A 40,484-nucleotide genomic window follows, 5' to 3' on the forward strand; every position below is an offset into this window, starting at 1 on the left:
AGCGGCCCTCCGTGGACTCGACGGCGGCCGGTCAGTGAGCGGCGGCACCATGCGGGCCGTGGTGCTGGACGGCCCAGGGCCGGCCGAGGCGCTGGTCATTCGCGACCGACCCATCCCCGTGCCACTGCCGGGCCAGGTGCTCATCCGGGTCCGGGCGTTCGGGCTCAACCGCTCGGAACTGCACACCCGCCTGGGCTTGGCCGAGGGCGTCACGTTCCCGCGCGTGCCCGGAATCGAAGCTGTCGGCGAGGTGGCCGACTCCCCCGGCGGCGAGTTCCGCACCGGGCAGAAGGTCGCCACCCTGATGGGGGGCATGGGCCGCGTGTTCGACGGCGGCTACGCCGAGTACACGTGCGTGCCGGCCCGGCAGGTCATTGCCTTCGAATCAGAGCTGCCCTGGTCCGTCATCGGCGCCGTCCCGGAGATGCTTCAGACCGCCCACGGCTCCCTCACCATTGGCCTGGACATCCAGGCCGGCCAGAGCCTGCTCATCCGCGGCGGAACCTCCTCCGTCGGCATGGCCGCCGCAATACTTGCCAAGCGCCGCGGGCTCACCGTCCTGGCCTCAACGCGTGACGAAGCCAAGCGGGAAGCGCTCGCCTCGATCGGCGTCGACCATGTCCTGATCGACGACGGCGACCTCGCCACTGCCGTGCGCCGCATTGTTCCGGGCGGCGTGGACGCCGCCCTCGAACTCGTCGGCACCCCCACGCTGCCCGACACGTTGCGCGCCACCCGAGTCCACGGCGTCGTCTGCTTCACCGGGATGCTCTCAAACCAGTGGACGGTCCCGGACTTCTATCCGATTGACTACATTCCGCGGGGCGTCCGGCTCACCTCCTACACAGGCGGCGCCCCCGACCTCCCCGGCGGCGTGCTCCAGGAATTCCTGCAGGCCGTCAGTGACGGCACCGCGATGGTACCCATCGGCAAGGTCTACACCCTCGATGACATCGTCCGGGCCCACACGGACATGGAGGAAAACCGCGTCAGCGGCAAACTCGTCGTCACCACGTAAGACCCACAGCCGGCAGCGAATGCCACTTCCCCCAACCCTGTTGCGACGCCCCGCTGATTCGCAACAGTCGCTGGGGGAATACGCGATGCGCAATAATAGTTGAAGCTTCAAGAGAAACTAATTGTGCCCAACACCCCCGAGCAGGAGCATTCATGCGCATCTCCGAGAAGTCCACCGATCCTGACGGCCGCCACCCGGGCACCTCGGCAGTGGCGACGACGGCCGGGTCGTCCGACCCTGCGGCTCCCCTGGTGGTGCTGTTGCACGGCCGGGGCTCAAGCGAGCGCGAGATCATTGCCCTCGCCGACCACCTGCCGCCCGGCCCGGCCTACGCCGCCGTCCGGGCGCCGATCGCAGAGGGCGGCGGCTATGCATGGTTTGCCAACCGTGGCATCGGCCGTCCGGTCGCCGAGTCGCTGACGGCATCCATGGCGTGGTTCCGAACCTGGCTCGATGCCGTCGCCCCCGCAGGCCGGCCGGTCGTGCTCGTCGGCTTCAGCGGGGGTGCAGCATTCGCCGGCGGGCTGGTCCTTGCAGATCCGCAACGATTCTCCGGTGCGGCTATTCTGTACGGCACCTTGCCGTTCGACGCCGGTGTCCCGGTCGCGCCGGCCCGGCTGGCAGGCCTTCCGGTTTTCGTCGCTCAGGGCGATCAGGACAAAGTCATCCCCACGGAACTGCTGGACCGCACCTGGAATTACTTGCTGACGGATTCCGCCGCCCCCGCCTACGCCCGCCGCGACCCCGGAGGGCACCAGATCAGCGGCCAGACGCTCCGTGAACTCGGGGGCTGGATCCACGAGCGACTGTCGTTCCTGGCTCGTCCCGGAGCGGATGAAGGCACCACCGGCGGACGCTGGTCGGCCCTGCCGGACGGCACTCTTCCCCGCAGGGCCGGTCAGCGCCCCACCGTGTCATGGACAATCCCGCAGGAACAGCGCAGTGACAATGCGCCACTGGACCTTCAGGAAAAGTTGTTCGCCAGGATCAGTTCGCTCGCCGGAGTCTCGACTTCGCAGTCCGTTATCTCCGTTCCAGGCGCGCGGGGCCTGATGATAAAGCCTGAACCTGACGCTCCCGAGGATGCGTTCCTGGTCCCCTCAGCCGGGGAGTTTGCCCACCAGCACCCGCCCCACGACGGCTCCCTCCACCTGGCCCTGCCGCCCCAACTGGCCGCGGACGCAATCGCCAAGGGCTGGGCAGTGGCCCACCCGCTGGCCGGCATCCGGCTGGCTCGAGGCATGGTCATGGTCTACGGGCCCCGCGACGAGAATGAGCTGCACGTGGTCGCTGCAATGGTAGAGACCAGTCACGCCTGCGCCACAGGCCCCGACGCCCACAGGTTGTAACGTTCCGGCAGGCCGGCCCCGATCATGCACCCCGGCGTGGCTTGCGAACCCGCGCATGGCGTTTCGCATTGTGCCGCGCCCGAGTGCGCGTGGCAACGTGGCCCAGCTTCGCCTGGAGCAGGAGAAGGCGGGGAACGGCGAAGTAGACGGCAATGGGAACGGCCACAAGAGTGAGCGTAAAAGCACGCAGGATCGGTGGCCACCCCGGCGCCAAAGCGGCCAAAATACTCATCCCGATTGCGGCCAGCGGAAAGATCGCCACCCAGGTGACAGCAGCCCTCACATGGACCGATGCCACACCGACGGTTCGGTGATGATGCCCATCCGTTTCATCGGCCGCTAGCGCCTTACCCTCGTGTTCCACTCAATCTCCAAACGTATGGTTGGAATTGATGCTACTGCGTGCTGTTTCGCGAAAGCAAACAAACGGTTGGAGTTATGATGGGGGCCATGGCCTGGGACACTGATGCGACGCAGAAGAAAATCCTCGATGCCGCAATTACCGAGTTCTCTGATCGTGGCTTCTCCGGTGCGCGCATCCATCAGATTTCGCGGATCTCCGGGTGCAACCGCGAACGGATCTACTTCTACTTTGGCGGCAAGGCCGGACTCTTTGAAGCGGCGCTCACACGCGAACTCGTCACCGCCCTGAACGACCTTCCGGTCGCCGGCATGGGTCCTGGTGCGATCGGAGATTTCGCGGGACGGTACTTTGATTTTTCCAGGAGCCGCCCCAGCCTCGCACGCCTTACCTTTTGGGAGGGGCTTGAGCAGGGACATCCGGTAGGAGCCGAGGCCCGCACCCTCCGCTCGGCGAACAAAGTCACCGAGATCCGGAATGCCCTTCCGGCCTTGAGCGAGGCCGCGGCGGAAGACCTGCTCCTGACCATCGTCACCCTGTGCCACGCCTGGGTCTCGAGCCCGAATGTCCCCCTCGTGATCACCGGACCGCCGGACGCAGAGCGCAGGCGCGCAACCATCGTGCGCACCGGCGAACTGCTCGCTCAAGATGCCGTGGATACGGCCCAGCGGCCGTCATAGGCGCGAATACTCCGTTCCGTTCGAAAAAATAGTTGACGCTTCAACTTTCCTGACGTACATTTAGTTGTAGCTTCAAGCATCACTCCCCCAAGAGAACAGAATCTGATGAAAACCCTCCTGGCCCGCATATTCGGAAAGAAGACACCCATGACGAACCTCACCATCATCGGCAACGGCAACATGGCCCGCGGCATCGCCACCCGAGCACTCGCCGGCGGCCTGACCGTGGAAATCCTCGGACAGGACATCACCAAAGCGCAGGAACTGGCCGCCGAACTCGGCGCCGGAGTCACCTTCGGGACCACCGCCGAGGCCCCGCAGGGCGCCATCGTGGTCCTCGCTGTCCCGTTCGACGCCGCCAAGAACGTCGTCAGCGCCTACGGCGAGGCCCTGACCGGCAAGACCATCGTCGACATCACCAACCCGGTGAACTTCGAGACCTTTGACTCCCTGGTCGTCGAGCCCGGCACCTCCGCCGCCGAAGAAATCGCGCAGCTTGCCCCCGCAGGCGCCAACGTGGTCAAGGCGTTCAACACCACCTTCGCCGGCACCCTCGTCGCCGGAGAGTCAGGCGGACAGCCCCTGGACGTCTTCATCGCCGGCGACAACGCGGACGCCACCGCCGCCGTGAGCAGCTTCGTCAGCGCCGGCGGCATGCGCCCCCTGGTGGTCGGTCCGCTCAAGCGCTCCCGGGAACTCGAAGGCTTCCAGTTCGTCCTCATGACCATGCAGGCCAACCCCGAGTTCGCCGACTTCAACTGGGACACCGGACTTCAGGTCACCAAGTAACCCGGCGTGCGATAGGCGACAAAAATATACGCAAGAGCACGACGGCGGGCCGGATCCGCCGTCGTGCTCTTGTTTGCCTCGGCGGCAGGCCTCCGGTTCAACGCTTCTTGCCCCCGACGCCCGGCACGGACGCGACCTGCTTCATCCACGCCGCGATCTGGCGTTCGTCGACGTCGTCCATGGATTCGAGTTCCACACCCCGAGTCGACTTGCCCATCCCCACCGGTGTCACCGGAGGTACAGGCTCGAGCGCTGCGCCATTCACAAACATGAGCTTGACATGGCCAGCAAAGCCGCCGCAGCTGAAGCACCACCCGTCGCCGACTCCGTAGTAGGACATGCCCCACTTCACTGAGCGCCGGAGGCCGGGCAGTGTCTTTGCCGCCAAAGCATCGACCGTTTCGGCGATGCCCCGCTGCGGCTGTGGCAGGCTGACGATATATGCAAAGACCGGCTTGTCGCCGACCGCCGCTTTCGCCGGGCTTGCCCTGCCGGTCATGGATTCCGGCAGAGTTGGGGCGACGTCAACACGCGCACCGGTGCGCGTTGCCGGCTTTTGGGCTTCCCTCTTACCGATCTCCCCGCTGGTCATGGAGGGTATTATTCCTCACCCATCGCCAGACGGAACCACAACCGTTTTCTCGCGAGCCGTATCGGGCTCTTCGGGGACGTCTCTACCTGTCCGCAGTTATCGATTCCAGGACGGCCTGGAATGCTGGACTTACTCGTATCCCCAGGCCACCATCGTCTCCCGGTGCAGGGAGGGTTTCGAGTTTTTCGAGTTCCAGCCCGCGAAGGTTCGCAATCCCCTGGGTTCTGAGGGCTTCGAACCCGCCGAACTTGTTTGCGTTGTTGTGACTGAAAACGGTAACCGTGTCCGGGAGGTCGAGCGCGACCATCTCGACGATGCCCGGCGCGAACTCCCTGTGCGGGTAGCCGTCGATCCCTGGCATGCTCGCCTCATCATAAAGGCGTGCGAAAGTCTGCCTCGCTACATCGGCAGGGGCAAGGATGTCTAACGGATCGGGTGCGTCGAAGCTCGCCAGAACGCGTTGAAGATGTTCGCGTATCAGGTCCCGCCACGCAGAGGGCGGCTGGTCACCACAAGCGGCGGCCACGTTCCAAAATCCGAATTCACGCCCGGAGTCATCGACAGCGTGACCGGGCTGAACATGGACTTCGAGTCCCATCTCGGCGAAAACTTCGCGCGTGATCGTTCCGAAATGGTTAGCGCCTGAAATCGTGAAGAACGTGAGGTGCGAATCAGGCGGTTCCGGTTCGGGAGACTTCTTCCTGAAGATGCCCACAATGACCCGCTTTCGTTGTGGCGGTCGATCGATTCAAGTCGACACTGCCCGGCCTGGGAGTTTCTGCTGCCGTCAGTGGGTCCACAGGCTGAGCGCCCGGTGAACCCGATTCCGATTCTGTCGCAGTCCGATGGGAACCCAGGTTGCGACCCGCCCGGTAGAGACCTCCAGCCGGAACAGGCGGCATTGCTTTAGGGGCGGGTCCGGCACACCCAAGTCATGTCCAGGGTTCCGGCCGGGAATCCAGACGTGCCCACGTATCGAGACCGAGATTCGCGTCCATCGCACTGCCCGTAAGCCGACCGGTCTGCACAGCATGTGTATGGTGCTGATATGGCTTCTCCGCAGACGCTGAGTGAGCCCGAGCGCCGCGTCGTCGCGACTTGGGCCGCAGACTGCGCTGAGCGGGTTGTGGCTTTATTTGAGGCCGAGGCGCCGGCAGATGATCGCCCCCGCGACGCCATCGCCCGGGCGCGGGCCTTCGCCCGCGGTGAACTCAGTGCCGCCGACGAGATCCGCCGGCGGTTTGTGGCCGGCCGTGCCGCACGCGAGGTGACCAGCCCTGCTGCGGTGGCTGCCGCCCGGTCCGCCACGCAAGCCGCCGCCGTCGCCCACATGGGCGCGCACGCCCTGGGGGCAGCCGCGTATGCCGCGAAAGCGGCCGGACTGGCCGCGCCCGGTCGGCCCCAGACGATCGACGACGAGATCCACTGGCAACTCGAGCACATGAGCGCCGAAGCCCGGTCCGCGCTCCGGCGCCTGCCACCGCTGGGCGCGAATCCCGCCGGTCCGCTGGGGCCAGGACTTCTCGCATCCGGAATCCTCGCCTCGATCATCCGCACGATCCAGGCCGACTTGGCCCGCCCCGACCAGCCTGCCTCCTCCAGTTGAATCTGCCGCCCGCAAGCCGGTCCCCCACCGCGACACCATCCGCCCGGACTGGTTCTGCCAGAAAATCCGATACAGCTACTGGATTCCTGGAAGCCAGCAGCTTGGCCCACGTGCCCGGGTGAGGAGACCGCCGGCGACCAGCCGCCGGAGACGGTGGTCGAGGATGCCATCACCTGCTACGATCCCCAGAATCCCCACGACCGCATGCCAGTCGCAATCACTCAGGAGGTTCGCGGTGCCGGACACCACCTGCCACATGTCGATCTCGCTGGATGGCTTCGTCGCCGGGCCGGACCAGAGCCGCGAGAACCCCCTGGGCAAGCGGGGGCTGGAGCTGCACCGCTGGCACATCGGCGACCCGCGGGCCAACGATGCCGACAAGGTCGCGAACGAGTGGCTCATGCGCCCACGGGGTGCGTATGTGATGGGGCGGAACATGTTCGGCCCGGTCCGAGGGGACTGGGATGAGGAATGGGCCGGGTGGTGGGGAGCCGAACCGCCGTACCACGCGCCGGTGTTCGTGCTGACCCATCACGGACACGACCCGATCCAGATGGACGGCGGGACGACCTTCCACTTCGTCACCGAGGGCTTCGACGCGGCCTACTCCGCAGCCTGCCAGGCCGCCGGGGACAAGGGCGTGGACATCGCCGGTGGGGCCTCGACCGTCCGGCAGGCACTGATCGCCGGCGTGATCGACGAGCTCACCCTCGACATCGCACCGGTCCTGCTCGGTTCGGGCGAACGTATTTTCGACGGGGTTGAATCCTTCGGCTTCGAGCCCGCCGAGGTGCTCCACTCACCGCTGGCCACCCACATCCGCTATCGCCCCGTCGGCTGACTCCGAACTGGGATCCGGCCCGCTCCGGCCCAGGTACAACCCGGTCTGAAGCCCAGGGTGTGCACATTGCGCACACCCTCCTTTTGCCCACTTCGGAGCCCCCCACCCAGGGGCCACATATGCCTGAGACCACTCCCAACGGCCAATAAGCTCGTCCAGCGACGGTAATCCGACCTCCCCGATCGGTGTGACGGGTCTCCCCCCGGTGCGAGAATGTCTGCATGCTCACCTTCCTGGAGACTGAACGACTTCTGCTCCGGCAGTTCACCCCCGACGATGCGGAGCTACTCGTGGAACTGGACAGCGATCCGCGCGTGATGCGGTACATCACCGGCGGTATCCCCACCCCCCGGGGCGAGATAGAAGGCGATTTCCTCCCGGCATTCCTCGACTACTACCAGCGCTTTCCCGGCTACGGGTTCTGGGCCGCGATCGAGAAGACGACCGGGGAATTCCTCGGCTGGTTCCACTTCCGGCCAGGCCCCGACGATCCACAAGATCAGCCGGAACTGGGCTACCGGTTGCGCCACGCGGCCTGGGGAAAGGGGCACGCGACGGAGGGATCGCGGGCGCTGATCGCCAAGGGGTTCACCGAGTTCGGGGTGCAACGGGTTGTAGCCTCGACCATGGCAGTCAACACGGCCTCCCGAAGGGTGATGGAGAAATCCGGGATGCGCCTCGTACGGGCCTTCGTCGCGGACTGGCCGGTGTCCGTTCCGGGCGAAGAGCGCGGCGACGTCGAGTACGCGATCACCCGAGATGAATGGGAGACTGACGATTCCCGCCTTCGTCCCCAGTGACCCGCCCGTATCCGCGCGCGGCCAAGGTTGCCCTTCAGCAGCTTCAGTGCCCCCCGCGCGGAAACCAGTTCGAAGGCTTCGATGCTTCCGTCGCGGTCCTCGCCAGCCAAGCATGCGCACAACTGCGTGAGTTCATCCAATCCCGGCTGCTGCACGGCGTAAGCGGCCGCAGCGGTGACGATGCCGCTCTCCGAGCTGGACTCGCCTCATCGATGCTGGTCGGTATCGTCACCAGCAGGCGGATCATCGGTGTGCCTGTGTTGGTCGACGCGGACATAGAGAAGCTGGTGGCGACCGTGGCTCCGGCGATCCAACAGATCCTGGTTGGCGCACCCTCCCAGACCGGCAGGATCGGGAAGGGCACCGGCGCGTGACTGCCATTGAAAGTCATGTCACATAGGACTCGTGGGCTGCATGAACTCGCGTCAGCTGAAATAGGCAGGTAGGTGCCCAGCCACCAGCAGCGGCATAAGATGCATACGGGTATGGACAATGTCCACGCTATCTTTGGCCGGACAAAGGTCCGCCAGCCCCTCCCGGCCACACGCCAATTCGAAGTCATGGTGTCCTGACTGCGCTGACCCTACACCGCCGGGGAGTACGCGGACCTCCGCGCCCTCCCGGAAAACTTGACAGCGACCGATCAACGTTGACGCACGGACTCACGAACACGGGCAAGCGCCCCGCAGGCGCGCACTGGTCCCGTTCCTCTGCGGCTTCCCACCGGCTGTCACCATCACCGATCAGGACCCCTATGCGGAGATTGCATGTTTCCTGAAGATCCATCGCGGGAATGTGGCCCGAATATTCAAATGAACGCGCGCACCTAACGGTTCACTTGACAATATTTCTGAGTCAACTCAAAATTGAGTAGGCTCATGTTTAACCCACCGTACGTCATAGAGGAGCAGCACGCCATGAGGGCATTCGTCGTCACCAAGTACAAGGAGCCGCTTCGCTCAGCAGACGTCCCGGAGCCGACCGTCGGCGACCGCGATGTGCTGGTCCAGGTCCAGGCAGCTGGCCTCAACCAATTGGACGAGAAGATCCGCCTGGGTGAGTTCAAGCAGATCCTCCCGTACAAGCTCCAGCTGATCCTTGGCAACGATGTCGCCGGCACAGTCATCCGTGTCGGGGCGAAGGTGCGCGGCTTCAAACCCGGTGACGAGGTCTACGCCCGCCCCGACAAAGACCGCATCGGCACGTTCGCCGAGCGCATCGCCATCACCGAGGCCGATCTGGCACTGAAACCCGCATCTATCAGCATGGAGGAGGCCGGCTCACTACCGCTGGTTGCACTTACGGCGTGGCAGGCCCTCGTTGAGCAAGGCAACGTACGTCCGGGGCAGAAGGTCCTCATCCACGCCGGAGCCGGCGGGGTCGGGTCGATCGCGATCCAACTCGCCAAGCACCTCGGCGCCACCGTCGCGACCACCGCCAGTGCCTCCAACGCCGACTTCGTGCGCGATCTCGGCGCGGACACTGTGATCGACTACCGTACGCAGGACTTCGAACAGCTCCTCACCGGGTACGATCTGGTGCTCGACAGCCTCGGCGGGGAGAACCTCGCGAAGTCACTGCGCATCCTCAAGCCAGCCGGGAAGGCGATCGGAATCGCCGGCCCGCCGGACCCGGCGTTCGCGCGCAAAGCCGGTCTTAACCCTGTGCTGCGCCTTGCCATCGCGGGGCTCAGCAGCAGGATCCGGCGGCAGGCGAAGAAGCTCGGCGTCAGCTACGAGTTCCTCTTCATGCGCGCCAGCGGCGACCAGTTGCGCCAGATCACCGCCCTGGTTGACGACGGCGTGCTGCGCCCGGTCGTTGGGCAGGTCTTCGACTTCGCCCAGACCCCACAGGCGCTCGAGTCGCTGGCCAAGGGTGGCCTCCGCGGCAAAGCCGTCGTCACACTTCCCTCCTGAGCCGCCGGCAGCCATTCACCTCACAGACCACCCAGGAGGACTACCAGCATGAGCAGCTTTGACACCCCGAACGGCTCTGTCGTCACCTCGTACGCGAAGGCCGCCACACGCTCCATCACTTCAGGTGGCGTCACCTACGCCTACCGCGAGCTGGGGCCCAAGACCGGCATCCCCGTCGTATTCTTCGTGCACCTTGCCGCGACCCTGGACAACTGGGACCCGCGCATCATCGAGCCCATCGCGAAGAACCGCCACGTCATCACCTTCGACCAGCGCGGTGTCGGCGCCTCCACCGGGCAGGTTCCCGACAGCGTCGAGGCGATGGCCGACGACGCCCACACCTTCATCAAGGCCCTCGGGTTCGACCAGGTCGACGTCTTCTCCTTCTCAATGGGCGGCATGATCGCCCAGGACCTGGTCCTCAAGCATCCCGACCTCGTCCGCAAGCTCGTGCTGGCTGGTACCGGGCCGCGGGGCGGCAAGGACATCGACAAGGTCGTCGGCACCACCTACTGGGACGTCCTCCGCGCGACCCTGACACGCTCGGACCCGAAGGAGTTCCTGTTCTTTAACCGCAACGCGACCGGCAAACCGGCCGCGAAGGCGTTCATCAGGCGCTTGCAGGAGCGCACTGTCGACCGCGACAAGCCGATCAGCACCAAAGCCTTCCAGACTCAGCTGAAGGCAATCCGGAAGTTCGGCCGCTCCGCGCCGTCGGACCTGTCAAGGCTCACCCACCCCACCCTCATCGCCAACGGCGACAACGACCGCATGGTGCCGTCGGTCCTGTCCGGGGACCTACACCGGCGCATCAAGGGATCCGAGCTGGTTATCTACCCCGACTCGGGCCACGGCGGAATCTTCCAGTTGCACGACAGGTTCTCCCCCGTCGCCGTAGAATTCCTCGCCCACTGACCAGCACGTACCTGACACGATCCCGCTAACAGAGCAGAGAGTCACTGTGGCTGTGCCCGCCCGTGAATACGGGCGGGCACAGCCATTGGCGTGGCGCCCCGTCGCGCTGGCCAGCTCGAACAGGACACCTACAAACGCGTCAGCAGAGTGATCAAAAGTATCGCCACCCCTGACGCGGCCCCTGGCTGGTGACTACCCCGGCGTGCCAGGCCAACCGACGATCCACCGTTATCCAGACACTCCCTGCGGCGGGAGTGGTGCCACCGCGCTCACTTTTGGTGAACGCGGTGGCACCGGTTGTTCCCTTATGCCTTCGTCGCCGCCAACCGCGGGTAGACCGCTTCGAGCGGTGCACTGAGTCCGGCCTTTAGCTGGACAGACGTGTCGTCGGCGAGGACCTCGTACTGCCCTGCCTCGGTGGCGTCGAACACGGTGCGCACCAGCACGGCCGGGTCGAGCTTCGGGTCGGTGGCGTGCGCGGCCATCGCGGTGTCGACGTATGCGACATGGACGCCGACGACGTGCACGCCGGCGGGGGCGAGTTCGAGGCGGAGGGAGTTAGTCGCGGACCAGAGGGCGGCTTTGGTGGCGCTGTAGATGCCGGCGACGGCGTACCAGCTCAGGGCCGAGTGGATGTCGATGATCATCGCTCCGTCCTTCACCGACAAGACCGGAGCGAACGCGCGGGCGACGAAGAGAGGCCCGAGAAAGTTCGTCTCGACGTTCCTGCGGATCTCCTCGTCCGTGTGGGTGAGGATCCCGGCACTGGAGACCGACGCGCCGGCGTTGTTGATCAGCACGGTCACATCCGGTGCCGCCTCGACCGCCGCCTGGATGGAGGCGGAGTCGGTGACGTCCAAGGCGAGCGGAACGATGCGCTCGTCGTTCCAAGTGCGGGGGGTGCGGGCGGAGGCATAAACCTTTGCAGCTCCCCGCGCGAGTGCTTCGTGCACGAACTGCGTGCCGATTCCGCCGTTGGCTCCGGTGACGAGGACGACTGCTCCGTTGAGTGAGGGCATGACTGTTTCTTCTTTCTGATCGGTACGGGGTATGTAAGGTCGGCGGCGGACGGCCCGCGGCAGACGATTAGGCGTGTGCCAGGGCCGGATAGTCGGTGTACCCGGCCGCGCCGCCGCCATACAGGGTTGCCGGGTCCACCTCATTCAGTGGCGCACCAGTGCGCAGTCGCTCAACAATGTCGGGGTTCGCCAGGGCGAAGCGGCCCAGCGGCGCGATATCCGCGAGCCCGGCGTCGATGTCGTCGACAATCTGCTCACGGTCGCGCCCATAGCGGACGACGAGGATGGCCGCAGGCCACGCGTCGCGGAAGGACCGCAGCAGTTCGTCGTCACCGAGGTGGTGTACGTGCAGGTACGCAACGTCCAGTGCGGCGAGTTCGCCGACCAGGTGGCGGTACTGAGTCCGGACGTCGGCGGGATCCCCTTCATTGATTCCGCCCAGCGGGAACGCCGGTGAGATGCGGATGCCGGTCCGGTCTGCCCCGATCTCCTCGGCCACCGCGCGGGCGACCGCGACGACGAACCGGGACCGGTTCTCCACGGATCCGCCGTACTCGTCCGTGCGGTGGTTCGAGTTTGGCGAGAGGAACTGGTGGAGCAGGTACCCGTTCGCGCTGTGGATCTCCACGCCGTCCGCTCCCGCTGCGATAGCGGAGGCTGCGGCGTGGCGGAACCCGGCGATGGTGGCCTGGATGTCTTCGGCAGTCAGCTCACGCGGCACCGGCGTCTTCTGCGGGCCCGTTGGAGTGAACATGTCCTGCTCGGCCGAGATCGCCGACGGGCCCACGGGCTGACGGTGGTGCGGGGTGTTATCCGGGTGCGACATCCGGCCGACGTGCATCAGTTGGATGAACAGGGCCCCGCCGCCTGCATGCACCGTGTCGGCGATCTTTCTCCATCCCTCGATGTGTTCAGGAGTGTAGATGCCGGGGGTGTTCAGATAGCCCTGGCCATCCTCGGACGGCTGCGTGCCCTCGGTGATGATCAGCCCGAGCGAGGCGCGTTGGCCGTAGTACTCCGCGGCCAGTTCCCCGGGGGTGCCATCAGGGTTTGCGCGGCTCCGGGTCAGCGGGGCCAGCGCGAGCCGGTGCGGCAGCTCCACATTGCCGAGGGTGAAGGGTTGCCAGAGGGAGGAAGTCATGTGTGCGGTCCTTTGCGTCGCGGGGTAATAGCGCCACCACTCTGCCGGGGCGGAACACTGGGGTTCGGCCCTTGCGTGGGAGAATGAACGAAGGAACATTCGAACCCACACAGTAGTGACTACACTCATAACTGAGTGCAGTCAGAATCTATTCCGGAGGATCCATCACCATGTCTCTCGCCTCCCAGCCGGTCGGACGGCGCGAGCGGAACAAGCAGCAGAAGCTGGACCGCATCACGGCCGCGGCAAGCGAACTGCTGGCCGAGCACGGCATCGAGGATGTCACGACCCAGCAGATCGCCGACAAGGCGGACATAGGCACCGGGACCCTGTTCCTTTACGCGAAGACCAAAGGCGAACTCCTCCTCCTCGTGCAGAACGCACACTACGCCGAAGCGCTTCAGCAAGGTCGGGCTGATGCCGAAACCACCCCGGATACCCTCGATGCGGTGCTGGCAATCGTACGGCCGATCGTGGAATGCAACCGCGTCCAGGTCGACAACGGACGCACGTACCTGCGGGAAATGGTCTTCGGTGATCCCGCGGAGCCCCGTCACGCTGAGGCCCTCTCCATCGTCGCGCAGACCGAGGAGGCCATCGCTGCCGTCCTGGGCAGGCAGGAGCTGCCTCGTGCGCAGGATGCCGCTACGACGGCCCGCATCGTCACCGCCATCATGTTCCTCAGCATGGCAGCGACCGTGAACGCCGCATTGAGCATCGACGAGATCGTTCAGGACATCCGGACCCAGGTCGGCGTACTGCTGTCTCGCTGACACAATCAAGTGCTCGCACTAACGCCCGGTGTCCACCAATTGCCTGGGGTCGTGGATCGGCAGAAGAACGGCCACCGCTACTGCACTGAATGCGCAGCCTGACTCCCTCACCAGACGAGGGGGCACCGTGCGGTCCCAGGCAAAGGATTTTGAACGCCGGACTTCAAGTTAGGCGTTCCCCTCAGCCCCGCAAACCCGCCGGATCTTCTGTGTGCTGGAGCCGGGAGCGCGGTTCGCGGCATTCCGGGTTTTTAAGTCCTCCCGGGCAGCAGGTGGGGTCCCATCCGATCGGTCCGGGTCGCCATGAGTGCGTCGGTAAGCCGCCGGACGTCCCTTGCCCGCACTTCGCCTGTGGGTGGCACGGTGCAGGACTCGCTGGTGCAGGTCAGCAGCGCTGCCGTGACCTCCGCGATCAGAGCCGGGGATGGGCTAAACCGGTATCCGCCGTCGGCAGGGTCGTTAGAAGAATTCAGCGCCCTGGTGATGAACACGGCGGCCTGCGTCCTGCTCGCCATGCCGAGTTTCCTCAGAATGGTTGAGGTCAGATTCTTCACGGTCTTTTCCGCCAGCGACATTTCCTGGCTGATCTGGCGGTTGGTCAGCCCTCTCCCCAGTCGGATGGCGGTATTCATTTCCTGTCTCGTAAGGGTCAGAAGTCTCCTATCCAGGGACTGGGTTGCGGGCCCGACGAGCGGGGTAACGAGCGCGGTCCGGAACCGGCCGCTGTACGCGGTGTGCCCGGCCAGGGCACGGCGGATGAGCCTGAGCTGTTCGCAGCTGCCGTCCTGTTTGGACAGGCACCCCCATGCGCCGGCCAGAATCGAGTCGATCAGCACGACTTCGTTGGCATCTCCGGTCATCAGGAGGCACCGGATGGTCGGGTCCGCCGCAGCGATGGCCCGGCACACGTCGGCACCTGAACCGTCGGGGAGATCATCGTCAAGGATGACCAGCTCCGGGCGGAGGGCAGGGATTCGCCGGAACGCCCGGTGCGCGGATCCTGATTCTCCGGCGATGCTGAGACCTTCGGACTCCAGCAGATGGCGCAGGCCCCGTCTCACGACCTCGTGGTCGTCCAGCAGATAGACGCCCCGGCCGGCCAAAGGGGGCGGCGGGTGGATTTCCGGTTCAGCCATCATCGCCATTACGTTCCTTCGCTTTTAAGGCACCGAAGGCGTGCTGGATGATCCCGTCCGGTCCCCATCCAGCGTGCATCCATGCGCACACTGCCCGACAGGCCCCACACTAAACCGATAGTGCCGACCCAACAAGGGCCCGCGGGGGTGGATCCGTGGCTTTTCTGAACGTGTTCTGCAGACAACCGGTGTCGTAACCTCAGACCGCCACTAGAGCTCCGTCGGGGAGTATGGCCCAGAGCACGCTCGGGCGGCGTCGGGCGCTCTTGGACGCTGCGCGCTTCTCCGATGGCGCTCATGATCCCGTGGTTCGAACGTGTCGGCCGAGGATTTCGGCGCGTTTCCTGACCGCGCTAACGTAATCGGTGAAAGCCTGCTGCGTGTCGGACGCAAACTCCCGGAGCAGCAGCCCGCAAAGCGGGCCAGTGAACTCTTCTCTTACGAGCAGGTGCGTCATGCCGCCCACCGGTTCAAGCGTGAAGGTGCGCACCCCGGTGAGCAGGCCCAGAGGCAGGCCCTGGGTCCAGGTCATCACCTCGCCGGGCATCTGCTGGACGCGCAGCCGGAAGGTGCGCTCCCCTCCGGTGTGGGTTCGGATTCTGATGGTGCCACCGTTGCGCAACTCGCCCCTGATGTGCGTGATGCCGGATTCCCAGACGGTGAAGTTCCGTGCATCGGTAATGACGTCCCAGACGGTGGAGCTTCGGGCTTTGATCAGTGTCTCGGCCCCGACCGAGTGCCTGGCCATGCTGTGACCCTGGCCGAGAGGGCGCCGGGTTGTGGGCACCTGGTCTGTAGACATCAGCCCGCAACCCAAGGCATTGGCCGCGGGACCGGACCGCCGACGCGACCAGCCAGGCATCGGCAGGCTCCACGGCCGATAGCGCCGGCAAGGGACAGCGCCGCGTTCTGGACGGCCATGACACCGCAGCCCTCCGCGGCCGGCAGATCGTGCATCACCAGAACAACGCTCCCTACTGATTCTTCAGACAAGGGGTTCTCCTTTTCTAAACGGAGTGACAGCCGGATAGTAGCCCGGCTTCCTGTGGGCAGCCAGAGAGTCCACTGATCGGGTTATGCCTCGCAGCCTCGGCCGGTCCGACCCGCCTGCGGGAACGCCCCCGACGGCTGACAACCGGCCACCGTGCCGCCCAATGGCATGGAGCGACAGTCTGGCGGTTGCGCAGAAGGACACCGCACCCTGGTCGAGGACTAAGACACCACCTCGTCCATGGTCATTGCATCTGCTGCCAAGCGGTACTGGGTCGATGGCGCTCTCAGACCAGAGCCTTGGTCTTGATTCTTTCGAATTCATCAGCGCTGATAGTTCCGGAGTCCCGAAGAGCCGTGGCTTTGGAGATCTCGTCGCTCGGACTCGGTGCAGCGACGCTGCGGATGTAAGCATCCGAGGCCTCCCGGTTCTCCTGGGCCCGTGCCATGGACCGCTCCGTCATGCCCTTACCGCGGGCAATCACGTAGACCAGCACACCCAACAACGGCACGAAGACCAGGAAGAGGATCCAGACAGCTTTCCACCAGCCGCTCAGCGTGTCGTCGCGGAACAAGTCGCCGATGACGGCGAACAACGCCCAGAGGAAGGCGATGAACGCGTAAACGAGGAAAAACCACCAGAAAATATCCCAAAAGTTTTCCCAGAAACTCATATCAACTTCCCTGCTTTCTGTAGGAGCGGAGTGGGTCGGGAATGCAGCCGGGCAGGACTGAGGCTAGCTGCAGACCTGCCCGGAGGGGCCTTGAGATCAGCATTTAGTCGCCGTTTGGAGGTCACTGACCGCGGCCTGGACGTTGGCGGCGTCGTCCCGCAGGGAGGCGGCCGCCTGAGTAAGGGTGGCATCATCCGGGACGGCTCTGACGGCTGCGTCGAACTTGTTTTCGGCCGTCTTAACTGCGTCCATTTCGTCTTTGGCTACATCCTGGCTGGCCTTGACCAGGTCGTCGTAGGTCTTCGCGACCTGTTCCCGTGCCGATTTGATCTGTTCTATCGTGGCACCAGGTTTAAGTGTCTGTTTGAAATTTATCAGGGATCCGGCGAAGGCACTGGCAGCAGCGCAGGCCTGCGAAACGTTCTTCTCCGCTCTGGCGCTGCTGACACTGGTGCCGGGGCTGGACGTGCCGCAACCCGTGAGCAGTACGATGGCTGCCCCGGCTGCGATCGATCCGGCGAGGATCGGGTGGTCTGGACACTGGAGGCCCCTTTTCCGAAATGGAATGCGGCAGGGAACCCTGCCGCACGCAAGTCCGACCATTGTCTACCCGTAACGCGGGCGTGGGCCTCATCCGGGGAAGGTGATACGTAGCGGCAGAACCACGAGTTCACCGGACTCGAGATTGCCTCCACTACCAACCGGATTGAAGGCGGCACGAACGCCCAACTCAGACTGATGCTCCACAGCCACCGGGGCATGAGCGAAGAGCACCAAAAGCGAGCCATCCCGAGGTAGGACTCGAACTGCATTCCCTCCATTCCGTCCCGGCAGCTGAGCACCAGTCCCGGAGTCACCGCCACGGGGCAGGTGCCGGGAGATCCGACGGCACCGGAGGGCTAGGACTCATGGCGCAGACTAACGGAGAAGCAGGTCCCAGCCGTCGGGTCTGGTTAGGGTGGAGGATGACCGGAGAACCGAACACCTGGCACGACAAGCACAAGGCTTCCCTCACCCGCGGGCAGCAGGCCGCGGACTTCATGCGAAACGGGATGGGGAGCTGGCCTTTCGTGGGAGGTTTCATCGCCTTCATGCTGGTCTGGGCCGCCGTCAACACCTGGGCGCTGGCGACCCATGCCTGGGATCCGTACCCCTACATCCTTCTTAACCTCTTTCTGTCCATGCTGGCCGGTCTGCAAGGAGCAATTCTGCTCATCGCCGCCAAACGCCAGGATGCCATCGCCGGGGCCATGGCCCAGCATGACTACACTACGAACCTGAAGTCCAAGGAAGAGATCGATCTCCTGATGGACATTAACCGCCAGCAGTTGGAGATTCTCCGCGAACTTCAGCAACTCACAGAACACGGACCAAACGAAAGCAGCCTTTCAACTAGCGCCCGCCCGGCCTAAAAGATGAACCGATACCGGCAGCCGGCAACCCTGGCTAACGGCTCAGGCGTTCCGCAAAGAGGTGCCCCGTAAAACGGCAGCGAAGCCTCCCGTAAGCGGGCCCCCGACGTGCCACACCTCGGGCAGTGACCTGCGGTGCCGTTGTCATGAGTTGCCTGATGGGGCACTCACAGAGTGCGCCAAGGCAGCGCGCGTATGAAAAATTTCGTTGTTCGACAACCCCGGTTGGCGGGCGGATACTGAAGAACCATGAAGCCTACCCAAAGCGGGTTGCGCATCCAGCTTCTCGGCTCGTTCATCGTGTACGTCAACGGGAACGCCGTCGAGAACAGCCACTGGCGGCTGCAGAAGGCAAAGGCCGTGGTGGCAATGCTGGCGCTGGCGCGTGGTCAGCGTAACCGTCGCGAGCAGGTACTGGACCGCCTGTGGCCTGACATGGAGCCGGTGGCCGCCGCACGGAATCTGCATCAGACCCTGTACGTCGCTCGCCGTGCGCTCGCTAGCGCTGGAGCCGGCAACGACGGGCTGCTCGCCATCCGCGGTGAAGTGGTCGTGCTGGATGACACTGGCCCGGTCGATGTCGATGTCCTGCAGTTCGAGCGTTCGGCCGTGGCAGCGTTGGCTGCAGGTGTCGAGGCCGGCCTGCGCGATGCGGCCGACTTGTACACTGGTGATCTTTTGCCGGAACTGCCGGATGCGGACTGGCTGACGACACGCCGCGATGAGCTCCGGGAAATCCATCGCGAGGTACTGGTGAAACTGGCGTCCACGGTGGCGCAACGCGCACCGGAGGAAGCGTTGGTCATCCTCACCCATGCGCTCGAATCCGATCCCGTTCACGAGGGAGCCGTGCGCGCGCAGATGGTGGTGCTGGCTGGGATGGGCCGGCGGTCGGAAGCATTGGCACGATATGAGCGGCTGGTCGACGAGCTCCTCGACGCGTTCGGGACCGACCCGGACACCCGGACGGTGGAACTGTTTCGCGAATTGTTGACCGGCTCGCCGCCCGAGGAACGCCTCCACCAGCCCGCCGGAGTGACCGGCAAAGACGATGCCATCGGCTATCTGCCATCCCCGTTGACAAGCTTCATCGGGCGCGAGCGTGAGCTCGTTGACGTCGAGCGGCTGATGGGCCATGCTCGCCTGCTCACCCTCACCGGGGCTGGCGGCAGCGGCAAGACCAGACTGGCCTTGGAGGCCGCGAAGACAGTTCGTCCTGAGTACGTGGACGGAGTCTGGTTCGTTGACCTCGCGGCCGTTGGGGAGTCGCTGCTGGTGGCCGATGCCGTAGCCGAGGTTCTCGGGTTGGATTCCGGCGCTGCACCAAGCCGCGTGCAAGCGCTGGTCGACCAACTGCGGCGACGCTCGCTGCTCCTCGTGCTGGACAACTGCGAACACTTGCTCGCGGCCTGTGCGCAACTCGTCGTCGCGCTACTTGACGGATCCTCTGGGGTTAAAGTGCTGGCCACCAGCCGGGAGCCACTCCATGCCGACGGGGAGTACACCTACAGGGTGCCGTCATTGCCCCTGCCCTCGCCCCTGCCGACTGACGCTCTCGATCTGGCCGTGCTGGGCCGTCTGCCCTCTGTCCGGCTTTTTGTTGAGCGGGCAGCGCAGGTCCGGCCGGGTTTCGCGCTCGACGCCGACAACGCGCAGGGGGTGACAGAGTTGTGCCGACGGCTCGACGGGATGCCGCTGGCCCTCGAATTGGCCGCGGCCAGGACGGCCGTACTCGAACCCGCCGAGATCGTCCAGAGATTGGGCGATGCTTTGTCCATGCTCGGCGGGGGAACCAGCGGCGTCACACGGCACCAGACGCTGCGTGGCACCTTGGAATGGAGCCACGAACTGCTCACCAAACCGGAGCAGGTTCTGCTGCGCCGGCTGTCTGTGTTCGCGGGTGGTTTCACCCTCGAGGCTGTGGCAGCAGTCTGCGCTGACGCGCCCCTCCAGCAGATCGAACTGCTCGACCTGTTGGCCAAGCTGGTGGACAAGTCTTTGGTGGTCACCGAAAGGAGGGGCGCCGGGACCCGATACCGGCAATTGGAGACGGTCCGCCAGTTTGGCCAAGAGAATCTCGATCATGCAGGTGAGGCGGCTCAACTGGCGGCTGCGCATTGCGCCTACTTCCTTGCCGTCGCCGAATCCCACAATCCCGAACGGGCCACCGGGGTGGTCATCGAACAGCCGAAGTTGCTCGACCGCGAGCACGACAACCTGCGCGCTGCGTTGCGCTGGTCGTGCGCCCACGAGCCCGGGACCGCGCTCCGGCTCGCGGCCAGCCTGTGGCGGTTCTGGTTCCTCCGCGGTCACGCGGTCGAGGGAGCACGTTGGGTGGAGCGTGCCTTGGCGGTGGCTCCCGACTCGACCCGGCCTCGCGCGGCTGCCCTGATCGGCCTGACCGGGCTGGACAGCCGGCAGGGCCGTGGCGATCGGCATCGGGCGCTCGGCGCGGAGGCCCTGGCAATAATGCGGGAGATCGGCAACCCCGACGAGGTGACGATGGCCCGGCTCATTGAGACCTCGCTCGCCTGGAGCACTTTCGACCTGGACGAGGCCGAACAGCTGGCGGCCGACGTGCACACCGAGGCAGTCGAGGGTGGCAGACCCGAACATTGCGCTGCCAGCAGTTGGCTGCTCGGCCAGTGCGCGTTGTCCCGGGAGGACGGACCACTCGCCGCCCGTCACCTAAACACCTGCCTGAGCGAACTCGCGCAGTCTGATACCAGCACTCCACCCTTCCTGCCGGTGATCACGCCCAGCCTGCAACTGGTCCCGATCGCCGGACGGTTGGTGCCCTGCGTCGAGGAAACCCTGCTGTTGGGCCGGCGGGTCGGGGTCATCCAAGCCAAAGGCTACGTGCTGTCCGCCATCGGCTACGCGGCCAGGCTTTCGAGAGACACGCAGTCTGCGATATCCGTCATCACGGATGCAGCCGAACATTTCGCCGAGTTAGGAGATGACCTGGCCAGGGCGCAAACACTCCACCAACTTGGCTGCATTCTGCGCGACTGTGGCGACCACAGTGCGGCCGATGAGGCCCTGTCCTTGGCGCGGGAGCTTCGGCTCGGTCTGGGCGACCGACGCGGCGAGCTGCTGACCGAGATTAGTATCGCCCTGCTCCGCGCCATGGGTGGTGATATCGACCGCGGCCTGACAGACGCTCGGCGTTGCCTTTCAGGGTTCGAGTCCGCGGGAGATCAGGTGGGAATGGGCGCCACGCTGACCATTCTCGGTGCCGCCGAACTGATCTCCGGGGAGGTCCGGGCAGCGCGGGAAATGTACAGGCAGGCAGCGGAAAAAGTCGCCCCATGGCGGCGACACACTGGCTGGCAACGGTTGATGGTGGCAGAGCTATCCAACGAGCTCGGCGACCCGCATCGGGCGGCCCGAGAAATTGACAGGGCTGGGGAAATTTTCGACCGAACGAAATGCCTCATCGCCGGTCAGCGGCTGGCCGCACTGCGTAGGCGGGACCCGGATGATGATGTTGAGACGGCGTTGAGTGCTCGTTGAGTACGGTTCACTAGCGTGATTCCTGGATCTGACAAATAGATCTGACCAACCAACAGCAATCAGGAGGAACGCATCGTGACAACGACGCAGACTAGGCCGACCCGCATCGGCGAGGCCACCATCGCCGAGTTCGCCGCCGGGCTGCGCGGCACGGTCGTCAGGCCAGGGGACGCGGACTACGACCACGAACGCAGCATCTGGAACGGGGCCCACGACCGGCGCCCGACGCTCATCGCACGCTGTGCGGGTGTGGCAGATGTGATCCGCACGGTCGATCTCGCGCGCAGCGAGGGGTTGCCGTTGTCGGTTCGCGGCGGTGGACATTCGATCCCCGGGTTTTCCACCGTCGACGACGGTATCGTGCTGGACCTTTCGCTGATGAAGGGGGTCCAGGTGGACCCAGCCCGCCGCCGCGTGGCGGCACAGGCAGGGTGTACCTGGAAGGACCTGGATGCAGAGACCCAGCAATTCGGGCTTGCGGTGACCGGTGGCCTGGTGTCCTCAACCGGCATCGCCGGCTTCACCACCGGCGGCGGCATCGGCTGGCTCGTGCGCAAGCACGGGCTGGCCAGCGACAACCTGGTCGGCGCCGACGTCGTCACTGCTGACGGGCAGTTTATTCACGCCAGTGCCGATGAGCACCCCGATCTGTTCTGGGGGCTGCGCGGCGGCGGCGGCAATTTCGGTGTGGTGACGTCCTTCGAGTATCAATTGCACGAAGTGGGGCCCATGGTCCTTTCCGGCCTGGTTTTCTACCCCGCAGAAGAAGCGGAGCAGGTGTTGCGCGGCTATCGGGCGGCCTGCGCGGCGGCCCCCGATGAGCTGACCACGCTGGTCAACATGACCATGGCGCCGCCGGTCCCGTTCCTGCCAGAATCAGTGCACGGCAAGCCGGTCATCGCTGTGGGAGGGTGCTGGTCCGGCGATCTAGATGCCGGCGAGGCTGCCACCGCACCCTTCCGGTCATTGGGCACGGTCATCGCCGATGTGTTCACGGCCAACCCGTACGCGGGATGGCAGCAGGCGCTCGATCCGCTCTACCCGCGGGGCGTGCACAACTATTTCCGCTCGGCATTTCTGCGCGCCGCCGACGACGCGTCCGTGCGCGTGCTGCTGGACTCGTTTGCGGCATTGCCCAGCGCCATGACGCAGATTCACCTGCACCACCTTGGCGGCGCGGTCGGCCGGGTTCCTGCCGAAGCAACGGCCTTCGCACTCCGCGACCAGGAATTCATCGTCAATGTTGTTGCGCGCACGCCGACAGCGGAAGGCTTCGCGGATGTCGTCGAATGGGCCCGGGGCGTGACGTCTGCGCTCGGTCCGGATGTGACGGCCTACGTGAATTTCACAGGTGAAGCGAATACGGCGCTCGTCCGGGCGTCGTACCCGGCGGATACATACCGGCGGCTCGTGGAACTGAAAAACGAATACGACTCCACCAATCTATTCCGGTTGAACCAGAACATCGCCCCCACGGTGTGACAGCACTGCCTGCGCCAGAGGCACCTCGGATGGGTCCGCTGCACCCAGCAAACCCCTTACCTGAAGTTGCGTGGGTTGAGGCAGGAAGATCCCTGGGTTTCCGGGGGACTTCCTGCCCGTCTCGTGGGAAGCAGGCAAGGAGCGAGCCACAAAGCAGCAACGGCAGGAAACTCACTCCGGTGTGGACAACGTACACACCCCTCTTGGCCGGACAAACGGGAACCAGCCCTCCCCCACGCCACCGGTAAGCCAGCATTCCGGAGAAAAACATCTTCAAGAAATCCCCGCAGGTCATGTCGTCAGTAGGACCCCACGGCATGAATAGGTATTAGGCCAACCACAGCCACCAAAACAACTCGGAAAGGAGACCCGGATGACCCACCCCGCTCGAACGAGGGGAAACACAGCGCCCGAGGTGGGACTCGAACTGCATTCCCTCCCCCGCACACACTGGACTCCCCGGACATGCGGAATCCGGCCCGGTTCGAAGGCCGAAGTGTGGACAAAGTACACATTCCCAAATTGCCCAGTTCAAAGCATCGCAGCCACGTGCCGCCCCCTTATCGCAGAGCGCACTCCAGACGATCTGGGCAGCACACACCTGAATTCAGACGACCCACGCGCGCACGTCGCGATGGCCTCGATTAAGCTGATGCGCTCTCGTCGGCCCGTCTGAACACCCGTCGCACGCCGCCTCGCGCGAGCATGAGAACGATGATCAGTGCAGTCACTTGAAAGAAGCCACCGAGACGGACAGCGTCGCCGAATACCAGGTCAACCAGTCCGAGCACCATGAACTTGCTCCCCGGCAGCACCAGCAACAGGGTGAACGCGCTGACAATTCGAACCCGCCGAGTATCGGCCGACCGGATCCGCGCAACGATTTTCTTCTTCGCCCACAGCACGACTTCAAGGACGACCTTCAGCAGGATCGCCGTCAAGAGCGCCAACAGGAATGTTTCGGATATGACGTCGGGAAACAGCTGGATGAACACACCCAGCACCACGAGATAGACCAGCACGTCGACCAGATCTATTGGACGGATCCGCATCCAGCGAGTATATCGACGGCGCCCGGACCGCCCTCTTGCCCGATTAGGATTCCTTCCACTTCGCTCAGGCCCTGCAAGTGCCCCACCCGCCCCACGCAGACCCAGAGCAGTCCGTTTGCCCGTTCCACGGCCTGCCCCATAAGAGTCGTTCACGCGCGGTCTCGGTCTCTTCCGCGACCAGGATGTAACCAAGGTCCGCCGCCCTCGACTCGTGGATCTGGCTCCTGGGTAGGGTGCCGACCTGTCAATGAGCAGATGGTCGGCAAGTACTCCCGTTCGTGCTCTATATGGACGGGGTCTTACGCCGGCCTTCCAGCAGGGCAAGAGTAGCCCAGGATAAAAGCGCTGGGACCAGGATCAGCAGGACGAAAACCCACCACTGGTAGTGGAAGCTCCACAGCAGGACGAGCCCACCCACGACGAGTCCGAGTACAAAGTAGAGCACGAAAAAAACGACCCCTAGACCCATGATGCGTCGATTCATGAGTACATGCTCCCATGAGGAGCAGTACCTATATGGAAGTAGTGAGCCAGGGAGTTTGGTGGAGGCTTGTTGCGCCACGAAGCGTGCCCGTAAGCCGATCCCTCAGCGGGCGCTGCGATAAGACCCGGCGCTATGGCAGGAACGGCTGCGGGTGCCAGAAGCCACCCCAGCTGCCGCATGGATCCCGCGTGCCAGGCACGAACCCGGGGAAGCCAATGATCGTGATACTTCGCCGCCGGTGGGTGTGCCACGGCTAGTCTAGGTGTTCACAATTCTTGGGGGATTGAATGGCTCGGACACACAACCCACCGGTTTTTCTCGCCGGGGTGATCCACGTGTCCGTCGGCTGGATACTCTTCGGCCCGACGAGTGTGTTAGCGGCAGCTTCCGATCGACCCGTCTCCCCCAGTCACCCAAATGCGGGGTTGTAGGCTCAGAACATGTCAGCTCATTGGGGGATGCAGACTCAGCGCGGAAGAGTACTGCTTGTTTTGGCCGGACTCGTCCTTGCGCTGGCGGGTTGTACGTACAGTGACCCGCCTGAGCAGACAGTTAGCTCATCGTCCAAAGGGGCAACGTTGCCACCCCGGTCATTTGAGGAAAACGTTGGTGACGTGGCCCGTTTGCTTGGTGCATCCGTAACGGACGCTGGTATGCCAACGGAAGCAGAGCCTGCCGGGAAATTGGCCACTGTACTTGCTCCCGGGGACTATGTCGTCACGGCCGCGTGTGCCGGCGGCTACTTCGCCAAGCTGACGATCGTTGAGGGCGATGGGCTTCCGCTGTCAACAGACGTTGACTGCGACGCCACATTCCAGCGATTCCTCAGGCACGCGGGCGGTCCCATCACGATCAGCGCGATCCCGTCGACCGGCAGGCCCGCAGCCGCCGGAATTGCGATAGGGCCCAACACTGACCCCATGGCTTCAGCGCAACAGGACATGGGCGAATGGTCATCAAAGCAACTGAAACCCGCAGTGCCGGGAGAGCTGGCCGGCTCCGCTGCTTCGAATTCCCCGACCAGCTTCGGAATGTCCGCCAAATCCGGCACCTACGAATTGCAGTTCGTGTGTGAAGGACCCTCCGGGACCGAACTGTCGGTGGCCAGTTGGTCCGGTGTCGAAGTCGTCGCCCCGGTGCAGGTCCATTGCAATGGGAACATCTTCAAAACGACAGTGCAGCTGGGAGCAGGCGCCGACAGAGTCGATTTCAAGATGAACCCAGGAAGCGGTGGCTCGGAGACCCGATACGCCTTCAGGCTCGTTCCGCCCACGTAGCCTCTCCTGTCCGGACGCGTCGACCTCGGCTCGGAGTCTTAGACGCGCTCATGTTGAACCGCCGTGTTCGGACTGCGGTTCCCGGATGGTTCCGCCGAACCCCACCGCGCTGCCGTGCGTTGGGCGAGCGTTCAGACGACCAGGGCGTCGCCTTGGCGCAGTCGTGTGCGGGCTCGACGAAGAGTCTCACCTTACCGGGATCTTCCTGGGCCCTGGGATGGTCAGGTGCCCTGGTAGTCGCCGGAGGCCTGCTCGGGAACTTCCCACTCCCCCTTGGGGGTCCGGAATCCACGCATGAATCCGAACATCAAGTCGGTCATTCCGGCCGGGTCACCGCCGCAACGGACGAAATCTTCCCGTCGGCGCCGGCCTAGCCACGTCGTGTGTCGGACGCCCAAAACCGTGACCAGGGTTGCACCGAACACTGCAGCGGTTAGGAAGATAGGCAATTCAGTGCTGAACCAGGAGGCCAGCACTCCCGCGGAAATTGCTCCAACCCCGATCCACAGAACGAACCCGGTGACTACTGCTCCGCGCAGCGCTGCGTTACTGGGACGGTGGATTGGGATGAACTTGGCGGGGTCAACGGGCGTATAGCCGCGCCTGGAGCGGCGTCCGGTTTGTTCGGACATGAAGTTCGTATCCCCTAGATTGTCTGCGCTGACCGGGGACATCCCGACCATTACTCTCGAATCATATTCTGGACTATGGCGCCAGTACCGATAATGGACCCCAGTGTCCCGGCTCAGGCTAATAACTGATGAGCCCATTTAACCGCTCTTCACCACCGGACCTTGTTGCGGGAAGGCCCGGGCGTGGACCCGGGCCAGGACCTCGACTCCGAGGCCCCCGGCGGCCCCGCACGCCACGGCCGCGAGCAACAACCCGCCGGGTGGCCGGGAAAGCAGGAAGAATTCCTGAACGAGCGGGAGGTTGAGCGAGACCAGCAGGGAGGCGCTCATGGCCAACACCACGGCCAGGCGCGCCGCGTTGAGGGGGCGCGACACGGCCGATAGGATCCACAGTCCGACCATGGAAAGCGTCAGCACAGAGGCGCTGCTGACTTGTTCGGACGTGGCCGCGCCGGCCAGCGGCGCGAATGCGTTCAGTGTGAGCAGGGAGGCCGTGACGATCAGTCCGGCAGGGACGGAGAACCATAGGGACCGGCGCAGGAATCCGGGCTGATAGCGGCGCGGGTTCGGCATGAGCGCCAAGAAGAAGGCCGGGATTCCGATCGTCAGGCCGTCCGTGAAGGATAGCTGGCGGGGAAGAAACGGAAACGTCCACTGCAGGAGCCCGAAGGTCACCGCGATGGCGGTCGCATAGACCGTTTTGCTGAGGAAGAGGCTGGAGACCCGCTCAATATTGGCGATGACTTGCCGGCCCTCAGCGAGGACTCCGGGAAGCCGGTCGAAGCGGCCGTCGAGCAACACCAGGCGCGCGACTGCCTTGGTGGCGGGCGCCGCGGAGTCCATGGCGATGCCAAGGTCGGCCGTCTTGAGCGCGAGGGCGTCGTTGACGCCGTCGCCGGTCATGGCCACAGTATGTCCCCGGCGCTGGAGCGCCTCGACCATCGCCCTCTTCTGGGCCGGCGTCACTCGGCCAAACACCATGTTTGATTCCATCACCTCCTCCAGATGCAGCGGGTCCTCCGGCAGTGAGCGTGCGTCGAAGCCCTCCGTGACCTCCAGGCCAACCCTGCGGGCAATGGCGGCAACGGTGCGGGGATCGTCGCCGGAAATGATCTTCAACCCGACCCCTTCGGTCCGGAAGAACTTGAGGGTCTCCCGTGCATCGGAGCGCGGCTGTTCCCGGAAGGTCAGCAGCGCCACAGGGTGGAGCGACGCCGGCAGCTGCTCCACCTTCCCATTGGCTGGCAACTGATCCGCGCCAGCCAGGAGCAGGGTCCGCAGCCCTGATGCGGCCAGTTCGCCGGCCTGGCGCAAGACGTCGCTCTGGCGCGGTACTGCGCCGTCGGGCGCCGGGATCGACGGCTTCAGACGTGCGGCTGCGTCGTCGCCCTGCACAAGCATCATTTCCGGTGCTCCGAGAATCCAGGTGCGCGCACCGCGGGCGCTCCCGTTGAAGCTGACTCCGCTCCACTTCCGGGCGGAGGAGAACGGCACGGACCGGACGGGTTGAAGGCCGCCATCATCCTCAAAGGCCGTGCTCAGGCAGCGTGCCGTGGCGTTTGCCTCGGGTTCGGCGCCAAACCATGCGAGGGCCTGCTCCCATCCCGGTTGCGGCGCCAGCGGGTGAACCGCGTCGAAGACCAGTCCTCCTTCTGTGAGGGTTCCGGTCTTGTCCATGCACAGTACGTCTACGCGTGCCAGTCCCTCGACAGCGGCGAGTTCCTGGATCAGTACGTTGTGTTTAGCCAGCCGGAGTCCGCCCACGGCGAAGGCCACGCTCGTCAGCAGCACTAGTCCCAGCGGGACGATCGCGATCATGCTGGCAATGAGTCCCACGAGTGCGGGGGTCCAGGCACCGGTGGAAATGGCGGACTGCCAGCCGCCGCGCGCCTGGATCTCGCCGTTGAGCACGATGAGGGCAACGGGCAGCAGGATCCAGGCGATCCAGCGCATTACACGGTTGAGGCTGTTGCGGATCTCGGAGTTCACCAGTGAGAAGCGTCGCGCATCTGCCGTCAGCCGGCTCGCGAACGACGCCGCTCCGACCCGGACAACCTGGGCGTTGCCGTGGCCGGCCACGACGATCGATCCGGAGAGTACTTCCGTCCCCGCATCCTTACCCACCGGGTCTGCTTCGCCCGTGAGAAGCGATTCGTCCACCTCGAGGCCGGACGACTCCAGTACGGCAGCGTCGGCAGTGACCTGATCCCCGGCCCGCAACACCAGGAGGTCATCTTTTACGACGTCGGCCGTGGCGATGTCGTGGATCTGCCCCTCGCGCAAGACCCGCGCGAGGGGGGCGTTGAGGACAGCCAGCCGGTCCAAGGACTTTTTCGCCCTGTATTCCTCGACGACGCCGATCACGGCATTGCTGACAGCGGCGAGGCCGAACAGGGCATCCCGCCATTGCCCCAGGAACAACAGCAGCAGGAAGCTCGTGCCGACGATTGCGTTGAAGAGCGTGAAGACGTTGGCCCGGAAGATCTGCCACAGGCTCCGGCTAGTGGTGTCCGGCACGCGGTTGGTAAGCCCGCGCTCGACCCGCGTAGCCACCTCCCCCTGCGACAGCCCCTTGGCGGCCGGCCGGCGCCTGGCGGCCTTCCGGTCTTTGGCTGCCGGGGACGCACGCCGATGCAGAAAGGCTCGTCTCTTGCGCCGGCGGTATGCCTTCACCCTCCGATGGTATCCGCCGTAGCGCCACAATGTGACGCACTGCGACGCATACGCCGGTCCCCCACCGCAACACCATCCGCCCGCACTGGCGCTGCGAGAAAATCCGATGCAGATACTGGAGCCTGGAATCGCGCATACCCCGGCCGCAAACTGTCCCGCTCAGGGTGGACAATCCCGACAGTTGCACCCGCGCAGATCATTGGCTGCGTCCGGGTCTGCACCAACGAACAGGACCTGGCAACGCCGCGCAAGGCGCTTACGGGGCTGGGCGACCCCCGAGGGCCTGACCAATGGTGACCACGGCGCGCGGCCGGCAGAAACAAGGATCGGCTGGGATTGAACGAAGCCCTGGGCGCTGTCCGGGCCGGCGGCACCCTGGTCGTCGCCAAGAGAGGAACCACCCGGCAGCAGCAACGGCCACCAACAAAAATGGGCCCCCGCAAGGGCCCATAAAGGAGATTTGTACACAGTCATACGCTCACAAGCCTCTGAACAGGGAAAACACGTGCCCGAGGTGGGACTCGAACTGCATTCGCTCCCCCAGAAACATTGAGCTCCCCCCGAGACATAAGGAATCCGCGCAGTGAGGTCCGCGATCGACTCTGAGGCGACTCAACGATGGCATGCCAGCGCGAACATCACAGCCGTGAGGGCCGGCGTCCTGGCCCGACGTACTCACACGCGTATACCCGAGATGTCCCGCCGGCTATTGTGCCTCAGAAACCCCCGGCCAGCACCCGCCTGAGACGAATTACGGTGAGACATATTTCCACGACACGAGGCGGGCCAGCACGCTGTCGGTTCCTTCAATCCTCCAGACACGACGGGGTGTCTTGAATGGTGTTGTTTGCCAAGACGGCAGCGGATACGGTCGCTGCCGTGTTTCTCACTGGCGGTCGTCGACAAGAATCCTGCACGGTTCGGTCCTGGTTGGCGGTACGAGGAGCGACGTAGAAGCTCAAGAGGGCCTTTCGGTCAGTCTTTGATGGGGGCCGAACGACGGACAGTAGTCGAGTGCACTATAAGTGCAGTATGATGCACTTATGGATGAGAGTACAACGAGCTTGGCGCTGGCAATCGGCGCCCGAGTTAAGCAGGAGAGGCAGTCGCGGGGCTGGACGCTTGATCAGCTTGCGGAGTCTGCAGGGGTAAGCCGCAGGATGGTCGTCAACGTGGAGCAGGGTGCCGCGAATCCCAGCGTGGGAACTCTGCTGAGGATCAGCGACGCGCTGGGTGTGGGGCTGCCGGCGTTGGTCGAGCCACCTCGACCGAAGCCGGTGAAGGTCACGCGCAGTGGTGAGGGCGCTGCTTTGTGGAGCGGTGAGTACGGCGGCCGCGGGGTGTTGGTGGCCGGCACCGAACCGCCGGACGTGGTTGAACTGTGGGACTGGACGCTGGGTCCCGGCGACCGTCATGTGAGCGAGGCCCACACGTCGGGGACCAAGGAGCTTTTGCAGGTCCAGCAGGGCACGGTCACGGTGGAGGTCGCAGGTCAATTGCTCACCCTCGATGAGGGCGATGCGGTGACGTTCCCGGGCGACGTGGCACACTCTTACGCCAATCCGGGCACGGAGCCGGCGAGGTTCTCCCTGGCCGTCTTCGAGCCGGGCGTGGGGACAGGTCACCGGCCGGAGGCGTCCGATGCTTGAGTCGGGCATGCTTCAGGAATTTCTCGACGGCGGCCATGTTGACGCCGCCGTGTTCGCGCTGCGGCCCGACTACCGGGCTTTGCTGCTGGCCGTTGACGGACTCGTCCCTGGCCCGAGTGACCAGGCCGGAGAGGAGATGCTCCAGGCGGCGGAGTCCGCAGCCCGGGAGCTGCTCAACGGCCGGCCGGTTGAGCAGCTCCCACACGTGGCTGCGTGGCGTGAGGCTTATCAGGGCTTCGGCGCCAAACCGAACCGCACTCGCAACAGCCTGGAGGCGCTCCTGCGCCGGGCGGTGTCCGGGTTGCCCCGGGTGAACCGTCTCACCGACCTCTATAACGCCGTTTCAGTGCTCCACCAGGTCCCGCTGGGTGGGGAGGATCTGACCCGCTACAGCGGTGCGCCGCGGCTGGTTCGAGCCACCGGCAAGGAAGCCTTTGATACCGCCGCCGACGGCGCCACGGTGATCGAGCACCCGGAATCCGGCGAGGTGGTGTGGCGCGATGACGCCGGCGTGACCTGCCGGCGCTGGAACTGGCGCCAGGCACGCCGCACCCAGCTCGGCGAGGAGACCACCTCCGCGCTGTTCATCCTCGACGCGCTCGAACCCATGACCGATGAGGCGCTCCACGCCGCAGCCGAGGACCTGATCGCCCGGCTGACCCTCCTGGGTCCCGACGTCGGCGTTGCCCGCCGCCTGATAGCCGCGGGCACGCCAGCCAACGAAGGAGACTGACATGCTCGTCCACTCCCGGATACGCGCGATCGTTGACCGGCAGGCCCGAAGGGGTCAGCCGTGAGCCAGCGCGTCCCCAAGAATGTCCCCGTTCCGCCGTGGGGGCTGGCCGTGGCGGCCATGCTCTCAGTCCAGCTGAGTTCGGCACTGTCAGTGGATCTGATCGCGGCGGTGGGGCCGGCCGGAACTGCCTGGCTCAGACTCAGTGTGGGGGCGCTCGTCTTCTTGGCCGTTGCCCGACCCCCATTGCGCGCGCTGCGCCGCCCCGACGTCCCCGTGCTACTCGGGCTGGGTGTCGCCACCGGACTGATGACCATCGCGTTTCTCGCCTCCATCGAACGCATCCCGCTCGGCACCGCCGTCGCGATCGAGTTCCTCGGTCCGCTGACTGTCGCCGGGGTGCGCAGCCACAGCGCACGCTCGCTTATCTGGCCAGCCCTGGCGCTGCTGGGCGTCGTCCTTCTGACCGAACCTTGGGCTGGTGAGATCAACCTCGCCGGTATCGGGTTGGCAGGGCTCGCGGCCGTCGGGTGGGCCGTCTACATTGTGCTCACCCAACGGATCGGCGACCGCTTCACGGGCATCGGTGCGCTTTCACTCACCGTTCCCGTCGCAGCTGCCACGGCAGCGGTCGTCGGCATCCCGCAGTCCGCCGGACATCTCAACCTCGGTGTCCTCTCCGTCGCTTTCGGACTGGCCGTCCTGATGCCGGTGCTGCCAATGGCGCTCGAGATGCTCGCCCTGCGCCGGATGACGCCCACGGCGTTCGGTACCCTGATGGCCCTCGAACCCGCCATCGGGGTGCTCCTCGGGCTGCTCGTGCTGCACCAGCAGCCCTCACTCACCCAATTCGGTGGCATCACGCTCGTCGTCCTTGCAGGGGCCGCCGCGCAACGCGGTGGCCGACGGCGACCGCGCTCCCGCGAACACGCCGGCGCCCGCATCGCCCCCGACCTCATCGGCCAAGGGCCAAAGTAAGCGACAGTCCTCCAAATAGGGGGTCCGCCAGACTGTCGCTACGCGGGAATTCCCTGCTGACAGGGCCCGCAGCTAAGTCCCCCAGGGAGTGCCTCAGACTTTGCTTCCCTGTTATTCAGACCTAAGGAGTTATAACCATGTTCACCGGCTTGAGTGCCTTCCCCCTGACCCCTCTGGCAGATGATGCTGTTGACGAGTCTGCCTTCGTTCGCCTGATCGAACGGCTCTCGGAGGCGAAGGTTGGCTCCATTACCGCGCTCGGATCCACGGGCTCCTACGCGTATCTGAGCGGCGAGGAACGGAGCCGTGTGGCTCGTCTTGCCGTCGAGCACGCCGGCGCGACACCGGTGTTCATTGGTGTTGGGGCCTTGCGGACCTCACACGTCCTCGCGAACGCTGAAATGGCAGAGCAGGCGGGGGCTTCCGCACTCCTGCTTGCGCCCATGACCTATCAGCCCCTCACCGAAGATGACGTGTTCGAACTCTTCCGGACCGTCACCGCGAACTCGTCGCTGCCCGTGATCGTCTATGACAACCCGGGCACCACCCATTTCACCTTCACGACCGAGCTTTACGGACGCATCGCGGAACTGCCCGGAATCGCCTCCATCAAAATCCCCGGTGTGCCGGCCGATCCGGAGCAGGCACAGGCGCGGGTTCAGGAAATCCGAGCCGCCGTCCCGGCGCACGTGACCATCGGAGTTTCCGGTGACGCAAAGGCCGCCGCCGGACTGGCCGCCGGGTGCGATGCCTGGTACTCCGTCATCGGCGGCACCTTGCCCGCCCTGGCGCTGCGGATCACCCGGGCCGCTCTGGAAGGGCGGGTCTCAGACGCGACCGCTGAGTCCGAACGGCTCGCACCGTTGTGGGAGTCGTTCGCCGAGTTTGGCGGGAGTATCCGGGTCGTTGCGGCCATAGCGGAACAGCTGGGACTGGCATCACCATCGTGCCTGCCGCTTCCCCTCCAGGGATTGACCGCGGAGCAGCGTGCCCATGTTGGCAGGATTGTCGATGAGCTCGGGCTTAACCCGTAGCGCCGGCCTCGGCGTTTCACGCGGGAAGTACCGCCGGGGCGGGGCGCTGGCGCGCTACGTCTTCGCCGCGACGCTTGTGCGAAGCGCAGACGGCGGCGCAGTGGTCGCCATCGTGCTGCTCGCGCACGCCTGCGGGATGCCGGGCTGGCTGGCCGGCATCCTGGGAGCATCAATCACCGCACCCCACGTGCTCGGCCCCTTCATCGCCCGACGCCTCGATACAGCCCGTGACGGACGCAAGGTCATCGCGTGCTCCGCAGTCCTCCACGGGGTGCTGCTCGGTGCTGCTGCACTGCTCCTGCCCGTCGCCTGGCCGATCTGGCCAGCCTTGCTGCTCTTCGTCTCCGGCATCTTCGGGCCGATGCTCACCGGCGGGATCAGCAGCCGCCTGCCCTCCATCGCCGGCCCCGGGCAGCGCAGCCAACGCAGAGCACAAAGCTGGGACGTCGCAAGCTACGGACTCAGCGGCACCCTCGGCCCGGCAGCAGTGGCATGGATCGCGGCAGCATCCGACGCACTCACCGCGACATTGGTTCTGGCCGGAGCCGCCGTCGTTGGTGCTGGAGCCGTCCTCGCACTCCCCAAGCAAGAGCCGCCCAACAAGGCCGTTGGGGTGCCATCACCCGGACGAACACTGAGCCTCATATGGGAACGTGGTCCGCTGCGCCGCACACTCGGACTCACCGTGACCGTCGCATTCTCTGTCGCCGCGCTACCGATCTACGCCGTTGCCACAGCTCCCGCGTTCGGCGGCGCCGCGGCCGCCGGAACACTGGTCGCAGCCTACGGGATAGGGAATCTCCTCGGATCAGCAGGGCTCATGCTCCGACCGCTTCGCCGCGACGCAGACCCTCTCATGAGCTCCCTCTCCGCACTCGTCGCGGCAACGCTGATACTCGTGATGCTTACTCCGACACTCCCCACATCCCTCATTGCCTTCGGCCTGGCAGGGATCGCCAACGCAATGTTCTTCGCGGCAACCCTCGCCGCGCGAAGCGAATACGCACCCATCGAGGCCCGCGGCCAAATCTTCATCTGGGTAGGCGCACTCAAGATCGCAGCAGGATCCGCCGGAACAGCCGTCGCGGGTGCAACTATCGCACAGACGGTTTGGGCACCACTTCTGCTGGCGACAGCCCTCACAGCAATTGCTGCGACCACCAGCATCATCGAGCGCTCCCGTCCACGCTTGTCCAAACACTAGCCCGCCTGAATCCGCGGCGTGTATGCGGCGAGCAATGTCTCCAACCTGATGGCCCCGTCGCGGAGCACCGGGCCGGCCGAGGGTGTCATTCCCGGCGCAGGGATCAACGCCGACGTCATCAAAGAGGAATCCCCCGGGGCCGTCGAGGGCCACTTCGGCCCCTTCTCGGCCGCCGCGGAAGCAACTGTCGCTCAGATCTGCCTGGGTCACCGACGCCATGGCCTTTATGATGGGCAGAAATCCACCGGCATACGCCCTGCGGCCACAGTTGAAAGGTAAGTAGGCCTTGGCGGGGTGGGTAGCGTTGGTCCATGGGACTGGTCGACGACAGCCCGGACCGGGCAGCCCTGACGTTGACGCGGCTCGCCCGCGGAAGAATCCGTAGGACCCGGCGACCTGGCAGGCGCATGCTCGACTATCTAGACGACCTCGGACAGCGGAACGGCACCCCTTCCTCGGGTTGGTGGCCACCGCATTGCCCCGAGCCACTTCAAATCCCTGGACTATCTGGGAGCAGGGTTGCGCGAGCCGTGTTGGGGCGGGATGTTCGACACTAAATCACTGTCACCTGCTGGAATTTGACCTTGTCTTTGTCGTCGCGCGCCGCGCCCATTTGACCGGGAGCGCCGCTGGGCCCCGCGAGGCCCGGTGTGGATGGCTGGCCAGGGTCAGTGCTGGCGTGGCTGAAGTCGCCTCGGGCGCCGCTGTCGCCGGTGACCCCCGCGGCACCTCCCGGGCCCGGGTCTCCTCCTTTGCCGGGGTCTCCTGACTTCGCCTTGAACACGCTCTGGCCACCGCTTTGGTCGGAAATGTAAAAGACAAGGATGTCTCCGGCTGCGCCCGCGTCGCCGCCCCGACCTCCAACCCCGCCCTGGGCTCCATTCCCTCCTGCGCCGCCGTAAGCGCCGGGCTCGCAGTCGTTTCCGTCGCCGCCCTTTCCGCCCTTGCCGCCGGCGCCACCTTTTCCTCCGTTTCCACCTTTCCCTCCGTTGCCGCCTGAAGCGTCGACAGATACGTCGCTGCCGAGGACGCTCACGTGTAGTTCAACGGTGCCGCCCTTGCCGCCTGGCAAGCCATCCGCGCCGGGGCCGCCGATGCCGCCATCGCCGCCACGTCCGCCGCGCGTGGCACCAGTGTCGGTGACGAAGAACCAGCCACTGCACACCGCTCCGAATCCCCCTTGTCCCTGCGGTCCGTCTCCTCCGGCAGCGCCAGCCGCGCCATCGCCGCCATCCGTTCCCCGCTTGTCGATGCCGCCCATTTTAGGATCTCCTGTTCTGGTGAGGGTAAGTCTCTGATGGGTTTGCTGCTGTTAAGTTCAGCGCCAGCCGGCCGTGACAGCCTCCACTCGAGCGAGGATCTCGGAGATGGCAAGACGATCTGTATAGCCCTCTATGGGCGGATGCGGGCCGGGCTTGGTCATTTCCTCCACCACCAGGGGAATCTCCAATGGTGTAGGCGGGGCACCGACCATCTCGTTGCAGGTGAGCAGGAAGTGGCTGCTCTCCGGTACGATCCAGCCGTACTGGTGGAACTTCACGTTCCCGGCCGTCAGCGCGTTGATCGATCGTTTGAGGAACAGCAGGCCTCGCACTTCGAGGTCGCGGTCCAGAAGCCGGACCTCCTTCCACACCGGAAATGCGTCGCGGACCGGTGAAATGAAACGCGCACCTTTCTCAGCGGTCAGCTTCGCCAGGGCAGGAGAATGGCCACGAGCGATAAGCATCGCCGTTGCGCGACTGACCGCGTCACGCACCATCACAACTTCCTGTGGAATGGTTGCAGTGCCCTCGATCTCTCGGGACGACACAACACCGTGGTTACCCTCAGAGAAAACCACATCAGGCACAGAGGCATGCTCGAGACTGCGTTGGATGTCGTTCAGATCTTCCTCCGGGATGGCGGGGTGGATGATTCCGAGGCGGTAGAGGTCCCTGATTGAGCGCGGTCTTTCTTCGACCAGAAATTCAGCGGCCGGAGAGTCAGGGCTGTCAGAGAAGACGACCGGGTAGTCCGACTCCTCGATTACATATGTGTCAGGCATGATCTGTCCTTGCTTGAACGGAACCTGTTTGGGGGAATGGGGTCCGGTCACGAGGTGGGGACCTGCGTGAAGCGGTCAGCTCTGGGTGATCGGACCAGTCGGCGCCTGCGAGTGTCTCTCAGGTGGGACCGCCAGCCGCCGATCCTCATCCTGGGCGCGGAGACGTGGCGGGCAAGGGACACGGTCGGGTTCTGGACGATTTTGGCTCTGTAGCCGTCCGCGATCAGCAGGTCGTAGACACCTTGCCAGCCTGATCCGTCGACGAAGCCGCCGTGCACGAGCACGAGGTTCTTTACTGGTTCCTCGGACATGCGACCCTTCTGTTTAAGGGAGTAACAACCGGATGCTAGCCGGACCCGGTCCGGGTCGCTAGGGTCCATTGACCGGGGCAATGCCTCGACGCCGCCTTTACCTGCGATTCCGTCGAATGGTTCTCGAAATGGAACGGGCGCTCCCGAGCCCGAATCGAGTTTGAGAGGGAGCGGGGAACCCAGAAAGTTGGTCGGGAAGTGTGCCTCATTCTGTCCCCCGGGGGATGGAGCCTACGGTCAGCGGAGCGCGCGCAGATACCGTGCAGGCACGATTCGCTGCCCGATTCGAAGGAGTGGGTAGATTGCCCGCCAGTCGGCCATCTGCTCTCGGCTCAGCGCGCGCCCAGACCGGGATGCACCGCAGCTTTGCAGTACCGCGGACCTTTCCCGTGAGTCAACGCGCACCCTAGCCCGGGATGCGTTCTGGAACTACGCTGGGGCAGGCGTCGCCCTGTTTCCGGGCAGGCGGCGGGCACGTGGTCGGGGAAGGAGGCGGTCCATGAACGCACAGAACATCACCCACTGGATCCGGGCGGGGTTGTGGACACTGCCCCTTTACGGTCTGATCACCGCCTGGGCCACGCTTGAGCCTCAGCCGGACCAGCAAAAGGATCCAGACGCCTGGGCACGGTTCGTCAGCTCGGGCTCGTATCAATCCAGCCACTTGCTCGGCAGCTACGGAGGCACCATCCTCGCCATCTTCGGGGTGTTCGCGCTGGGCTGCTGCCTGGCCAACAGCCGCGTCGGCCGCCTGGCACTGGCAGCAACAGTCATCACCGTCGCAGGAACTGCCTTGCTAATGGTCCCCGCTGTCCTCTCCACTTTCGCCACTCCCGCGATCGGGAAGGCGTATCTGGAAGGGAACCGGGACGTCATGCTTCTGGAGTTTCCATCCGCCATGACGGTCTCGTTCCTGCTCGGGCTGCTGCTCGCGTTCGTTGGCAACGTCTTGCTTGGAGTCGCGGTCTGGCAGTCCCGGACGCTCCCCCGTTGGGCCGGGGCGCTATGGATTGCCGGCGCCGTACTGTTCTACCTCCTCGGCGTCGTGCTGGGGCAGGCGACCACGGGCAGCAGCCTTCCGACACAACCGGCCGGTGCCTTGCTCATGGCTGCATCGGGTGGCTGGATGGCGTGGAGCCAGTCATGGCAGGGCCAGCCAGCCGCGGCCGTCCATGCGGCCGGCACGCGCTGACGGCTTAAGGTTCGTGGAGGTCGGACTTGCCCCAGCGGTCCAAGTGATTGTGTTGAGAACTCGCGTCGGCTCCATCCGTTCGGATGGATCGAGACGATGAATACCGGAGAACGCCTCATGCCACATCTACGACGTTGCGATTATGTCGGTATCACCGTTGGCGTATCACCCATGTGCGCGGTCCGGAGGATTATCGTGCCCCTGGCCCAGCGGATCGGCTGACCTGCCTTCAGCCGCGCCGACCTCACCGGTGAGGTCCGACTCGGGCCCCGAAGATGCCCACCCGCTAACGTTCAGCAACCCAGCACGGGCGCTCACGCCTTTCCCGCGGCCACGGCGGATAACGACGAAGATTTGATCCCCAAGACTCAGCAAGTCATGCAGGTCCAAGCGCTCCCGCCCATGAAGAAGTACGCAGCAACACCGCTGTCCAAGCCAAGAGAAGGAGCCGCCAGACCGCGCCAGACACCAACAAAAATGGGCCCCCGCCGGGGCCCATAAAAGGAGATTTGGACACATTCAGCGGCTACAAGCCCCTGAACAGGGAAAACACGTGCCCGAGGTGGGACTCGAACTGCATTCCCTCCCCCGCAAACACTGGACTCCCGCGGAAACATGCGGAATTCGGTCCAATCCGACACCGGTACGGCCCGGTCCGAAGCCCAATGTGTGTACTTTGTACACACCCCAAAATGGCCAGCTCAAAGCATCGCAGTCACCAGCCGCACCCGACACATTTCGCCAACGACCACCAGCAACCGCACCTACTCGGGCTAAAAACGCCGCTCCCCCATCGGCCACACGTGGCGAGAGAGGCCGCCACCGTCACGATATATTCGGAACTTCCTTGACGGTCTGCGTGACAGGTGCCATAGTCTTCATATGGACCTGTTGGACAGCTGGACAGCTGCACAAGATCGAGTGGTACGCGTCGGCGCGGCCGAAGCGGTCTTCGCATCCCTCCGCAGCGCAATCGAAGGCGGCAAGATCCCTGTCGGCACCCGCCTGGACTCAGAGGCATCGCTGGCCAAACAGTACGGCGTGAGCCGCACGATGGTCAGGGAGGCGCTGCGTTCCTGCACCGCGTTGGGACTCACGGCCACCCACACGGGTAAAGGCACCTTCGTCATCGCTGACAAGGTGGCCCAGGACCTCAAACTCGGCAAATATTCGGCCAGCGCCCTCGTGGAAGCCCGCCCCCACGTGGAAGTGCCGGCCGCGGGCCTCGCCGCCCAACGCCGCAGCAACGAAGACCTGGAGGCCCTTCGGGAAATCCTCCGGGAAATGTCCGAGGAGGACGATCTCCAGCAGTGGGTGCTTTTGAACACCGAGTTCCACGTGACCATCGCCCGGTGCAGCGGCAATGGCGTGTTCGAATCATTCCTGTCCGACATCTGTGACGCCATGGCCAACCAATCGAACACGCTTAACCTCGTGGCGGACCGGCGCAAAGAATCGGGTCAGGAGCACGCCCGCATTTTCGCTGCCATCGAGAGTGGATCAGCCGACGAAGCATCCCAGGCCATGAGGATGCATTTGCACGGGGTTGAATGCGCCCTGGGCACCATCGTCCCCGGAAGCGGAAACTCCAGGTCCGGCCATACGCGCTAGATCCTAAACCTCGGATTTCACCCACCTCCCCTGCTGCAGTCGCCGCAGGCCCCGCGCGGTCTCTTTGCCCTGGAACAACCATGCCCACCGTGCTGGCAGCGGCGTCACTCAGGCCTGCCCCGGATTTTTCCGTCCAAACCCGTCAACGAAGCCCTGTGAGGACCCAATGACCAATGTCCATACCGCCCCGGACACCCGCTCCGAACACGACCTCCTGGGTGACCGGGATGTTCCCGTCGGCGCCTACTGGGGCGTCCACACCCTCCGGGCCGTGGAGAACTTCCCCATCACCGGCCAGCCAGTGTCCTCCAACATGCACCTGGTCCGCGGCCTGGCCGCCGTGAAACTCGCCGCCGCCCGCACCAACCACGAGCTCGGACTGCTCGACGCCGGGCGTGCCGCCGCCATCGGGCAAGCCTGCACCGAGGTCATGAACGGCAAACTCAGCGAGCAATTCGTCGTCGACGTCATCCAGGGCGGCGCCGGGACCTCCTCGAACATGAACGCCAACGAGGTCATCGCCAACCGGGCCCTGGAAATCCTCGGGCACCCGAAGGGCGACTACGCCCGGCTGCACCCCAACGACCACGTCAACCTCAG

The 40,484-nt window shown here is 64.8% G+C and carries 40 protein-coding genes (1 of these 40 only partly in view); 26 read left to right on the forward strand and 14 right to left on the reverse strand.

Annotated features, from left to right (window positions below; all coding sequences use genetic code 11):
- The 6 genes from AC1DN2_RS16315 to AC1DN2_RS16340 form a co-directional block, all read left to right on the forward strand.
- Positions 1-38 carry the 3' portion of a MarR family winged helix-turn-helix transcriptional regulator gene (locus AC1DN2_RS16315; RefSeq protein WP_476851161.1) on the forward strand. Its footprint begins 436 nt before the window's first position, so 38 of the gene's 474 nt are visible here — the last part of the coding sequence; its start codon lies beyond the left edge, outside the window; it ends in the stop codon at positions 36-38.
- Positions 35-1,018, forward strand: a complete 984-nt coding sequence (locus tag AC1DN2_RS16320) for a zinc-binding alcohol dehydrogenase family protein (protein WP_476851162.1) — start codon at positions 35-37, stop codon at positions 1,016-1,018. The genes AC1DN2_RS16315 and AC1DN2_RS16320 overlap by 4 nt, the downstream gene beginning before the upstream one ends.
- A gap of 152 nt (positions 1,019-1,170) precedes the next feature.
- Positions 1,171-2,367 carry a luciferase domain-containing protein gene (locus AC1DN2_RS16325; RefSeq protein ID WP_476851163.1) on the forward strand — a complete coding sequence of 399 codons (1,197 nt, stop codon included), beginning with the start codon at positions 1,171-1,173 and terminating at the stop codon, positions 2,365-2,367.
- A 170-nt stretch (positions 2,368-2,537) separates the two neighbouring features.
- A complete protein-coding gene (locus tag AC1DN2_RS16330) occupies positions 2,538-2,681 on the forward strand; it encodes a hypothetical protein (RefSeq protein WP_476851164.1) in 144 nt (47 codons plus the stop codon).
- Positions 2,682-2,817: 136 nt separating this feature from the next.
- Positions 2,818-3,408: a TetR/AcrR family transcriptional regulator gene (locus tag AC1DN2_RS16335; protein WP_476851165.1), complete on the forward strand. Its 591-nt coding sequence runs from the start codon at positions 2,818-2,820 to the stop codon at positions 3,406-3,408.
- 147 nt (positions 3,409-3,555) lie between these two features.
- The gene (locus AC1DN2_RS16340; protein ID WP_476851166.1) at positions 3,556-4,197 is read left to right on the forward strand and encodes an NADPH-dependent F420 reductase; all 642 of its coding nucleotides are present in this window, start codon (positions 3,556-3,558) and stop codon (positions 4,195-4,197) included.
- Between the two features lie 97 nt (positions 4,198-4,294).
- Here the strand turns inward: AC1DN2_RS16340 and AC1DN2_RS16345 are convergent, their stop codons facing one another.
- Positions 4,295-4,789, reverse strand: coding sequence for a DUF1801 domain-containing protein (locus AC1DN2_RS16345; protein ID WP_230010156.1), 495 nt, complete (start codon positions 4,787-4,789; stop codon positions 4,295-4,297).
- A gap of 82 nt (positions 4,790-4,871) precedes the next feature.
- Positions 4,872-5,504, reverse strand: coding sequence for a hypothetical protein (locus AC1DN2_RS16350; RefSeq protein ID WP_476851167.1), 633 nt, complete (start codon positions 5,502-5,504; stop codon positions 4,872-4,874).
- Between the two features lie 333 nt (positions 5,505-5,837).
- Here AC1DN2_RS16350 and AC1DN2_RS16355 point away from each other — a divergent pair, with 333 nt between their 5' ends.
- From AC1DN2_RS16355 to AC1DN2_RS16385, 7 genes are all read left to right on the forward strand, one after another.
- Positions 5,838-6,395, forward strand: a complete 558-nt coding sequence (locus AC1DN2_RS16355) for a putative immunity protein (RefSeq protein WP_476851168.1) — start codon at positions 5,838-5,840, stop codon at positions 6,393-6,395.
- Positions 6,396-6,630: 235 nt separating this feature from the next.
- Positions 6,631-7,236, forward strand: coding sequence for a dihydrofolate reductase family protein (locus AC1DN2_RS16360; RefSeq protein WP_476851169.1), 606 nt, complete (start codon positions 6,631-6,633; stop codon positions 7,234-7,236).
- 221 nt (positions 7,237-7,457) lie between these two features.
- Positions 7,458-8,036 (forward strand): GNAT family N-acetyltransferase, encoded by a 579-nt coding sequence (locus AC1DN2_RS16365; RefSeq protein WP_476851170.1) that lies wholly within the window; start codon positions 7,458-7,460, stop codon positions 8,034-8,036.
- Positions 8,033-8,410, forward strand: coding sequence for a TetR/AcrR family transcriptional regulator (locus tag AC1DN2_RS16370; protein ID WP_476851171.1), 378 nt, complete (start codon positions 8,033-8,035; stop codon positions 8,408-8,410). Before AC1DN2_RS16365 ends, AC1DN2_RS16370 begins: the two co-directional genes overlap by 4 nt.
- Positions 8,411-8,732: 322 nt before the next feature.
- A complete protein-coding gene (locus tag AC1DN2_RS16375; protein WP_476851196.1) occupies positions 8,733-8,852 on the forward strand; it encodes an acetylxylan esterase in 120 nt (39 codons plus the stop codon).
- A 101-nt stretch (positions 8,853-8,953) separates the two neighbouring features.
- Complete coding sequence (locus AC1DN2_RS16380) at positions 8,954-9,952, forward strand: NADP-dependent oxidoreductase (protein WP_476851197.1); 999 nt, start codon at positions 8,954-8,956, stop codon at positions 9,950-9,952.
- Positions 9,953-10,000: 48 nt separating this feature from the next.
- Positions 10,001-10,867, forward strand: coding sequence for an alpha/beta fold hydrolase (locus tag AC1DN2_RS16385; protein ID WP_476851172.1), 867 nt, complete (start codon positions 10,001-10,003; stop codon positions 10,865-10,867).
- A 305-nt stretch (positions 10,868-11,172) separates the two neighbouring features.
- Here the strand turns inward: AC1DN2_RS16385 and AC1DN2_RS16390 are convergent, their stop codons facing one another.
- Positions 11,173-11,886 carry an SDR family oxidoreductase gene (locus AC1DN2_RS16390; RefSeq protein ID WP_476851173.1) on the reverse strand — a complete coding sequence of 238 codons (714 nt, stop codon included), beginning with the start codon at positions 11,884-11,886 and terminating at the stop codon, positions 11,173-11,175.
- Between the two features lie 67 nt (positions 11,887-11,953).
- Positions 11,954-13,027 carry an alkene reductase gene (locus tag AC1DN2_RS16395; protein ID WP_476851174.1) on the reverse strand — a complete coding sequence of 358 codons (1,074 nt, stop codon included), beginning with the start codon at positions 13,025-13,027 and terminating at the stop codon, positions 11,954-11,956.
- Positions 13,028-13,197: 170 nt separating this feature from the next.
- On the opposite strand from AC1DN2_RS16395, the gene AC1DN2_RS16400 reads away from it, so the two are divergent.
- The gene (locus AC1DN2_RS16400) at positions 13,198-13,800 is read left to right on the forward strand and encodes a TetR/AcrR family transcriptional regulator (protein WP_476851175.1); all 603 of its coding nucleotides are present in this window, start codon (positions 13,198-13,200) and stop codon (positions 13,798-13,800) included.
- 251 nt (positions 13,801-14,051) lie between these two features.
- Here the strand turns inward: AC1DN2_RS16400 and AC1DN2_RS16405 are convergent, their stop codons facing one another.
- The 4 genes from AC1DN2_RS16405 to AC1DN2_RS16420 all read right to left on the reverse strand — a co-directional run bounded on the left by AC1DN2_RS16405 (position 14,052) and on the right by AC1DN2_RS16420 (position 17,203).
- Entirely contained in the window at positions 14,052-14,945 is an 894-nt protein-coding gene (locus AC1DN2_RS16405) for a response regulator (RefSeq protein ID WP_476851176.1), read from the reverse strand.
- 286 nt (positions 14,946-15,231) lie between these two features.
- On the reverse strand, positions 15,232-15,684 hold the full coding sequence (locus AC1DN2_RS16410) for an SRPBCC family protein (RefSeq protein ID WP_476851177.1): 453 nt from the start codon (positions 15,682-15,684) through the stop codon (positions 15,232-15,234).
- Positions 15,685-16,213: 529 nt separating this feature from the next.
- On the reverse strand, positions 16,214-16,600 hold the full coding sequence (locus tag AC1DN2_RS16415; RefSeq protein WP_028276897.1) for an SHOCT domain-containing protein: 387 nt from the start codon (positions 16,598-16,600) through the stop codon (positions 16,214-16,216).
- Between the two features lie 96 nt (positions 16,601-16,696).
- Entirely contained in the window at positions 16,697-17,203 is a 507-nt protein-coding gene (locus AC1DN2_RS16420; protein WP_476851178.1) for a hypothetical protein, read from the reverse strand.
- 362 nt (positions 17,204-17,565) lie between these two features.
- Between AC1DN2_RS16420 and AC1DN2_RS16425 the strand changes: the two genes are divergently transcribed.
- The 3 genes from AC1DN2_RS16425 (at position 17,566) to AC1DN2_RS16435 (ending at position 23,010) form a co-directional block, all read left to right on the forward strand.
- On the forward strand, positions 17,566-18,012 hold the full coding sequence (locus AC1DN2_RS16425) for a DUF1003 domain-containing protein (RefSeq protein ID WP_476851179.1): 447 nt from the start codon (positions 17,566-17,568) through the stop codon (positions 18,010-18,012).
- Between the two features lie 249 nt (positions 18,013-18,261).
- A complete protein-coding gene (locus tag AC1DN2_RS16430; protein ID WP_476851180.1) occupies positions 18,262-21,528 on the forward strand; it encodes a BTAD domain-containing putative transcriptional regulator in 3,267 nt (1,088 codons plus the stop codon).
- Positions 21,529-21,603: 75 nt separating this feature from the next.
- Complete coding sequence (locus AC1DN2_RS16435; protein WP_476851181.1) at positions 21,604-23,010, forward strand: FAD-binding oxidoreductase; 1,407 nt, start codon at positions 21,604-21,606, stop codon at positions 23,008-23,010.
- A 644-nt stretch (positions 23,011-23,654) separates the two neighbouring features.
- Here AC1DN2_RS16435 and AC1DN2_RS16440 read toward each other — a convergent pair.
- Both AC1DN2_RS16440 and AC1DN2_RS16445 read right to left on the reverse strand, forming a co-directional pair.
- Positions 23,655-24,062 carry a hypothetical protein gene (locus AC1DN2_RS16440; protein WP_476851182.1) on the reverse strand — a complete coding sequence of 136 codons (408 nt, stop codon included), beginning with the start codon at positions 24,060-24,062 and terminating at the stop codon, positions 23,655-23,657.
- Positions 24,063-24,345: 283 nt separating this feature from the next.
- Positions 24,346-24,507, reverse strand: a complete 162-nt coding sequence (locus AC1DN2_RS16445; RefSeq protein WP_476851183.1) for a hypothetical protein — start codon at positions 24,505-24,507, stop codon at positions 24,346-24,348.
- A 692-nt stretch (positions 24,508-25,199) separates the two neighbouring features.
- On the opposite strand from AC1DN2_RS16445, the gene AC1DN2_RS16450 reads away from it, so the two are divergent.
- Entirely contained in the window at positions 25,200-25,823 is a 624-nt protein-coding gene (locus AC1DN2_RS16450) for a hypothetical protein (RefSeq protein WP_476851184.1), read from the forward strand.
- Positions 25,824-26,593: 770 nt separating this feature from the next.
- Here the strand turns inward: AC1DN2_RS16450 and AC1DN2_RS16455 are convergent.
- Positions 26,594-29,008, reverse strand: a complete 2,415-nt coding sequence (locus AC1DN2_RS16455; RefSeq protein WP_476851185.1) for an HAD-IC family P-type ATPase — start codon at positions 29,006-29,008, stop codon at positions 26,594-26,596.
- A gap of 1,163 nt (positions 29,009-30,171) precedes the next feature.
- Between AC1DN2_RS16455 and AC1DN2_RS16460 the strand changes: the two genes are divergently transcribed.
- The 5 genes from AC1DN2_RS16460 to AC1DN2_RS16480 all read left to right on the forward strand — a co-directional run bounded on the left by AC1DN2_RS16460 (position 30,172) and on the right by AC1DN2_RS16480 (position 34,726).
- Positions 30,172-30,777 (forward strand): helix-turn-helix domain-containing protein, encoded by a 606-nt coding sequence (locus AC1DN2_RS16460; RefSeq protein WP_476851186.1) that lies wholly within the window; start codon positions 30,172-30,174, stop codon positions 30,775-30,777.
- Positions 30,778-30,784: 7 nt separating this feature from the next.
- Positions 30,785-31,510 (forward strand): B3/B4 domain-containing protein, encoded by a 726-nt coding sequence (locus tag AC1DN2_RS16465; RefSeq protein WP_476851187.1) that lies wholly within the window; start codon positions 30,785-30,787, stop codon positions 31,508-31,510.
- Positions 31,511-31,570: 60 nt separating this feature from the next.
- On the forward strand, positions 31,571-32,488 hold the full coding sequence (locus AC1DN2_RS16470; protein ID WP_476851188.1) for an EamA family transporter: 918 nt from the start codon (positions 31,571-31,573) through the stop codon (positions 32,486-32,488).
- Between the two features lie 137 nt (positions 32,489-32,625).
- On the forward strand, positions 32,626-33,522 hold the full coding sequence (locus AC1DN2_RS16475) for a dihydrodipicolinate synthase family protein (RefSeq protein WP_476851189.1): 897 nt from the start codon (positions 32,626-32,628) through the stop codon (positions 33,520-33,522).
- A complete protein-coding gene (locus AC1DN2_RS16480) occupies positions 33,500-34,726 on the forward strand; it encodes an MFS transporter (protein ID WP_230010386.1) in 1,227 nt (408 codons plus the stop codon). Before AC1DN2_RS16475 ends, AC1DN2_RS16480 begins: the two co-directional genes overlap by 23 nt.
- 553 nt (positions 34,727-35,279) lie before the next feature.
- Here AC1DN2_RS16480 and AC1DN2_RS16485 read toward each other — a convergent pair.
- The 3 genes from AC1DN2_RS16485 to AC1DN2_RS16495 are packed head-to-tail and all read right to left on the reverse strand — an operon-like array spanning position 35,280 to position 37,081.
- The gene (locus tag AC1DN2_RS16485) at positions 35,280-35,987 is read right to left on the reverse strand and encodes a hypothetical protein (protein ID WP_476851190.1); all 708 of its coding nucleotides are present in this window, start codon (positions 35,985-35,987) and stop codon (positions 35,280-35,282) included.
- Between the two features lie 57 nt (positions 35,988-36,044).
- The gene (locus AC1DN2_RS16490; RefSeq protein WP_476851191.1) at positions 36,045-36,770 is read right to left on the reverse strand and encodes a hypothetical protein; all 726 of its coding nucleotides are present in this window, start codon (positions 36,768-36,770) and stop codon (positions 36,045-36,047) included.
- Between the two features lie 47 nt (positions 36,771-36,817).
- A complete protein-coding gene (locus AC1DN2_RS16495) occupies positions 36,818-37,081 on the reverse strand; it encodes a hypothetical protein (protein ID WP_476851192.1) in 264 nt (87 codons plus the stop codon).
- A gap of 499 nt (positions 37,082-37,580) precedes the next feature.
- Between AC1DN2_RS16495 and AC1DN2_RS16500 the strand changes: the two genes are divergently transcribed.
- The 3 genes from AC1DN2_RS16500 to AC1DN2_RS16510 form a co-directional block, all read left to right on the forward strand.
- Positions 37,581-38,273 (forward strand): DUF4386 family protein, encoded by a 693-nt coding sequence (locus AC1DN2_RS16500; RefSeq protein ID WP_476851193.1) that lies wholly within the window; start codon positions 37,581-37,583, stop codon positions 38,271-38,273.
- Between the two features lie 882 nt (positions 38,274-39,155).
- Entirely contained in the window at positions 39,156-39,884 is a 729-nt protein-coding gene (locus AC1DN2_RS16505; protein WP_476851194.1) for a FadR/GntR family transcriptional regulator, read from the forward strand.
- Between the two features lie 166 nt (positions 39,885-40,050).
- Positions 40,051-40,484 (forward strand): lyase family protein (locus tag AC1DN2_RS16510; protein ID WP_476851195.1); only part of this gene is annotated, 434 nt, incomplete at its 3' end.

This window comes from Arthrobacter sp. 01L42 (assembly GCF_056400005.1).

Excerpts from the sequence above, each read along its gene's own strand:
- AC1DN2_RS16465 (WP_476851187.1), top strand. The coding sequence starts at position 30,785 with ATGCTTCAGGAATTTCTCGACGGCGGCCATGTTGACGCCGCCGTGTTC.
- AC1DN2_RS16500 (WP_476851193.1), top strand. The coding sequence starts at position 37,581 with ATGAACGCACAGAACATCACCCACTGGATCCGGGCGGGGTTGTGGACA.
- AC1DN2_RS16475 (WP_476851189.1), top strand. The coding sequence starts at position 32,626 with ATGTTCACCGGCTTGAGTGCCTTCCCCCTGACCCCTCTGGCAGATGAT.
- AC1DN2_RS16365 (WP_476851170.1), top strand. The coding sequence starts at position 7,458 with ATGCTCACCTTCCTGGAGACTGAACGACTTCTGCTCCGGCAGTTCACC.
- AC1DN2_RS16440 (WP_476851182.1), bottom strand. The coding sequence starts at position 24,062 with ATGCGGATCCGTCCAATAGATCTGGTCGACGTGCTGGTCTATCTCGTG.
- AC1DN2_RS16380 (WP_476851197.1), top strand. The coding sequence starts at position 8,954 with ATGAGGGCATTCGTCGTCACCAAGTACAAGGAGCCGCTTCGCTCAGCA.
- AC1DN2_RS16505 (WP_476851194.1), top strand. The coding sequence starts at position 39,156 with ATGGACCTGTTGGACAGCTGGACAGCTGCACAAGATCGAGTGGTACGC.
- AC1DN2_RS16490 (WP_476851191.1), bottom strand. The coding sequence starts at position 36,770 with ATGCCTGACACATATGTAATCGAGGAGTCGGACTACCCGGTCGTCTTC.
- AC1DN2_RS16495 (WP_476851192.1), bottom strand. The coding sequence starts at position 37,081 with ATGTCCGAGGAACCAGTAAAGAACCTCGTGCTCGTGCACGGCGGCTTC.
- AC1DN2_RS16450 (WP_476851184.1), top strand. The coding sequence starts at position 25,200 with ATGCCAACGGAAGCAGAGCCTGCCGGGAAATTGGCCACTGTACTTGCT.
- AC1DN2_RS16460 (WP_476851186.1), top strand. The coding sequence starts at position 30,172 with ATGGATGAGAGTACAACGAGCTTGGCGCTGGCAATCGGCGCCCGAGTT.
- AC1DN2_RS16385 (WP_476851172.1), top strand. The coding sequence starts at position 10,001 with ATGAGCAGCTTTGACACCCCGAACGGCTCTGTCGTCACCTCGTACGCG.
- AC1DN2_RS16415 (WP_028276897.1), bottom strand. The coding sequence starts at position 16,600 with ATGAGTTTCTGGGAAAACTTTTGGGATATTTTCTGGTGGTTTTTCCTC.
- AC1DN2_RS16405 (WP_476851176.1), bottom strand. The coding sequence starts at position 14,945 with ATGGCGATGATGGCTGAACCGGAAATCCACCCGCCGCCCCCTTTGGCC.
- AC1DN2_RS16485 (WP_476851190.1), bottom strand. The coding sequence starts at position 35,987 with ATGGGCGGCATCGACAAGCGGGGAACGGATGGCGGCGATGGCGCGGCT.
- AC1DN2_RS16425 (WP_476851179.1), top strand. The coding sequence starts at position 17,566 with ATGACCGGAGAACCGAACACCTGGCACGACAAGCACAAGGCTTCCCTC.
- AC1DN2_RS16420 (WP_476851178.1), bottom strand. The coding sequence starts at position 17,203 with ATGGTCGGACTTGCGTGCGGCAGGGTTCCCTGCCGCATTCCATTTCGG.
- AC1DN2_RS16480 (WP_230010386.1), top strand. The coding sequence starts at position 33,500 with ATGAGCTCGGGCTTAACCCGTAGCGCCGGCCTCGGCGTTTCACGCGGG.
- AC1DN2_RS16355 (WP_476851168.1), top strand. The coding sequence starts at position 5,838 with ATGGCTTCTCCGCAGACGCTGAGTGAGCCCGAGCGCCGCGTCGTCGCG.
- AC1DN2_RS16345 (WP_230010156.1), bottom strand. The coding sequence starts at position 4,789 with ATGACCAGCGGGGAGATCGGTAAGAGGGAAGCCCAAAAGCCGGCAACG.
- AC1DN2_RS16430 (WP_476851180.1), top strand. The coding sequence starts at position 18,262 with ATGAAGCCTACCCAAAGCGGGTTGCGCATCCAGCTTCTCGGCTCGTTC.
- AC1DN2_RS16395 (WP_476851174.1), bottom strand. The coding sequence starts at position 13,027 with ATGACTTCCTCCCTCTGGCAACCCTTCACCCTCGGCAATGTGGAGCTG.
- AC1DN2_RS16390 (WP_476851173.1), bottom strand. The coding sequence starts at position 11,886 with ATGCCCTCACTCAACGGAGCAGTCGTCCTCGTCACCGGAGCCAACGGC.
- AC1DN2_RS16335 (WP_476851165.1), top strand. The coding sequence starts at position 2,818 with ATGGCCTGGGACACTGATGCGACGCAGAAGAAAATCCTCGATGCCGCA.
- AC1DN2_RS16400 (WP_476851175.1), top strand. The coding sequence starts at position 13,198 with ATGTCTCTCGCCTCCCAGCCGGTCGGACGGCGCGAGCGGAACAAGCAG.
- AC1DN2_RS16340 (WP_476851166.1), top strand. The coding sequence starts at position 3,556 with ATGACGAACCTCACCATCATCGGCAACGGCAACATGGCCCGCGGCATC.
- AC1DN2_RS16325 (WP_476851163.1), top strand. The coding sequence starts at position 1,171 with ATGCGCATCTCCGAGAAGTCCACCGATCCTGACGGCCGCCACCCGGGC.
- AC1DN2_RS16410 (WP_476851177.1), bottom strand. The coding sequence starts at position 15,684 with ATGGCCAGGCACTCGGTCGGGGCCGAGACACTGATCAAAGCCCGAAGC.